At 34.8% G+C, this 57,671-nt stretch carries 51 protein-coding genes; 23 read left to right on the top strand and 28 right to left on the bottom strand.

What is annotated here, in order from left to right:
* Positions 1–239: 239 nt before the first annotated feature.
* The 3 genes from AACZ41_RS07505 to AACZ41_RS07495 form a co-directional block, all read right to left on the bottom strand.
* Positions 240–650, bottom strand: a complete 411-nt coding sequence (locus AACZ41_RS07505) for a hypothetical protein (RefSeq protein WP_339627765.1) — start codon at positions 648–650, stop codon at positions 240–242.
* 22 nt (positions 651–672) lie between these two features.
* Positions 673–1,512 (bottom strand): universal stress protein, encoded by an 840-nt coding sequence (locus tag AACZ41_RS07500; RefSeq protein WP_339627764.1) that lies wholly within the window; start codon positions 1,510–1,512, stop codon positions 673–675.
* 909 nt (positions 1,513–2,421) lie between these two features.
* Complete coding sequence (locus AACZ41_RS07495; RefSeq protein ID WP_339627763.1) at positions 2,422–3,258, bottom strand: universal stress protein; 837 nt, start codon at positions 3,256–3,258, stop codon at positions 2,422–2,424.
* A 112-nt stretch (positions 3,259–3,370) separates the two neighbouring features.
* Between AACZ41_RS07495 and trxA the strand changes: the two genes are divergently transcribed.
* Positions 3,371–3,670: a thioredoxin gene (gene trxA, locus AACZ41_RS07490; RefSeq protein WP_339627762.1), complete on the top strand. Its 300-nt coding sequence runs from the start codon at positions 3,371–3,373 to the stop codon at positions 3,668–3,670.
* A 43-nt stretch (positions 3,671–3,713) separates the two neighbouring features.
* On the opposite strand, the gene AACZ41_RS07485 is transcribed toward trxA, so the two are convergent.
* From AACZ41_RS07485 to AACZ41_RS07465, 5 genes are all read right to left on the bottom strand, one after another.
* The gene (locus AACZ41_RS07485; RefSeq protein WP_339627761.1) at positions 3,714–4,556 is read right to left on the bottom strand and encodes a universal stress protein; all 843 of its coding nucleotides are present in this window, start codon (positions 4,554–4,556) and stop codon (positions 3,714–3,716) included.
* Between the two features lie 38 nt (positions 4,557–4,594).
* A complete protein-coding gene (locus tag AACZ41_RS07480; protein ID WP_339627760.1) occupies positions 4,595–5,437 on the bottom strand; it encodes a universal stress protein in 843 nt (280 codons plus the stop codon).
* A 17-nt stretch (positions 5,438–5,454) separates the two neighbouring features.
* The gene (locus AACZ41_RS07475; protein ID WP_339627759.1) at positions 5,455–6,297 is read right to left on the bottom strand and encodes a universal stress protein; all 843 of its coding nucleotides are present in this window, start codon (positions 6,295–6,297) and stop codon (positions 5,455–5,457) included.
* Positions 6,298–6,382: 85 nt separating this feature from the next.
* Positions 6,383–7,432, bottom strand: a complete 1,050-nt coding sequence (locus AACZ41_RS07470; RefSeq protein WP_339627758.1) for a response regulator — start codon at positions 7,430–7,432, stop codon at positions 6,383–6,385.
* Positions 7,432–8,583, bottom strand: a complete 1,152-nt coding sequence (locus AACZ41_RS07465; protein ID WP_339627757.1) for a PAS domain-containing sensor histidine kinase — start codon at positions 8,581–8,583, stop codon at positions 7,432–7,434. Before AACZ41_RS07465 ends, AACZ41_RS07470 begins: the two co-directional genes overlap by 1 nt.
* Positions 8,584–8,673: 90 nt before the next feature.
* Here AACZ41_RS07465 and AACZ41_RS07460 point away from each other — a divergent pair, with 90 nt between their 5' ends.
* From AACZ41_RS07460 to upp, 4 genes are all read left to right on the top strand, one after another.
* On the top strand, positions 8,674–9,075 hold the full coding sequence (locus AACZ41_RS07460) for a hypothetical protein (RefSeq protein WP_339627756.1): 402 nt from the start codon (positions 8,674–8,676) through the stop codon (positions 9,073–9,075).
* 102 nt (positions 9,076–9,177) lie between these two features.
* Positions 9,178–9,804, top strand: a complete 627-nt coding sequence (locus AACZ41_RS07455; protein ID WP_339627755.1) for a WG repeat-containing protein — start codon at positions 9,178–9,180, stop codon at positions 9,802–9,804.
* Between the two features lie 17 nt (positions 9,805–9,821).
* A complete protein-coding gene (locus tag AACZ41_RS07450; protein ID WP_339627754.1) occupies positions 9,822–10,583 on the top strand; it encodes an SDR family NAD(P)-dependent oxidoreductase in 762 nt (253 codons plus the stop codon).
* 113 nt (positions 10,584–10,696) lie between these two features.
* Positions 10,697–11,350, top strand: a complete 654-nt coding sequence (upp, locus tag AACZ41_RS07445) for a uracil phosphoribosyltransferase (protein WP_339627753.1) — start codon at positions 10,697–10,699, stop codon at positions 11,348–11,350.
* 6 nt (positions 11,351–11,356) lie between these two features.
* Here the strand turns inward: upp and AACZ41_RS07440 are convergent, their stop codons facing one another.
* The gene (locus tag AACZ41_RS07440) at positions 11,357–13,864 is read right to left on the bottom strand and encodes a cation-translocating P-type ATPase (RefSeq protein ID WP_339627752.1); all 2,508 of its coding nucleotides are present in this window, start codon (positions 13,862–13,864) and stop codon (positions 11,357–11,359) included.
* Between the two features lie 154 nt (positions 13,865–14,018).
* On the opposite strand from AACZ41_RS07440, the gene AACZ41_RS07435 reads away from it, so the two are divergent.
* Positions 14,019–14,777, top strand: a complete 759-nt coding sequence (locus AACZ41_RS07435) for a sigma-70 family RNA polymerase sigma factor (RefSeq protein WP_339627751.1) — start codon at positions 14,019–14,021, stop codon at positions 14,775–14,777.
* 76 nt (positions 14,778–14,853) lie between these two features.
* On the opposite strand, the gene AACZ41_RS07430 is transcribed toward AACZ41_RS07435, so the two are convergent.
* On the bottom strand, positions 14,854–15,315 hold the full coding sequence (locus AACZ41_RS07430) for a pyridoxamine 5'-phosphate oxidase family protein (RefSeq protein WP_339627750.1): 462 nt from the start codon (positions 15,313–15,315) through the stop codon (positions 14,854–14,856).
* A gap of 195 nt (positions 15,316–15,510) precedes the next feature.
* Between AACZ41_RS07430 and AACZ41_RS07425 the strand changes: the two genes are divergently transcribed.
* The 14 genes from AACZ41_RS07425 (at position 15,511) to AACZ41_RS07360 (ending at position 35,487) form a co-directional block, all read left to right on the top strand.
* Entirely contained in the window at positions 15,511–17,658 is a 2,148-nt protein-coding gene (locus AACZ41_RS07425; RefSeq protein WP_339627749.1) for a VIT domain-containing protein, read from the top strand.
* Positions 17,659–17,895: 237 nt separating this feature from the next.
* Positions 17,896–18,459 (top strand): hypothetical protein, encoded by a 564-nt coding sequence (locus AACZ41_RS07420; protein WP_339627748.1) that lies wholly within the window; start codon positions 17,896–17,898, stop codon positions 18,457–18,459.
* Between the two features lie 21 nt (positions 18,460–18,480).
* Positions 18,481–19,371, top strand: a complete 891-nt coding sequence (locus tag AACZ41_RS07415) for an SH3 domain-containing protein (protein ID WP_339627746.1) — start codon at positions 18,481–18,483, stop codon at positions 19,369–19,371.
* A 9-nt stretch (positions 19,372–19,380) separates the two neighbouring features.
* Entirely contained in the window at positions 19,381–20,412 is a 1,032-nt protein-coding gene (locus tag AACZ41_RS07410) for a hypothetical protein (RefSeq protein ID WP_339627745.1), read from the top strand.
* A 92-nt stretch (positions 20,413–20,504) separates the two neighbouring features.
* Positions 20,505–23,486, top strand: a complete 2,982-nt coding sequence (locus AACZ41_RS07405; RefSeq protein WP_339627743.1) for a two-component regulator propeller domain-containing protein — start codon at positions 20,505–20,507, stop codon at positions 23,484–23,486.
* Positions 23,487–23,492: 6 nt separating this feature from the next.
* Positions 23,493–24,242 carry a LytTR family DNA-binding domain-containing protein gene (locus tag AACZ41_RS07400; RefSeq protein ID WP_339627742.1) on the top strand — a complete coding sequence of 250 codons (750 nt, stop codon included), beginning with the start codon at positions 23,493–23,495 and terminating at the stop codon, positions 24,240–24,242.
* 370 nt (positions 24,243–24,612) lie between these two features.
* Positions 24,613–26,253, top strand: a complete 1,641-nt coding sequence (locus AACZ41_RS07395; protein WP_339627741.1) for a TldD/PmbA family protein — start codon at positions 24,613–24,615, stop codon at positions 26,251–26,253.
* Positions 26,254–26,280: 27 nt separating this feature from the next.
* Positions 26,281–27,597 carry a TldD/PmbA family protein gene (locus AACZ41_RS07390; RefSeq protein WP_339627740.1) on the top strand — a complete coding sequence of 439 codons (1,317 nt, stop codon included), beginning with the start codon at positions 26,281–26,283 and terminating at the stop codon, positions 27,595–27,597.
* A gap of 91 nt (positions 27,598–27,688) precedes the next feature.
* Positions 27,689–28,309, top strand: coding sequence for a DUF4159 domain-containing protein (locus AACZ41_RS07385; protein ID WP_339627739.1), 621 nt, complete (start codon positions 27,689–27,691; stop codon positions 28,307–28,309).
* A gap of 10 nt (positions 28,310–28,319) precedes the next feature.
* On the top strand, positions 28,320–29,324 hold the full coding sequence (locus tag AACZ41_RS07380) for a MoxR family ATPase (RefSeq protein ID WP_339627738.1): 1,005 nt from the start codon (positions 28,320–28,322) through the stop codon (positions 29,322–29,324).
* Positions 29,325–30,224, top strand: coding sequence for a DUF58 domain-containing protein (locus AACZ41_RS07375; protein ID WP_339627737.1), 900 nt, complete (start codon positions 29,325–29,327; stop codon positions 30,222–30,224).
* Between the two features lies 1 nt (position 30,225).
* A complete protein-coding gene (locus AACZ41_RS07370) occupies positions 30,226–31,521 on the top strand; it encodes a BatA domain-containing protein (protein ID WP_339627736.1) in 1,296 nt (431 codons plus the stop codon).
* On the top strand, positions 31,521–33,740 hold the full coding sequence (locus tag AACZ41_RS07365) for a tryptophan-rich sensory protein (RefSeq protein WP_339627735.1): 2,220 nt from the start codon (positions 31,521–31,523) through the stop codon (positions 33,738–33,740). Before AACZ41_RS07370 ends, AACZ41_RS07365 begins: the two co-directional genes overlap by 1 nt.
* Positions 33,733–35,487, top strand: a complete 1,755-nt coding sequence (locus tag AACZ41_RS07360; RefSeq protein WP_339627734.1) for a hypothetical protein — start codon at positions 33,733–33,735, stop codon at positions 35,485–35,487. The genes AACZ41_RS07365 and AACZ41_RS07360 overlap by 8 nt, the downstream gene beginning before the upstream one ends.
* A gap of 1 nt (position 35,488) precedes the next feature.
* Here AACZ41_RS07360 and AACZ41_RS07355 read toward each other — a convergent pair whose 3' ends face one another.
* The 16 genes from AACZ41_RS07355 to AACZ41_RS07280 all read right to left on the bottom strand — a co-directional run bounded on the left by AACZ41_RS07355 (position 35,489) and on the right by AACZ41_RS07280 (position 52,318).
* Positions 35,489–35,902, bottom strand: coding sequence for a DUF6691 family protein (locus AACZ41_RS07355; protein WP_339627733.1), 414 nt, complete (start codon positions 35,900–35,902; stop codon positions 35,489–35,491).
* Between the two features lie 2 nt (positions 35,903–35,904).
* A complete protein-coding gene (locus tag AACZ41_RS07350; RefSeq protein WP_339627732.1) occupies positions 35,905–36,465 on the bottom strand; it encodes a YeeE/YedE thiosulfate transporter family protein in 561 nt (186 codons plus the stop codon).
* A gap of 274 nt (positions 36,466–36,739) precedes the next feature.
* A complete protein-coding gene (locus AACZ41_RS07345; RefSeq protein ID WP_339627731.1) occupies positions 36,740–36,925 on the bottom strand; it encodes a DUF2892 domain-containing protein in 186 nt (61 codons plus the stop codon).
* 17 nt (positions 36,926–36,942) lie between these two features.
* A complete protein-coding gene (locus AACZ41_RS07340) occupies positions 36,943–37,248 on the bottom strand; it encodes a hypothetical protein (RefSeq protein ID WP_339627730.1) in 306 nt (101 codons plus the stop codon).
* Between the two features lie 10 nt (positions 37,249–37,258).
* Positions 37,259–40,486: an efflux RND transporter permease subunit gene (locus AACZ41_RS07335; protein ID WP_339627729.1), complete on the bottom strand. Its 3,228-nt coding sequence runs from the start codon at positions 40,484–40,486 to the stop codon at positions 37,259–37,261.
* A gap of 125 nt (positions 40,487–40,611) precedes the next feature.
* Positions 40,612–41,694 (bottom strand): efflux RND transporter periplasmic adaptor subunit, encoded by a 1,083-nt coding sequence (locus AACZ41_RS07330; RefSeq protein WP_339627728.1) that lies wholly within the window; start codon positions 41,692–41,694, stop codon positions 40,612–40,614.
* A gap of 58 nt (positions 41,695–41,752) precedes the next feature.
* A complete protein-coding gene (locus tag AACZ41_RS07325) occupies positions 41,753–43,057 on the bottom strand; it encodes a TolC family protein (protein ID WP_339627726.1) in 1,305 nt (434 codons plus the stop codon).
* 291 nt (positions 43,058–43,348) lie between these two features.
* On the bottom strand, positions 43,349–44,257 hold the full coding sequence (locus AACZ41_RS07320) for a hypothetical protein (protein ID WP_339627725.1): 909 nt from the start codon (positions 44,255–44,257) through the stop codon (positions 43,349–43,351).
* Between the two features lie 69 nt (positions 44,258–44,326).
* On the bottom strand, positions 44,327–44,989 hold the full coding sequence (locus tag AACZ41_RS07315; RefSeq protein WP_339627723.1) for a DUF6799 domain-containing protein: 663 nt from the start codon (positions 44,987–44,989) through the stop codon (positions 44,327–44,329).
* Positions 44,990–45,190: 201 nt separating this feature from the next.
* Positions 45,191–45,826: a DUF2202 domain-containing protein gene (locus AACZ41_RS07310; RefSeq protein ID WP_339627722.1), complete on the bottom strand. Its 636-nt coding sequence runs from the start codon at positions 45,824–45,826 to the stop codon at positions 45,191–45,193.
* Positions 45,827–46,073: 247 nt separating this feature from the next.
* Positions 46,074–46,214 (bottom strand): hypothetical protein, encoded by a 141-nt coding sequence (locus tag AACZ41_RS07305; RefSeq protein WP_339627721.1) that lies wholly within the window; start codon positions 46,212–46,214, stop codon positions 46,074–46,076.
* A gap of 55 nt (positions 46,215–46,269) precedes the next feature.
* Positions 46,270–47,724: an FAD/NAD(P)-binding oxidoreductase gene (locus tag AACZ41_RS07300; protein WP_339627720.1), complete on the bottom strand. Its 1,455-nt coding sequence runs from the start codon at positions 47,722–47,724 to the stop codon at positions 46,270–46,272.
* A 75-nt stretch (positions 47,725–47,799) separates the two neighbouring features.
* Positions 47,800–48,666, bottom strand: a complete 867-nt coding sequence (locus AACZ41_RS07295) for a hypothetical protein (protein ID WP_339627718.1) — start codon at positions 48,664–48,666, stop codon at positions 47,800–47,802.
* Between the two features lie 533 nt (positions 48,667–49,199).
* The gene (gene cydB / locus AACZ41_RS07290) at positions 49,200–50,237 is read right to left on the bottom strand and encodes a cytochrome d ubiquinol oxidase subunit II (RefSeq protein WP_339627717.1); all 1,038 of its coding nucleotides are present in this window, start codon (positions 50,235–50,237) and stop codon (positions 49,200–49,202) included.
* A gap of 9 nt (positions 50,238–50,246) precedes the next feature.
* A complete protein-coding gene (locus AACZ41_RS07285) occupies positions 50,247–51,602 on the bottom strand; it encodes a cytochrome ubiquinol oxidase subunit I (RefSeq protein WP_339627716.1) in 1,356 nt (451 codons plus the stop codon).
* Positions 51,603–51,838: 236 nt separating this feature from the next.
* Positions 51,839–52,318 carry a DNA starvation/stationary phase protection protein gene (locus tag AACZ41_RS07280; protein ID WP_339627715.1) on the bottom strand — a complete coding sequence of 160 codons (480 nt, stop codon included), beginning with the start codon at positions 52,316–52,318 and terminating at the stop codon, positions 51,839–51,841.
* A 322-nt stretch (positions 52,319–52,640) separates the two neighbouring features.
* Between AACZ41_RS07280 and AACZ41_RS07275 the strand changes: the two genes are divergently transcribed.
* Positions 52,641–53,018 carry a hypothetical protein gene (locus AACZ41_RS07275; RefSeq protein ID WP_339627714.1) on the top strand — a complete coding sequence of 126 codons (378 nt, stop codon included), beginning with the start codon at positions 52,641–52,643 and terminating at the stop codon, positions 53,016–53,018.
* Positions 53,019–53,103: 85 nt separating this feature from the next.
* Entirely contained in the window at positions 53,104–55,404 is a 2,301-nt protein-coding gene (locus AACZ41_RS07270; protein WP_339627713.1) for a TonB-dependent receptor, read from the top strand.
* Between the two features lie 35 nt (positions 55,405–55,439).
* Here the strand turns inward: AACZ41_RS07270 and AACZ41_RS07265 are convergent, their stop codons facing one another.
* Both AACZ41_RS07265 and AACZ41_RS07260 read right to left on the bottom strand, forming a co-directional pair.
* On the bottom strand, positions 55,440–56,033 hold the full coding sequence (locus AACZ41_RS07265; protein WP_339627712.1) for a class I SAM-dependent methyltransferase: 594 nt from the start codon (positions 56,031–56,033) through the stop codon (positions 55,440–55,442).
* Between the two features lie 11 nt (positions 56,034–56,044).
* Positions 56,045–56,572, bottom strand: coding sequence for a DsrE family protein (locus AACZ41_RS07260; protein ID WP_339627711.1), 528 nt, complete (start codon positions 56,570–56,572; stop codon positions 56,045–56,047).
* A gap of 207 nt (positions 56,573–56,779) precedes the next feature.
* Here AACZ41_RS07260 and AACZ41_RS07255 point away from each other — a divergent pair.
* The coding region (locus AACZ41_RS07255) for a c-type cytochrome (RefSeq protein ID WP_339627710.1) at positions 56,780–57,671 on the top strand (892 nt) is incomplete at its 3' end.

Genomic DNA, 57,671 nt, shown 5'->3' with positions numbered 1-57,671 from the left:
CTGCGAACTCTTCCCTTTTTAACCTTATATATCACAGATATACTATCAATTCTTTTTTAAGTATTTTTCTAACAAGGCCAAGGATTATGATGCTTGATAAAACTCACATAATCAATTTATTCACTTTAATTACCATCTGATTTTCAAAAACGGTATAAATGAATCTATAATAAAATTTTAAAAAACCGTCAATGAAATAACTTCTTTGACGGTTTCGATTTTAGACATTAACCAACCAACTATTTATGTCTAAAAAAATTTCTAACATAGGCCTTCATTTGGTTTTCGGTCATGCTATCTGCTTTTTCTGCTGCTTTTAGTTTACCAAATAACGATTTGTGATGTTGTGATAATTCTTTTTTTAATTTTTCATTAATATCTGCAGGCCCAAAAATCATTAATTCATCACAATCGGAAACGGCTTTAGCAATAGAATTAAAGTAGTTTTTAAATTGGGCTTTTTCTTTTTCTAAATATTTTCTTTCATGGGTTACATCTTGTGTAACACCAGATTTTATACCTGTACTACCTGTACCTGTTCTATTGAAGAATTCAATTTCAGAATTTATGGTTTCCAATGTTTCTTCTTCTTTCGCCAGACGAATAATATGTGCATGTTTACTATCGATCCAAATACCAGCTTTTTGCATGTTTTATGTTTTAAGATTAATATTAGTGAAGTGCCAATATGGGCACTTTACTATCATAGCCAATTTCTTTTACAAGTGGTCTTGAAAATACACTACCAAAAAATAGATGTTTACGGTTAATAAAAGCGACCATATCACTATTTCTACTTTCAACAAAAGTTTGTATTCCTTTTCCTAAATGACTTTCTGATAGCGTATAGAAATTATAATTGACCTCGTCTAAAATCGTTTTAAGTAATTGCTGATTTTCTAATTGCGTTTCAGAAAGCTCTTTTTTCTTATTTAAATGTAATATGGCTATTTCAGCATTGAACATCTTTCCTATTTCTATTAGATAATTAAGTTCTGTTCTTTTAAAGGTGTCCTTATAATCTGTTGGAAAAACTATTTCTTTAGGAGCTTTAAATGAAATATTTTCTGGTATTGCCAAAACAGGGCATTCCCTTATTTTTTCCATAGCCATTACCGTGTTACTTCCAAAAAGCACACCTTTTGAGCCTGTAGCTCCTTTAGTACCCATGGCAACCAATTCAATATCTTTTTCCGCTATCAATTTTTTGATGGCTTCAGATAAGAAATTGTATGTAGATTTAGTATAATAATTGTGCTTAGGGTTTTCGTTGTGTAATGCAATGCTATCTAATAATTTCACAAAATTCTTTTCAGAAGATGCTTTTGCCAGTTCAAATTCAGCGCTTCCTTCTTCAGGAATATTTAAACTGTTTGTAGTATATTTTTCAAAATCATATACATTCAAAAAATAGAAATCACAATTTAATTTGGCATACAGATCAATAGTATAACGAATGGCATTCAAAGCATTCTTGGAAAAATCTGTGGGTATAAGAATACGTTTATTCATAGTTAACATAATTATATTGTTCGTTAAATATATCTTTCAATCAGATAAATAACTATGATAAATATCAGTCATTAATGTGTACAATTTAAAAGGGTACGATAATCCATAACTACTTAACCATATCAATCGATTCGTAGAATTGCCTATCGAAGAAGTTTTTTTGTAATAGGCCATTGCAAACATTTTCTATTTCGCTGAATTAAAAAATCTTGAATTGCCTTGGCCTTATCTGAATAATTCCAAATATCATCAAAACTGGTTGCGTTTTTTCTGACATTTTTTTAATGAATTTTTATTACAAATCTTAATTGAGTACATTATTTCTTCTTCGTTGATATGTAGTAACCTTATTGCGGTATCGACAATAGAAGCAATTGATAGGCATTGTTAAGGTATTTTTAACAAAGCCTTTCTTATAGCCGGTGATAAAGGCAATTTCACAATTGGTTGGTTGGCAATCTTTCTTGGTAGGGCTAGCATAGAACATGGTGTAATGGTATTGGATAGTTTTATTTTATTACTACCCATGAACAATTTTTTTTGCACTAGTTTTATATTTGGCACCCATAACTATAAGGTCTATTTCAAGACTGTCAATAGTTTGAAAAGTTATGCTAGATATAGTTCTTTGCTTAATATGGTATTGAACTTGTGTTTTTTATGCCCGTGTCGAGAACAATTTTATGAACTGTTTCTTTAAGATTTTCTTGCGATATATTTAGAAATCTTGATAATTTTTTACCTATAAAAATCACATTTCTCGTGCCTTACTATGACCCTAGGTCATCATATATAGCATGCTGTGAAAGGAGCATTGTTACGACTTAAAAATTTGTGTAGCGTAAAAGCGTGTATTTTGGGCTTCATTAAAAAAGTCTGTGAATACTAATAAGTTTTTAATTTCCATAATTATAACTGTGGTATTACCATGAAAGGAATGGTAACATGAAAACCTATTTTCTTAATAATTGGCTCAATAAATAAACGCTCAAGAAAGGTGTGTTTGTTTTGAACCATGACTAGCATATTTATCTTTTGCTTTACTTGAAACTCATTTATTGCGGCAATAATTTCATTGCTTGGAACTTCATGAAACAAGGCGTTTTTTGTCAAAATCTTTGCTAGTTTTTCTTTATGCTTTAGTTGTACAGGGTTAAGTTCATCACCCGTAAAAACATGCAAGACATTTACTTGGGATACGTGTGTATTTACAATTTTCAATAGCTGTGATAAACTGTTTTTGTCTAACTCGATTTCAAAGTCGTTTGGAAAAAGTATCTGTTCTGGCACTTCATAATCAAAGCCAGAAGGTATAACTAAAACAGGACATTTAGCATTTTTGATTATGTGTACGGTATTGGTGCCAAATAAAATTTCTTTCGCTCCAGTTGCGCCCTGTGTGCCCATAATTACTATATCGATACCTTCAGCTTCGACAGTTCTGGCAACTTCACTAGAAAGTACGTTTAGTGCAGAGTGGGTAATAAAAGTGTGTAAAGGATTTTCAAAATCCTTTAGTAGTTTTTTCTTTAAATCTTTAAGATCATTCATAGAATTCTCTTTAACGATGTCTCCTAGGCCAATTTGGGCAGGGCTACCCATTAGGTATTCGGTATGGTAAACAGGTGGCATGTAGCTATTCAAAAGATAGAAAGTGCATTTTATATCCTTATACAGCGTTAGTCCATAACGAATTGCAGTTAAGGAGTTTTCAGAAAAATCTGTGGGTAATAAAATACGTGTCATAGTTTTATTATTTTATGAATTGAAATTAAGTACTGTTGATGAATTATAGTATGATATTCGTCAGGTTCATTGCTACAGAAATTACTTATTATTAATCATCAAAAAGTGCCCTATGAAAAAGAGTTTCAAAAAAAATATAGGTTCAGATATTCCTTCATTAGTCCATTTTTATGCAAATTGGTGTACCCCATGCAAATTAATGACACCAATTCTTGAACAAATTGATGAGGAAATGGGAGAAAATCTAAACGTGGTAGAAATAGATGTTGAAGCCAAAAAAAAGCTTGCTCGTAGATATAAAATCAAAAGTTTGCCTACACTATTGATATTTAAAAATGGAGAACCACTATGGCGACAATCTGGCATGATACAAAAAGACGATATCAAAAAAGCCATAATTGAATTTACCTAATTCAAGATATGTTTCTAATATACTTTTTTAGAATAAATTAAATTTACGACTCGTGAATAACGAGAAATGGTACTTTAGTATGATAACTTATTTTTTCTACTGTAGGTCTAAAAAGAATACGTTCTAAGAAATTAAGATTTTTAGCAACCATAACTAACATATCTAGGTTTCTACTCTCGGTAAAACACTGAATTGATTCATCGATTTTCTTACCTGTAACTATATGAAATGAGCATTCAATATCTTTAAAATATTCCATTAAAATTCTTTTATTGTTTTCTTGATTAGGGCTTATTTTTTCATTTTTAAGCGATACATAAAGTAAGCGTAAAGTAGATTTTTTAAGCAATAGAACATCTTTTAGAGTTTCTAAAATTTTATGGTCATACGTTATTTGAAAATCTGAAGGGAAGCCTATTTCCTTTATGCCAGAATAAACGGCATGTTCAGGTACAGCTAAAATAGTGCAAGGCACTTTTGTGATTACATCACCGGTATTGCTACCAATAGATACTGATTTTAATCCAGTAGAACCTTTGGTGCCCATAATTATCAAGTCAATTTTTTTCTCTTTGACTTGCTGTTTTATATGGTCGGTTAAAAAACCATATAGTGCAATTGTCTTAAATTCATGTTTAACATTTAAGGGTAAATGCTCAATTTTACTCATTAACCTGTTAAGCTTCTCTTTACTTTCTACCAATATACTTTCTTCCAAAATCTCTGGCGATAGAAACATAGCGGTTTCGCCACTTGTATTGGTATTGATAGAATTTATATGCACAATATGAAATGTACAGTGTGTTTTTTTGAAAAACGAAATTCCATAAAGTAAAGCATTCCATGCGTTTTCTGAAAAATCAGTTGGGATTAGTATGTTTTTCATTATAATGATTATTAGTAATAAAAAAAATATTTTAAAATTTATTGAGGTAAAAAGATTACGGGAATATTAGAATGAAAGGCTATTTTTTTAATTACGGCTTCTCCTATAATTTTTTCCCAGAAGGTATGTTGATGACAAATAATACTTAGAATACAAGAATCTATATTCCCAGCATATGCATCTATACTATGAGATATATTTATTTCAAATGGTACATTTTTAAATTGATAATCTAACCCTGCAAATCTTTCTTTCAATATGGTCTTGTTCGTATTTTGGGCATCGTTCAAATTAAATTCTATGGCCACATGAACAATTTCGATTTGAGCTTTCCAAAGTTTGGCAAGTTCTATGATCATGTTTAGTTCGTTTTTTTTGAAGGGTTTAGTGAAATCTGTAGCAAAAATTATAGTATGTAGTTTTTGAAAATTGAATCCACTAGGTATGGCATAAATTGGAATGTTTTTTACTGTTTTTAATACTTTAACCGTATTACTTCCTAAGAAAACCTCTTTAGCCCCTGTAGCACCTTGTGTACCCATCATTAATATATCAATATCATTCTTGCTAATTATATCCTTAACAGCTTCCTCTAAAGTCTCTGATTTAGATACCGTGGTAAATTTATGCTTAGGGTTTTTATGGTTAATCTCAAAATACTTGAGCATTTCTTCTAATTCTTGTTCAGAATGCTTTGAAAGTGAATCATAAATTACACCTAACCGTTGTTGGCTTTTAGTTCCTAATAAGTTTAATGTTGAAGGCTCATAAGCATGCAATAGGTAAAAATGACAATCTACATCTGCATATATTTTTAAAGCTGTAAAAATTGCATTCCAGGAATTTTCTGAAAAATCTGTTGTTAATACTATCTTCTTCATTTGATTTTTTTTTAAGATTACCTTGGTAAATTTTGAATTACTAAAAAAGGAACTTTAGAGGTTAGTCCGATTTCATCAATCGTAGAACGGTATAGCATTTCTTCTAAAAATAAATGTCTAGAATTAACCATAACCAAAAGATCTATAGAATTATCTTTAATATAGGTCATTATAGCTTTTGCCCTATTCTCTGCAGGCTTTATAACAAACGATAGTATAGCGTTAAGTAGTGATTCTTTTAAAAACTTCTTATTAACTAATTGTCTTAAGCTTAAATCTTCAAAATCAGATATATAAAAGCTGAATATTTTTGCTTTAAATTGTGCTGCCAACATATCTAAAATTTTAAGTTCTCTTCTATATGGTAACATATAGTCGCTGGGAAAAAGAATCTTTTTTGGTTGACTATATGCGTACCCGTCTGGAATCGCTAAAACCGGACACTTCACATATTTAAATACTTGAATTGTATTACTACCGAACGTTATTTTAGAGCTTGCGGTTTTACCTTTTGTGCCCATAATCGTGAGGTCAATATTTTTGATGTTCACAATATTTTTGACAGCATCTACCAACGATTTAAATGATGTGATGGTCTCGTAATGATGTTTAGGATTTTGGGTTCGCTCTTTAATTTCCTTTACAAGCTTACTTAATTTATTCTCAGAACTTTTTTCAATGGCTTGTTTTTCGTCTTCAAATGAATCATTATCTACGTTATGAAAAGGGCTATATACTTCATCTGCATAAGCACGAACAAAATAAAAATTCGTACGCTCACATTTAAAAAGTCGTAAAGCATACGAAATAGCATGATTTGCATTACTTGAAAAATCGGTAGGAATTAAAATATGTTCCATAGTTTCTTTTTGCACTCTAAAAGTATTTGAGAGCCAAAAGAAAACCTATGATATTTATCATGCAGGATATTTAAAATAAGAAATATTAGGTAACATATTTAAGCACCTTAAGTTCTTTTATACGTATGTTTCTACCTTCAATTTCAATAAGCCCTTCCTTTTTAAAACCAGAAAGCGTTCTAATTAAACTTTCAGTAGCGATACCTGCAACACTGGCTAGATCGGCACGAGATATTCTTATAGGCTCAGAGGCATCATTATTCATGATTTCGGCAAATTGCAATAAGGTTTGAGCTGTTTTTTTACGAACCGAACTATATGCCATTTGTAAAAGTTGATGTTTAATGTCTGAAATATTATCAGATAAAAGAGCCATTAATTCTAAGGGAATAGTGTGGTTTTCAGAAACAATTTGATGTAATTGCTCTTTAGTTATAGAAGCTAGTTCTAATGGTTCTAAAGCAGTAGCTGTTTCTTGATTCACAACATTATTCATGAATGAGGTGAAACCTAAAAAATCATCGGCATGATATAAAGAGGTTATAAGTTCTTTTCCATCCTGATCCATGGTATGGCACTTTACGACACCTTTTAAAATAAGATATACATTGGTAGAACGCATGCCTTCATGGTAGATGGTATCTCCTTCATTTATTTTAATTACCTCGCCATTATCGTCAAAGTAATTTTTAAGTTGATTAAGGTTTCCGATTTCATTAGGGTCGTCAACTTTTTTTTGTTTGTTGATGTTAATGTCGTGAAGTAATTTAGCTTTAGCCATTCGGCTTTCAATGGCACTTATTAATTCTTCTTCTTCAAAAGGTTTGGTTAAATAATCATCGGCACCAAGGTCCATTCCTTTTCGAATATCTTTATGTTCTGTAATGGCAGAAAGAAAAATAAATGGAATATGTAGTGTACTTTTTTCGCTTGATAGTGCCTCTAAAACACCATACCCATCAACTTCGGGCATCATAATATCACATACAATTAAATCGGGTAGTGTTTCTTTTGCGCTTGCAATTCCAATTTTACCATTTGCTGCAGTAAGAACTTGATAACCAGAAAGTTCTAAAAGTTCTTCTGTGTTTTCACGCAAAATTTTATCATCTTCAATTAATAAAATAGTCTTCATTAATAGTTGGTTTTTATATTTTTTGGAATATGGATTGTAAAAGTTGAGCCTATATTTTCTTTACTTTCAAAAGTGAGTGTTGCACCTAAATTTTCAAGATGTTGCTTGGCTATATTTAAACCTATACCTGTACCTTGGTTCAACAATGCATTTTCAGCCCTAAAATAACGATCAAAAATATACTTATGCTGTTCTTCGGGTATACCTATACCTTCATCGATAACTTCCAAAATCAGGAATTCTTTTTCCACTTTGTAAAGAATTTTAATAGTAGAGTCTTCAGACGAATATTTAACGGCATTATGCAGTAAATTGGAAAGTGCTAAGGCTAAAGTTTTTTCATCAAAGGTAATAAGCACTGCATCTATATTGTCTGGATAACGAATATTTTGTCCGGCTTTTAAAAGCATATTGGCATCATATACAACCTCGTTTACTAATTTGCTTAACGGAAATTCTTCAATGGAATAATTGACTTTTCCCGATTCTAGACGTTCAACAGAAAGAAAATCGTTGAGAATGGTATCTAACTGTTTCACTTTAGATTTAATGATATTAACATGCTTGTCACGTTTATCTTGTTGCTCGGTATCCTTGTACTTTGAAAATAAGGTTACTGAGGTGAGTATACTACTCAAAGGTGTTTTAAACTCATGTGATACCAATGACAAAAATCGGGTCTTAAGCTCGTTTAGTTCTTTTTCTTTTTCGAGAGCATCGGTCAATTGCTTTGTACGTTCTTGAACAATTTGTTCAAGATTTTGAGTGTAATTTTTACGATCTGTAATGTCGGTAACCAATGCCATAACATACGTATTTCCATAAAGTACGAAAGGGTTTAAACCAGCCTCAACAGGAAATTCTTCCCCATTCTTTCTAAGGCCACTTAAATCGCGACCATTACCCATTTTTCTTTTTTCACTTTTCTCCATAAAACTAGAAAAGTGATTTGAATGATTTTGGTGGTATCTTTTAGGTATTATGCAATCTAAAGTTTTACCGATGAGTTCATCTTTATCATAACCGAACATTTCTTCGGTAGAAGAATTGTTGGTTACAATTTCTTGTTTCCTATTTACGACAATTATACCCTCAGAAATCCCTTCTGATAATAGATTGAAAATATTACTGTTTTTTTCAAAAACATTCATTTTTAAATATAATCCTTAACTGATAATTATCATAGTAAATTAGGTATTATAAAAGTAATTTTTCTAAATATTAATTTCAAATTTTAAGATATGGTAAACTCACAAAAATTTGGTATCGAGCTTTATGAAAATTTAGGAAAATTGTTCTATGCAATGGCTAGTACAGATGGTACTGTGCACACAAAAGAAGTTGATCATCTACGGTCTTACATTCGTAGTTATTGGTTAGATATTGACGCTGTTGAAGATGAATATGGTTCAGATGCCGCATTTAGAATTGAAACTACCTTTGACTGGTGTTTGGAGTATGAGAAAGAAGCTAAAGATTGTTTTAAACAGTTTAAGGAGTTTTATACGGAACATGCAAAGATATTTACACCTGATATAAAAAGGTTGACTTTAGATACAGCCACTGCAATGGCAAACGCCTATGCAGGTAAAAATAAGTCTGAATTAATACTTCTTTCAAAAATTGAACTCTTATTTAGATAAACCAATACGATCAATCTTCATTCAATCTCGATGACTGATATTCGTCATAGTAATTTGATAATGAACAGCCTACTTTGGTGAAACAAATAAAATATAGAAATCATGAAAAAAAGAATATTTCTATGGGTATTCACCATATTGGTGGCACTACCCATAACGGCACAAGTTTTACAAAGTATTGATGAAATAGCTCCTTTTAGTGAAGGTTTGGCAGCAGTTCGTAAAGGCCAACAATGGGGTTTTATTAATGAAGAGGGAGATATGGTAATTGATTTTCGAGATGACATTTATACAAACCCAAAAGTTGACGTAACCAAAACAGATGTATTAGGTGTAAAATACCCAATGTTTAATGAAGGCTTGTGCCTTATTAAGCGTACGGTAGAAGATGGTGTGCCTGTATTTGGTTTCATTAATAAAACCGGAGAAGTGGTTATAGAACCTCAGTTTTTAAATGTTTTTCCGTTTAAGAATGGGTATACCACCGCTGTACTTTTCGATAAGAATTTTAAGGGTGAAAATGAATTTAAATTAAAGATTTATGAGTTTAAGTTTTTTGATGTCCGTTTAAATACTGCTGGTGAGATAACAGATTATTTTGAAAAAAGAGACCATATACAAATGACGATTAAGCGATATGAAATGCCTGAAATTGGAGCTAAAATTATAAATGAAAATTTGGTGGCCACTAAAAAAGTAGGTAAGGGTTGGTCGATAGTAAAATTGTAAACAAAAAATTAATACACATGGAAAGATTAAAAGGTAAGGTTGCTATTATCACCGGAGGTACTGGAGGCATTGGTTTAGCAACGGCAAACCTATTTCTAGAGCATGGCGCCAAGGTAGTTTTAGTTGATACAAATTCTGAAGCAATTGAAAAATCACGTGCTAAGTTAAATAATAAGAACATTTCTTATTTTAAGGCAGATGTTTCTAAAAAGGAGGATACAATTAAGTTTTTGAACCATTCATTAAAAACCTTTGGTAAAATTGATATATTCTTTGCCAATGCAGGTATTGAAGGTACTTCAAGTCCTATTTCAGAATACCCAGAAGATGTATTCGATAAAGTAATTGCTGTAAACTTAAAAGGAGTATGGTTGGGTTGTCAATATATTATTCCAAAGATGGAAGAAGGGGGTAGTGTCATTATTACATCTTCAGTAGCAGGCTTAAAAGGATTTGCAGGTTTAGGTGCATATGTTGCTACTAAACATGCAGTTGTGGGTATAATGAGAGTTGCTGCGGCCGAAAATGCAACAAAAAAAATACGGGTAAATACGATACACCCGGGTCCGGTAGATAATGATATGATGCGCAGAATAGAAAGTGATATGTCTCCCGAAAGTCCAGATGCTGTTAAGGATAGTTTTACGGCAGCCGTGCCTTTTGGGCGTTATGCTACTTCAAAAGAGATTGGTGAATATGCATTGTTTTTGGCATCTGATGAAAGTAAGTTCATTACGGGCTGTACACACCCGATTGATGGTGGAATGTTGAATGCCTAAACGGTAATTCTACAAAAGCGTAAATAATTTAAGACTTGAATATATAGATGGTAACATTGATATATTCAAGTTTTGTATTTTAAAATAGTACTTTAGAAATAAAATCAGCATTCATGATAGTTCATAATTTAGGAAAGGAAAATTCAATTCTTAATCAGTTCGTTTCAGAAATACGTGATTCGAAAGTTCAAAAAGATGCAATGCGTTTTCGGCGAAATATTGAACGGATAGGGGAGGTTCTAGGGTATGAATTCAGTAAAGAATTAGGCTATAGTCCGGCAATGGTAAAAACACCCTTAGGTAGAAAGAAAATGAACCTGAATCAAGATCAATTGGTTATATGTTCTATTCTAAGGGCTGGTTTACCGCTGCATCAAGGACTTCTTAATTATTTTGATACCGCCGAGAATGGTTTTATTTCTGCTTTTCGAAAGCATGAAGGCAATAGCGATAATTTTGAGGTAATCGTAAAATATTTTGCCGCTCCATCTTTAGAAGGTAAAATATTAGTACTCACAGATCCTATGTTAGCTACCGGTAGAACTTTGGAAAACGTACTATTGGCATTGAAAGAACATGGTACTCCTTCAGCTATTCATATCATCTCAGTGATAGGGTCTCAGCAGGGTATTGCGTATATAGACAAAATCTTTCCGGAGCATACCCATTTATGGATTGCCGCCATTGATCCAGAATTAAATTCACGGGGTTATATTTTACCAGGTATTGGCGATGCCGGTGATTTGGCTTTTGGTGAAAAATTATAATTAACCTTAATTCTTACTTTTTGAACGTTTCACCCATTTTACCAATTCATACCAAAGTACTGAGACGCCACCTGCTAATAAGGATATTCCCAATTGATTAATGGATAGACTTTCAAATTCAAGAAAGTGTGTAATGGGTGGGGTGTAAAGTAATAATAATGAAAGTGTTAGTGTAATTCCAATGATTAATGAAACCAAGGGGTTTTTGTAATTTAAGGTGGTGAAAATGGAATAGTAAAAAGAACGATTTACTAAGGTTAAAAAGATATTTGCAAATATCAAAACCATAAATACCATTGTTCTAGTGATACTTTCTGATAAACCCGATGCAACCGAATATTGATATACTAAAAGTGCCCCTAATGTTATAATGAGACCTTGTATAATACTAGTAGCTAATTCTTTGTAATTAAAAAATGTGGTGGAAAATGGTCTGGGTTTTTTGAACATTAAATTCTTTTCCAAAGGTTCATTTTCAAATATGATAGAACATGTTGGTCCCATAATCAATTCGAGTATGATGACATGAGAGGGCGAGAATATATTCGGATAGATCCATTGTAAGGCTAACGGTATAAATACGGTAAGAATTATTGGAATGTGAATAGAAATAATATACTGAATAGCCTTTTTCAAATTGGTGTAAATTTTTCTACCCATAGCAATGGCATCCACCATTTTAGAGAGGTCATCATCTACTAAAATTAGAGATGCTGCCTGTTTTGCTATCTCAGTACCTTTTTTTCCCATGGCAATGCCAATATGAGAAGCTTTTAATGCGGGACCGTCATTGACACCATCGCCAGTCATGGCAACTACCTCGTTATTTTTCTTAAACGCATTTACAATTCGCAATTTTGCATCGGGGAACATCCTGGAGAAAACATTAATATCCTTGACTTTCTCTTGTAATTCTACATCTGTTAGTCGCATTAATTCATCACCCGATATACATTTTTCATAACCTTTGAAATTGATTTGTTTAGCAATGGCAATAGCTGTATTGGCATTGTCTCCTGTAACCAGTTTTACCTGAATACCTGCACTTTCAAATTCTTTAAGTACTTGAGAAATATTTTCTTTTGGCGGGTCGTAAAAGGCAACGATACCTTTAAAATCAAATTTAAGATCTTGTTGTTGTTTGGGGTATTCTTTTCCGGTAAAATTGCCTTTGCCTACCGCTAATAACCTATAACCATCTTTTCCTAAATTTAAAATAGTTTCTTGCAGTATTTCTATTTCTGAACATGTTAGGTCAGATACCGCAATTATTGCTTCGGGAGCTCCCTTGGTGGCTACGATTAGGTTGCCCTTTGAGTTTTCAAATATATGGGTCATCATGGGCGGTTTACCACTTAATGGATATTCATGAACCATCTTATAGTTTGGACGTTCATCTATAGTGGATAATTTTCCATAGGCATTATGGAGGGCAATTTCCATTGGGTCAAATGGTATAGGTTCGCTGGCCCACATTGCCATAGTAATTAAATCCTTCTCTTTGGTTTCTAAATTTTCATCGGCATTTATTACTTGCCCCGTTTCTAAGGTGAAAAGTTTGGCCAAGGCCATTTTATTTTGGGTAATGGTACCGGTTTTATCAACGCAAATAACAGTTGCGCTACCTAGTGTTTCTACGGTTTTCATTTGCTTTACAACAATGCCCATTTTCATAAGTCGCCAGGCACCTAAAGCCATAAAAGTGGTAAATGCAACAGGAATTTCTTCAGGTAGAATACTCATGGCCAAGGTAAGGGCCTGTAATAGACTGTTGAGTATTACTCCTGAACGCAGATAGTTGATTATCCAAACCAATAGAAATACAGCTCCTCCCCAAATAGACATCAATTTTACGAAGTTGTAAATTTTTAGTTCTAAGGGAGTTTTTCCCTCGGTTATTCCCTCAAGGCTTTTTCCTATTTTTCCAAGTTTCGTTAAATTTCCAATAGCGGTGATTTTGGCGATGGCTAATCCGCTGGCGACCGTACTTCCTGTAAAGATTGAATTATCCGAACTAGAAAAGTCTTTATAAATGGAAAGCGATTCTCCTGTTAAAACAGATTCATTGACCGAGAAATCATTTGAATGTACAATGGTTCCATCGGCAGAGATGGTGGTACCTTCCTCTACCATCAGATAATCACCAACAACTATGTCTTGACTATTAATTTCAACAATCGCTCCATTACGTATCACCTTACTTTTGGGATATGTTAGATTTTTAAGATTTTCTAAGGCTTTTCTACTTCTAGAATCTTGATAAAGTGATATAGATCCAACAAGAATAATGGCAGAAGCTAAAAAAATACCATCTCCCCAGTTACCAGTTATGAAATATACAGAGGAAGCAACCAGTAATAACAGTACCATGGGTTCTTTAGCGATGCTTTTAAGGGCGTCTAAAAAGCTATTTTCTTTTTTGAAGTTGAAGGTATTTGAGCCACATTTTTCTCGTGAAGTGCTAACTTCTTTATCGGTAAGACCAGATATTCCGAAATCTGTGGGGCTATTCATAAACAGTTATTAATGCATATATCTAGGGCTGATATTACCGATAGTTAAGACTAAATTAGATTAAAGCCTACTTGAATATACTGATATTAATCATATTAATTGCACGAATAAGGTTGCACTTTTATATTGGTATTAATCCTTTAAGTTTAGAATTATGAAAATAGAAATAAATGATATGCGAGTTATAATGAAAGAAACGTATTCTAGATTAGTCTCATATAAAAGTGAGAATAATCAAGAGTCGTTTAATAAAGAGCTTTTAAAAATTCTGCCAAAAATATATAGTTATGTAGCTAAACGATTGAATAGCGCAGTAACCAAGGGAAAATTGAATAAAGGCATGTTTAAGCCGAATGATTTTACGGATCAATTATTTATTGAGGTCTATGACAATTTAGGGGAAATAAAAAATGGAAACGAACTACATACTTTTCTCTTTAAAAAAGTAGATCAGTTATTGGAAGACAGTTTGGTAGAAGAAGAATTTGATCATGTATTCTTTGATAATATAGACACCTATTCAAAACCAGAGTGGGAAGCTATGGAAGAAAAATATAGCAGAGACGGTGATGGTGATTTTGTGATGTTAGAAGAAATGGATGACAGATCCTTACATAAGGATGATTATACCCTTGACCATGTTTTTATTACGGATGAGGAAAAAGAACTTGCAGAAAAATTAGATGCTTCTTTGAATAAAGATCGCATTGCACGCCATGTGCAATTAGTGCTTGATAAGATGGATTCACGCATGAGAACAATTTTTCAGCTTTTTGCAAATGAGGGCTTTACTGTAAATGAGATTGCAAATATTAGAGATGCCAAGCTTAGTGAAGTGGAGAAAGATTTGAAGGAGGCACGTAAAATACTTAGAAACAGTATTGAAAAGCGATTCTTAATTGATAGTTACTAGATTATAAAAAAATGCTCTCATTAAACAATGAGAGCATTTTTTTAGTTTAAGTTGCTTTTATTTTTCGGACTAAATTCTAAAAATTATTTTTTCGAAGCTTTCCAGTTAATTCCGTAATTTTTATTCGAAATACAATGGGAGTATCTTCAGCATCTATTTTTGCTGAAAACTCGCTTATGTATTTTGGATGCTCACCGTAATTGTTTTTAATAACTTTTTTTACTCCCTCAGAAAACTCGTGAAGCATATGTTTCGCATCAATACGAGAGAGTTCTTCAAAAGTACCTTGTAAAAGTACTGACTTCCAATTAGAGATAGAAGCTATTTCATCTACAGCTAAACAAACGGCTGTATTTTTTCTCATCTCCTGAATTTTATGGCCTTCAGATGAATAACTGGTTATTGAATGGGTTTCAGGGTCATAAAAATAGGTTATGGGTACTATGTGTGGGCATCCACCAGAAATATAAGCTAGTCTACCAATGTAGTTTTGTTCAAGCAGTGTTACACATTCTTTTTTGTCCAAATTTCTTCTCATGACCAACAGTTTTCTAATGATTCCATAAATATATTGATCATTGGTATGGCCATCTATGATATTGGTCAGTAGCAAGAAAAATTTAGCGATCAACGAATTCTAGTTCATTCTCAACGAATACTAAAAGCTTCCATTATTTCCGATTGTTCCTAGATAGATTTGACTTTAAATAATATGAATCTAAAAATAGCGATCATGAAATTACTCTACACCATTTTACTATGCTTTACCTTTTTTATAGGTTTCTCCCAAGATGATAACAGTCCGTATTTATTGGTAGCTAACGAGAATGCGGTCATTCCTTTAAAATCTTCAAAAACAGTGGTTGAGATATCGGGAACCATTGCCCTTGTTCGCGTTTCTCAAGTATATCAAAATAAAGGAGCAGAGCCAATAGAAGCTAAATATGTATTTCCACTTTCTACTCAAGCGGCGGTTCATAAAATGCAAATGGCCATCGGCAATAGAATTGTTAATGCTAAAATATTTGAACGACAAGAAGCACAAAAAGTGTATGAAACTGCCCTGAACGAAGGCAAACGTGCTGCAAAATTAGACCAAGATAGGCCCAATGTTTTTCAAATGAACGTAGGTAATATTATGGCTGGGGATAAGATTGCAATTGATATATATTACACAGAAATATTGGTTCCTGTAAATGGCGAATATCAATTTGTGGCACCGGCAGTGGTGGGTCCAAGATTTACAGGTGAAAGTTCTAAAAATGAGGACAGTTTCAATATGCCATACACCGCTAAGGGAATTTCGGACAGTTTTGATTTTGATATAACGGTTAATCTAAATGCAGGTATGATTATTCAGAATATTTATAGTTCTAGTCATGATGTAACCGTTAATCATCCTAATGCAAAAATCGCTGAGGTATTTTTATCCGAGGAAAATGAAAATCCGTCGAATAGAGATTTTATTTTGAATTATAATCTTCGTGGAAATCAAATACGGACAGGATTATTACTGTATGAAGCCGAGGATGAAAATTTCTTCACCTATCAAATGGAACCCAATAAAGATGTGGATTTAGATGATATCCCTGTACGTGAGTATTTGTTTATTGTAGATGTATCGGGCTCTATGAACGGGTATCCATTAGAAGTTTCCAGAGAGTTGATGCGAAATCTGTTGTGCGGATTACGAATGACGGATACCTTCAACGTACAACTATTTGCGTCTAGCTCTACAGTATTTAGTCCGGTATCAGTAGAGATCAATGAACAGAATATTGAAGCAGCCATACGCTTCCTGTCCGATGGTCAAGGAGGTGGAGGTACCCAATTATTAAGCGCATTGAATTTTGCTTACAAACTACCAAGGAAAGATATGGGTGTTGCGCGTTCTATGGTCATCATTACCGATGGATATGTGAGCGTTGAAAAGGAAGCTTTTAAGCTTATTGGTAATAACCTTGACCAAGCCAATGTCTTCACTTTTGGAATAGGTTCTAGTGTAAACAGATATTTAATAGAAGGTATGGCTAAGGTATCTAATAGCGATTCTTTTATTGCCACTACTTCTGAGGAAGCCCAAGAAGTAGCCAAGTATTTTGCAAAATATATTGCCACACCATTATTAACGCGAGTAAAGATTGAATCCAAAGGATTTGATATGTATGACCTTGCCCAGAAAAGTATACCAGATGTATTTGCGGCAAGACCGGTAATAATTTACGGTAAATATCGTGGAAAAGCCGAGGGTAAAATTATAGTAACCGGCTATCAGGGTAAAAAACGGTTTAGAGATGTGTATAATGTATCCGACGGGTATTTAAGCAAAGCGAATAAAGCATTGGGCTATTTGTGGGCAAGAAAAAAAATAGGCGAGTTAGATGATTATTTCAACTTATTTAATGAAGATGTAAAAGCAGATGTAATAGGGTTGGGGCTTAAGTACAATTTGCTTACCAATTACACTTCTTTCGTAGCTGTAGATGAGGAAATAGCGAATAAAGATGGCATATTGACCCAAGTGAAGCAACCATTGCCAATGCCTAATAAAGTAAATAATTCGGCCGTAGGAGCAGAAGCTGAGGTAAAAGAAAGTAGCAAATTCAAACACACTTTCATTATGAATTTTGAAACCAATATAGAGAAAAATATAAAAAGAAGATTGACAATGGAATTCAAGGTGATGTATATCAAATTAGTAACCGATTACTTGAAAAAGTATGATAGCCTACGCATAAAATTCAATTCGAAAGGCAAAGTAATTAGCGTTGAAAAATTAGAAAATACAATCTGGACAGTAGATAAGAAAATGCAATGGGAATTTGAGAAAATCGAATTGAAATCCGTCAAAAAAGAAATGACCTTGACCTTAAAAAAATAGTTTGTTAGTTTTTAATTAGTTGGTTCTCCTGAGAGAGAAGAAGACCTGTAAGAAATATAAAATCTTGCAGGTTTTTCTTTTGCAATAATATCTAGAGAGAATATGTGAAAGGTGAATAAATTCGAGTATTTCAACGAATTCTAGATAAGATGCTACGAATACTAGAACACCCCCTTAAAAGCGCTGTCTCTGCTATAATTTAGAGGTGTAGAAACAAAACAACTAAAAATAAACAGTATGAAAAATTTAACTCTTTTAGCCATCTTATTTAGCATTTATATCACTAATGCACAGGAGTTTCAATTAACGGATACCTATGATATTTTAAACCAAAGAAGCAGTGGTCAAGAAGAGGAAGATATTTGGCTTGTTGATGTCATAGTAAAAGATAATCCGGAAAATCCTATTGCGTCACTGGCTATTTCCAATTTCGGCTTGTTAGACGAAATACGAATTTCAGTTTTAGAGAATCCAGGTCTAGAAAATGTAACCGAAATATTAAAGATTACCATTGAATACAATGTTTGCTGTGCAAGCACAGAGGAGTTCTATTATTTGGTGAGAAATGATAATGATTTTATCGCCTTGCCAAGTATCAAAAATGAGTATGCATATGAACCTATATCAGACATACATTACATTTTTCCTATTCAGTCCTATGGCAAGGAAGAAACAATTCTAAAAGCTGCATTACAATACACAGAAACATATACCATTAAAGACATTAATGTACTTAGAAGCATTGCTTGGAACGATAATGACTTTAATACTGAAGACGCTTTTACAGCAATTAATTATTAATAATCCTTAAAATTTAGAATCATGAAAAATTTAAAGAAAAGTGCCTTATTCCTATGCTTATTTGCATTTGTAAATGTATTCGCACAAACAGACCAAGTTGAATTTGAAATTATGGACAAAGAAATACCGGTTGAAGAGCTTACCTATGAGTATCTACTTGCCCATAAAGTTTTTCTAAGGGAAAAGCCATCTGTCAAAAGTAAAAAGATAACTCTTCTTGATATTGGTACTAAAATGGTGCTTTGGGAAAAGAGCATGTATGCCAAGGAAATAGATGGTATCAAAAGCCACTGGTATCGTGTAACAACAGGAAATGAAACCGGTTGGGTTTGGGGAGGAATGATCGCCCAAAAGTCCTTCGGTAGTATTGCAGACAACCAGGTGAAGTTTGTTTATGGCTATGAGAGTAGTGCGAAAAACGCATCGGGAGTAACAGAAGTAAAGTACCAGTTACGAGCTTTCAAAAACGGACAACAATTAGACAAAATGGTATTGGATAGTCTTTCTGCGATTCCGGTACATGTTGAAAACCATGGTAGTTTAGGTATGTTCAATGTAGAAGATGTAATCACGGTAGATTTAACCGATGCTGATTCTGGTTATCAAGTCGGTAAGAGCTATATATTCTGGAATAATGGACGGTTTAAAAAAGTTGCTAATTTAATAGACTCTGCAGATACCAATTATTTAAAGACCGAGACTTTTGTTTTTCCATCGGATATGCAAGGTGTTAAGAGTACCATTTTATTGAAAACAACCATTACCAAGAATATCAAAACACTTGATGATGCTTTGGCCCAGAACAACGTAGAATTCATTACTACGCCATATGTATGGAACGGATCTAAGTTGACTAAAAAAGATGAAGTTCCTGAAATCAAAGATGATGCTGTGGTTACTATTGACTTTTAAAATATATACATGAATAAGAGTTTAATTATAGTATTGGTTTATATGCTGATGCTTGGTAGTAAGAAGCCGTTTTCGCAACAGTCGGAAACGGCACTTGCTTCGCCTTCGAAAATAGAATTGATTCAAAAATCTATTGTTTTTATTGCTGGTTTTGACGATAGTGATAATACCTATTATACCAATGCGAAACGCTATTTTGACAAGAAAGAAATACAAATTGTAGAGGGTTTGTATTCCATTGATGAGATTGTAAAGTACTTGAATAGGGCTGGAGAGCAACAAATTCATTTTAAGGAAATACACATTGTAAGCCATAGTAATGCCTGGTTAGGTATGTCTTTAAAAACTACAGAAACCGGTGAGCGTATCACCTTAAAGACTTTACAAAATGCTATTCAGGAAAATAGTATTCGGACAATTGCGAATAGCGCGACTTCAGTTTCTAAAATCATTTTTCATTCTTGTGGGTTAGGGGAAAATCAAGAACTTTTACAAGAACTTAAAAACACCTTTGGAGCAAAACAAGTATATGCATCAACCTATTTTAATGTTTTCGGTGGTAAATATGCAGACCATTATTTAGCAAAACCATATTACGGCTATTACCCTACGGCAGAATCTCAGGGACCTGCACATATTGCCAAAGAATTCAAACAAGACTATCCACATTTAAATATAGATTGGTTTACCGCTTTAAAAACAAGACAAGAGTCCGCCTTTGGTAAAGCATACAGCTTCAAGTTTAATATTCCCGTAGATTGGGAGTTTACTTTTGATTCCGTTGATGATATTCCTACTTTAGAAGACAAAGATGCTATTATGGATTGGATATCGGAATCTCCAGAAATGGCTGAGGTACTGTATAAGTTAAACATCCCTATAGAGAAATTCCGATGGAGAAGTACTATACAAGGAAATAGATTGATGATCAAAGGAAAAACGACCGTGCTCTGTGTATTGGCACCTATTTTGCAGTCTAATGATGAAAATGAATACCAAAATGTAACGGTAGAAGACCGTTCACTTTATCAAATATTATAGCTATAACAGCGTTAATTAATTACTTAAAATAATAACCATATTTGAATCTGCTTTTTAAATCCTTTTTATGCTTTTTTTGTTTCTTCGGGACAATGCAGCTGATTGCGCAAAACAGTCAGTTAAGAGCGTATACCATTTCAGATGGTTTGCCACAGTCACAAGTATATGATATTGTACAAGATGAAATGGGCTACTTGTGGTTGGGAACCCAAGGTGGCGGATTGGCAAATTTCGACGGAGAAATATTTGAGGTATGGAATGAAAGTGATGGTTTGCTTTCTAATTATATCGATGCCTTATATACATCTAACGATTCTCTTTTTGTTGGGAGTAGAAAAGGACTTTCAATAAAAGTAAAGAATAACTTTATAAATTTTGAATCTCCACAAATTCTTAAGTTCTATCCGTCCGAAAACCGATTATTTATTGGTACTAAAAGGGGAGTTTATAATTATTCTAAAAACAAGGAATTAATTAAGATTACTATTAATTCTGAAATAGATTCCAGCGAAATCAACTCCATACTTTTTGATGGAAATTACTATTGGTTAGCTACGGATAATGGCTTATGGAAGCTTAATAAATTGAGTGATTCAGCAACAGAAAAAACAAAATTAGAAGTCAATAATTTCAAGTCCGTTATTGCTCATCAAAATAAAATACTTGCGGCAACTTTTGATGATGGTGTTTTTATAATTGATCAAGAAAATAACGATATTCAATTTCTAATGCCAGAACCATCTCGTATAAATTCCATGTCAATTCAGAATAAAGATGAATTATGGATAGCTACTGACAATGAAGGGATCGCAATTGTAGAAACGAACAAATTTGCTGAGGTAAAGCAGTTGAATACTTCTAGTGGTTTTGCAACTCCGCATATTAGAAAAGTGGTTAACGATGATAACGGAAATTTATGGATCGCAACATCTGGTGGAGGTTTTTACAAGTACTTTCAGAATAACTTTAAGCACTATAATCAAAGATCAGGTCTTAAGGGAAATCGAGTATATGCTGTACATAACGCAGCAGACGGATTATGGTTTTCCACTTCAGAAGCTGGCTTGTCAAAAATAGATTCCTCGGGAATTCATCCCTTACAAAATGAAGGTTCGTTTTTCGATGTAAAGATCAAGACGATTACAAGTGATACAAAAGGCAATATTTGGGCAGGTTCAGACAATAGAGGTTTGTTGTTCAGGGAAACTGAAATGGTCGATAGCTTGGTATTCTCTTCTAGCGAAACCTATTTAATACAAATTGATACCGTTTCAGTAGAGAAAACAACCAATCATATTATAGATGAGAGCAAAGGCTTTCCGTCAGATTGGGTTCGTGTGATAATTGCAGAAGACGATGATATCTGGGCAGCTACCTATGCCAATGGTATTGTGAAATTCAATTATTATTCTGATAACGATAGTCTCGTCGTTCGAAAAACGTTTACAAAGGGAGATGGTATTTCAGATATGCCGATAAAAGATTTTGTAAAAGGTCCAAATGGTAGCTTTTGGTACGCAACACAAAACGGATATCTAGGTTATATTGAGAATAATAAAGTTACAGCTGTTGAAACAGGTCTGGAACAGCAAACTTCTATTGGAACTATTCTTTTTGACAAAGAGAACATCTATCTAGGTACTTCAGGTAAAGGTATTTGGTTTGCAAATAGTAGTAATCCGACAAATTTCCAACAACTTAAGGGAGCTAAAAAATTATCATCAAATAACATTTATCAACTCATTTTTGATGATCAAGGATATTTGTGGGCAGGTTCTGAGCGAGGAGTCGATAAAATAGAATTGAATCCTACTAACGAGATCGAAGACGTTTATCACTTTGGCAGAAATGACGGTTTTTTAGGAATAGAAACGTGCTTAAATGCCGTAGATAAGGATGACCAAGGTAACCTTTGGTTCGGGGCTATTTATGGTTTGACCAAGCATATACCAAGTGAAAGCAAGAAGGCATCATTACCTCCAACAGTATATCTGACAGGAGTAGAGGAGCGCTATAAAAAAATTGATTCCTTAATTTTAAAAGATTGGACCAACAGTAATAAGGTGCTACAATTAAATCCAGATCAAACGCAATTAGGATTTTCATTTAGAACGGTCGATGTACACCACCCTAATGAAATAGAATACAGAACAAGATTGGATGATACCGATTGGAGCCCATGGGTAAAAGAGACCAAGCAAAATTTTGCAGGTCTGGCATACGGTTCACATAATTTTTCGGTACAATCTAGAAACTATAGGTGGCAAGAAAGTGCGCCCATTAAATTCAGCTTTTTCATTGATAGTCCGCTGTATAAAAAAGATTGGTTTCAATGGTCGGTTTTAGCATTGGCAATTTTGATATTGTTAGGTTTTGGTCTGGTGTATATCAGAAAAATTAAAGCAAAAAATAAAGCCGAACAAGAACGATTAAAAACACAGAATTACCTACTTACCTTAGAGCAGAAAGCACTTCAGTTGCAAATGAATCCGCATTTTATATTCAACGTCTTGAATGGCGTAAAAGCTATGGCAGTTAATAAGCCGGAAAAGATGGATGCTACCATAAATAGTTTTGCAATTTTACTAAGGGAAACGCTTCAGAATTCACGAAAGGAACATATCAGTTTAGATCAAGAAATTAAAGCATTACGGCATTATGTAGAAGTAGAGCAATTAATGGCACAGAAACCTTTTGAATTCGCTTTTGATGTTCAAACCAATCCCGATGCAGAAGAAATTTTGATTCCGCCAATGTTAATTCAGCCATTTGTAGAAAATGCCATTAGACATGGAATTTTAAAAGGCGATAAACCGGGCAAACTTGAAATAGGTTTCAGCACTGACGAAACGCATTTGCATTGTAATATAATTGATAACGGATTAGGTATTTTTAAATCTCAAGATGAAAAGCCAAAAACAGACCATCAATCTATGGCATTGACAGTGACCAAAGAACGCTTAGAATCGATTGCAGGTAAAAATACCTTGTATATCGGTGAAATAAAAAATGAAAACGGTAGTATTGCGGGTACCAAGATTACTTTTAAAATACCTTTATTAACAGATTATTAAAGACCTATGCCCACAGCGATAATAGTAGAAGATATGATCGATGCCTTAACCCTTTTAAAAAAGGATATAGAGGCAAGGCATCCAGATATTGAAATTACCGCAACTGCACAGAGTGTAGTGGAAGCTGCAAAAGTGCTTCGTCATAACCAACCAGATATCCTGTTTTTGGATATCATACTTGGTGATGGTACAGGGTTCGATATTTTAGAGATTTTCCCAGATTTAAAATCGAAAATTATATTTGTAACCGCAAGTGATGAGTTTGCCATACGGGCTTTTAAGTTTGCCGCAATCGATTATGTATTAAAACCCTATTCGAACGAAGATTTAAGCTTAGCCATTTCACGCGCAAAAGAACAACTACAGCCTAATAAAGAACGACTTCAGATTTTAAAGGAAACCATTTCTGCACCGGAGAAAAAACCTAATAAAATATCCTTACATACGTTAGACCAAATTATGATCGTCAGTTTGGATGATATTATACGATGTGAATCTGATAGTAATAACACTATATTCCATCTTCAAGATAAACGCAAGATATTCGTTACCAAAACATTAAAGTATTTTTCAGAGCTTTTAAGTAGTCATGATTTTATACGGGTGCATCAAAGTCATTTAGTCAATCTTCAATGCATAAGTGCATACATAAAAACAGATGGCGGTTATTTAATGCTCAAGAACGGCGAGAATGTACCCGTTTCGGTTCGAAAGAAAACCGAGATTATTGAGATTCTGGATAAAATGCATCGGTAGCTAAAAATTGAGTAATACATTTTCATATACTCAATTCTAGTAATTCTATCCTAAGTTATTGAATAAACAGAAAATACTGGTGGCATTTTTAGGTTATTCTTAAAAAGAGCATAATAAGTTATATTTTATGTTAAGGTTAACATAATTGTTAAGAAACCCTTTCTATTTTTAGAGGGCTGTAATTAATATCACAAATTTTATGCTTTTAAGATTATTAAAATAATCTGATTAATTATAGTAGTTTTTCTTAGAAGCTTGAATAGTGACAAACCAAGTTTTTACGAACCGAATATTCTTAGAATACTTATATGTTATGGTTAGATGTGCCAAAGGTAGATGTAACCTTAAAAAACCAATTTAAAACTAACAGATGAAAAGAAGAGATTTTGTACAGTACGCCGGGTTGGGTGCCGGAGCACTAATGATGCCGTCATTATTGCTAGGAAATGACATCCCGACGGAAGCTTTACTAGAACCGGGTATGGATGCCCTGGTGAAAAAGAGAATGGCAGATGTAGCCTTAAATACGGCGAAATCTTTAGGGGCAACCTATGCAGATGCTAGAATAGGTCGGTATTTAAATCAATATGTTTTTACTAGGGAAGATAAAGTACAAAATGTAGTCAATACAGAATCTTTCGGTGTAGGTATCCGTGTCATCGCAAATGGTACTTGGGGTTTTGCCTCAACCAATAGTGTTACAGAAGACGGAATTAAAAAAGCGACGGAACAAGCGGTGGCAATTGCAAAGGCAAATTCAAAAATTCAAACAGACCCAGTTCAGCTTGCCCCGGTAAACGCTTATGGTGAAGTTTCTTGGAAAACGCCAATAACTAAAGACTTTAAAGAAGTTCCTGTTTCAGAAAAGGTAGATTTATTATTAACTGCCAATGCAGCAGCTTTGGATAATGGTGCCGATTATGTAAACTCAGCCTTATTTATGGTAAACGAGCAAAAATATTTTGCTTCTACCGACGGTTCTTACATAGATCAAGATATACATAGGTTATGGCCAACATTTAGGGTAACTGCAATAGATAAGGCTAAAGGTAACTTTAAGACCAGAGAAAATATGAGTGCCCCTGTAGGTATGGGTTATGAGTATATGGATGGATTAGAATCTGAAAAATTAGAAGGTCCTGCTGGCTTACGTTTGTATAGAAACAGCTATGATATGGTAGAAGATGCTACCATTGCAGCAAAGCAGGCTAAAGAAAAATTAACAGCCAAATCGGTTGATGCTGGTAAATATGATCTAGTATTAGAGCCTAATCATTTAGGATTAACAATTCATGAATCTGTTGGTCATCCATTAGAATTGGACCGTGTATTGGGTTACGAAGCCAATTACGCGGGTACAAGTTTCGCCTCTTTGGATAAACTGAAATCTGGTAATTTTAAATATGGTAGTGATATCGTAAACCTTGTTGCCGATAAAACTCAAGTAGGTTCATTAGGTGCTGTTGGGTTTGACGATGAAGGTGTTAAGACCAAGAAGTGGGATTTGGTACGAAATGGTATACTTACCAATTTCCAAGCCATACGTGACCAGGTTCATATGATCGACCAAAACGAATCTCATGGATGTTGTTATGCACAAAGTTGGGATGATGTTCAGTTTCAGCGTATGCCAAATGTATCTTTAGAACCAGGTAAGGAAAAGTATTCCATTTCTGAGATGATCAAAGATGTAGAGAAAGGAATTTATATTGCCGGTCGTGGTTCTTATTCAATTGACCAGCAACGTTATAATTTCCAATTCGGTGGTACTGTGTTCTATGAAATTAAAGATGGTGAAATTGTAGGTATGTTAGAAGATGTGGCTTACCAATCGAATACCCAAGAATTTTGGAATTCATGTGTTAAGATTTGCGATGAAAGTGATTACCGATTATTTGGTACTTTCTTTGACGGTAAAGGACAGCCTTCTCAGGCGAGTGCCGTATCTCACGGTAGTTCTACCGCTAGGTTCAATGATGTAAATGTAATTAACACAGGTAGAACTATTTAATTAGGTTTACCCAAAAACAGAACAACAATGGCAATTTATACAAAAGAAGAAGCAAGAAAAATTTTGGAGAAGGCATTGAGCTTTTCCAAAGCCGATACCTGTGAAATAAATTTAAACGGCTACAATAGCGGTAATATCAGGTATGCGCGTAATACAGTATCTACATCTGGGTACAGTTCTAATCAAAGCTTGGCGGTACAATCAAGTTTTGGTAAAAAATCAGGTACTGCAACTATAGATGAATTCGATGATGCATCATTGGAAAAGGTGGTAAGAAGAGCTGAGGAATTAGCAAATCTGTCACCTGAGAATTCTGAATTTATGGAACCTTTAGGCCCACAGATGTATGATGAATCAATAAGTTTTAGTGAATCAACGGCGAACATATCTCCAGAATACAGAGCTGAAGTAGCAAGCAGTAGTATTGTGCCAGCAGCAGCTAAAGATGTTACCGCTGCAGGATTTTTAAATGATTCTGCCGGCTTTAGTGCCATGATCAATTCTAAAGGACTTTTTGCTTATAACAAATCGACCAACGTAGATTTTACTGTGACTATGCGTACCAATGATGGTACAGGTTCAGGATGGGTATCAAGGGATTTTAATGATGTTGCTAAGTTTGATGCCGATGAGGCTGCGAAAACTGCAATCGATAAAGCTGTGATGTCAAGAGAGGCAAAAGCAATTGAGCCGGGTAAATACACTGTTATTTTAGAACCTGCTGCTTCATCTGATCTATTACGAAATATGTTCAGGTCTTTAGACGCACGTTCGGCCGATGAGGGTAGAAGCTTTATGTCCGCCGCAGATGGTGCAAATAAATTAGGAGAGAAGATTGTAGATGAACGTGTAAGTATTTGGTCAGATCCATTGAATCCTGAAGTACCGACAGCTACTTGGAATGGAGAAGGGCAACCCTTAAAGAAAACAACTTGGTTAGAAAACGGAGTGGTTAAAAATTTGGCATATGATAGGTTTTGGGCAAAAGAAAAAGGAGTTGATCCTGTTCCTTTTCCATCGAACGTAGTAATGGCAGGTGGTGATGCTAGCTTAGAGGAGTTGATTAAGAGTACCAAAAAAGGTATTTTGGTTACACGCTTATGGTACATACGTAGTGTAGATCCACAAACCCTATTATATACAGGATTAACAAGAGACGGAACATTCTATATTGAAAACGGAGAAATTAAATACCCTGTTAAGAATTTCAGGTTTAATGAAAGTCCGATAATCATGTTGAATAATCTAGAAACCCTTGGTAAGCAAGTTCGTATTGATGGTAATTTAATACCATATATGAAGGTTCGTGACTTTACGTTCACCAGTCTTTCCGATGCGGTATAAATGATATTTTGAATATTTAAACTGGTTGTTTGTGAACTTTCACGACAACCAGTTTTCTTTTTGCAGCTGAATTTTAAATAAGTTTTCACTATTGAGCAATGAATTTTTCTTTACAAGATTACAGTATGAATCCGGAGATTGGGATGTAGATCAGCGCATGCCTTCTAATTTGTTGAATTCGTTAGTGGAATACACCACATTGAAAGTAGATACCCAAGAAAAGATAATCACCCTAGCTAGCGATGATATTTTTAAAAGTCCGTTTTGTTATATATCCGGACACAAACTGGTGGAGTTTACCAAAAAGGAAAAAGAGAATTTCGAGAAGTATGTTCGAAATGGAGGCTTCGTTTTTGCCGATGATTGCAACCATGATATTGACGGATTGTTTGCAAAATCTTTCGAACGACAAATGGAGGAAATATTTGGTTCTTCCGAATTAAAAAAAATACCTAACGACCACGAAATGTATTCTATTTTCTTTGATTTCGAAGATGGCCCGCCAACAACCTCCCAGGAATTAAATGGTTGGGGAGACGACTTGGTACACGATTATTTGAAAGCAATAGAAATCAATGGCAGAATAGGCGTACTCTACAGTAATAAGGATTACGGTTGCGAATGGGATTACGATTTTAGAAACAAACGTTGGTACAAAATAGACAATACACGGTTTGGGGTCAACATAGTATTATATGCCCTTACTTCATAAAAATATTTGAATGGATACAGAATTACAACGAATTGCAGATGAAGTAGAAATGCTTTCTGGAAAATTAAAGGCCTTAAAACAAGAAATAGGAAAGGTGATAATTGGGCAAGAAGAGACAGTCTCTCAATTACTGATTACATTTTTAGCTGGTGGTCATGCATTGTTAGAAGGAGTGCCAGGTTTGGCAAAAACATTAATGATCAGAACATTGGCGAATGCCATCGATTTAAAATTTAAGCGTATTCAGTTTACACCAGATTTAATGCCATCGGATATTATTGGGACTGAGATTTTAGAGGAAGACCATACTACAGGTAAGAAGTTTTTCAAGTTCAACAAGGGCCCTATTTTTTCGAATATTATTCTGGCAGATGAAATAAACCGTACTCCACCAAAAACACAAGCTGCATTGTTAGAAGCTATGCAGGAGTTTGAGGTTACTTATGGGGATAAAACCTATCCATTAGATAAACCGTTCTTTATTTTGGCTACCCAAAATCCCATAGAACAATCTGGAACCTTTGTTTTGCCGGAAGCTCAGCAAGACCGTTTCTTACTGTACATCAAAATAGGATACCCAACAAAACAAGATGAAGAAGCAATTTTAAAAGCGACTACAGGCGCCGTAAAAAGGAATTTAAACAAAGTCATATCTGGTGACGATATCGTTAGATTACAGCAATTGGTTCGTGAAGTTTCCATTAGTGATGCACTTATTACTTTTGTTAGTGATATCATTCGTGCTACACGACCAGAAACAACAACGGATTCTTATGTAAAAGAATGGGTAGATTGGGGTGCAGGTCCGCGTGCAGGTCAAGCAATGATCTTAACGGCAAAGGCTAATGCCTTGTTAGAAGGTAGATTGGCCGTTACTCTAAATGATATTGAAAGTGTGGCATTACCAGTGCTTCGTCATAGGGTTTTGGTCAATTTCAGGGCAGAGTCAGAAGGTATTACTTCAGATAAAGTTGCTGCACATTTATTGAACGCCATTGAACTAAAAGGCAAGTAAATGGCACAACAGGACTATCACGATTTATTAAAACCAGAAGTCATCAATACCGTTTCGGGGCTATCATTGATATCTCGAATAGTGGTTGAAGGATTTACCTCAGGTTTGAATAGAAGTGTCAGTGTAGGTCCTGGAATGGAGTTCAGCCAATATCGGGGCTATGAACCGGGTGATGATTTACGCCTGTTAGATTGGAAAATGCTCGCACGATCTGGCAGGTATTATATCAAGCAATCTGAAATTGAAAGTCAAGTAACTATTAAGTTTATAATTGATTCAAGTGCTTCAATGTTACATAAAGAAGCAGATTTGTCCAAAATGGACTTTGTTCGTGTTCTCGTGGCAACATTGGGGTACATGGCTCATAAACAGGGAGACGCTGTTGGATTATTTGCTTTAAATGAGACCGATGTCCTTAGTGTTTATCCAAAGGCGGACAAAAAGCATTACAATCGGTTATTGTTAGAACTGATTAATCTTTCAAACACCGGAAAATGGCCTGAAACCCATATATCCAATAAGCGAATACCCAATAGAGGCGGAAAAGAATTGATTTTTTTCCTGACGGATATGTATGAATCTAGCAGGGAAATTTCAAGCTTTATCAAAGGGCTGAAATCAGCAAGAAACGAAGTTGTTGTACTACAGATTATGGGTGCTGCAGAAATGGATTTTAATTACGGGCCAAATATCACTTTTGAAGATTGGGAAACGGGAGCACGTGTAAAGGTAGATACGGTTAAAGCTAAGACCGAGTATTTGACTTCCCTTGAAAATCGATTGAAAAAAATTAAAGAAGAATTACTTTCGAACGGAATTGATCATTATGTCTTTCGTATGGATGCCCATTTGGGCGAAGCACTTCAATTATTTTTAAAACAACGTAAAAGACTCAACTAATATGTCATTCACATATCCAACGTACTTATGGGCTTTATTGGGGTTATTGGTTCCAATAGCAGTCCATTTATGGAGTAAGAAAGAGGCGAAGACTATTAAAATTGGAAGTATTCAGCTGTTATCAGAATCAAAATCAAAACAATCTAGTAGTATTCAATTGAATGAGCTTTGGCTATTGCTTTTAAGAATGCTCATCATAAGTGTATTGACATTAGTTTTAGCAAAACCTATCTGGAATTCTAGAATAGATAATGCTTCATTGACCTATTTAGTGGAACCGGACCTTAGTCAAAACAAGAATTTCATGACTCGGTTAGATAGTCTTGCCGACGAACAAGAAATTCGTCTTTTCAAAAAAGGATTTCCTCTTTGGGAGTATGATTCATACTATTCAAGGGTAGTAGCGATACCAGATTATTGGTCGTTAGCATCGGAAACGGATTTGCTAAATACGGACAGTATAGTTGTTTTTACAAAAGGATATGCGAGAGGTATAAAAGGGTCAAGACCACAAACCGATCATCAAATTAAATGGGTGGTGATTGATTCCGCGCAAACGGTAGAAAAGCCATTGATAGCGTATCAAAATGAAAAGGACTTACAATTATATTCAGCACTTGGTAACTCTAATAAAGTTGAAGTTTCTAGCGGTCAAATTACCCTTGGTTCTGAGTACGCAGTGAATTCTAGCGGGGACAGCCTTAGAATAACTAACAAGGGAAATGCAATTAAGGTGCCACTTGTTATTCAAAAACCTTTAGATATAGCCATTTTTTATAAAGACAGTTTAGCGAATGATAAAAGATTTTTTGAGGCTGCATTTGCGACACTTGAAGAATATCTTGATCGAGAAATAAAAGTAGAAAGCAATATGGATACTGTCGTACCAAAAAAGAAAAAGTATGACATTACGGTTTGGCTAAGTGAGAAGCCTGTACCAAATTCTTATCAGAAGCTTTTGTTTTATAAAAAGGATTCCGTGGCAAATTCCCTAATTGAAGAAGGTTCAGAAGCGAATACCTTTGTTTTGACTAAAAGAATCAGTGCCGAAAATGCCATTGAACAAAGGTTGGTAGAAAATATATTAGACATTTTATATGTGAATAAAGAATTGGATGAATTAGTTTCTGAAGCAGACATTCGCCAAGTAACAGAAACCGAATTGCAAACGAATTTTAAGCCAAGTACGACAAAGAGACCTAAGTTGGGTAGGTTTAATTTACTACCCTATTTATGGGTGTTGTTATTTACATTGTTACTAGTTGAACGCCTAGTGGCTTATCTAAAAAAGCAGTAATGGAATCGGGCAAACAACATTTGATAAAATTCAACCAACGGTGGCAACTGTTAGGGTATCTAGAAGTGTTTTTATACGCTTTAGGTATTGGTTTGTTCGCTTATTTCTTAGCCAGTAATATTTTGATTGGATTGACGGTTTTTACACTTGTTTTAATATTACTACTCTTAATAAAACACCCTTGGTCTCACAATTTAAATACTACCAGTTCATATATCGACGCACATGTAGCCGAAGCATCCTTTAGCACCGGACTTTTATTACAGCCAGAAGAATCATTGTCCAACCTTGCCAGGTTACAACGATATAAAGTATCTCACGAACTTAAGACAAGATTAGGAGCCATTACTCCACCTAATAAAGTGAAGCAAGCCAGTATGGTTTTAGTTACGCTTTTAGCCGTCGGTTTTTTCTTAAACAAGCTAGGCCTGTTCAGTGGTGTAGATGATGTTTTCAACTCTAATGTAAATCCAGAGCATATTCATTTTATAGCTAAAGATACACTTTCAAAAGAATCGGTACTACCGAAAATAACGAATCAGGTAATTTCGGTTTCCTATCCAGCATATACGCGTCTAGGTCATAAAACCATGGCTGAGCCTAATGTAAAAGCTGTAGTAAATTCAAAAATTGATTGGAGGTTAAAATTCGATAATCCGATTTCTGGTGTTTTTATGGAGCGCATGGGCAAATCATTCCCGTTACAAAAAGTAGATGATGGTTATACCATTCGTCAATCGCTTAAAGAATCTGGGTTTTACAGTTTTAAATTTAAGAATGAAGAAGGGGTAGAGTTTACTTCCGATCTATTTTCGATTGAAGCCCTGCCTGACAATCCACCCGAAATCGAAATTATCGGTTTGGAGCAATACACATATTTTGATTTTTCAGATACTAAGAAAATTCAGTTACAAAGTACGATAACCGATGATTACGGCATAGATGAAGCATACATCATTGCTACGGTCAGTAAAGGGTCGGGAGAATCCGTAAAGTTTAGGGAGGAAAAACTAAATTTTAATCAAACGATTCAAAGAGGGCAAACCAGTTTAAGTCTAGGTAAAAATATAGATTTAGATGCCTTAAAAATGGATGTAGGGGACGAGCTGTATTTCTATATTGAAGCTTACGATGAAAAAGAGCCCAAACGGAGTGTAGCACGTAGCGAAACCTATTTCGCCGTCATAAAGGATACGATTACGGACCAATTCGCAGTTCAAGGAACTTTAGGAGTAGACCAAATGCCCGATTATTTTAGAAGTCAGCGTCAATTGATTATCGATACTGAAAAACTAATAAAGGATAAACCAACGATATCAACCCAAGAATTTAAATTTAGAAGTAACGAATTAGGATTTGACCAAAAAGCCTTGCGTTTAAAATACGGTCAATTTATGGGTGATGAATCTGAAATGACAGAAGCACCAAGTGAGATCGAAACTGCTGAAGCAGGTGAAGACCATGATCATGCTGAAGATCAAGAAAATATATTGAAAGAATACTCGCATGACCATGATGGTGATAACGAACATAACCTGGTTCCTTCACAAGAATCAGTAGAAGCGGAAGACCCTTTGCACGATTACCTTCATAATCATGATGACCCAGAAGAGTCTACATTATTTGAGGAATCCCTTAAAACGAAATTAAGAAAGGCGTTAAGCATTATGTGGGATGCCGAATTGTATTTGCGATTGTATGAGCCTGAAAAATCTTTGCCATTTCAATACGATGCCTTAAAATTGATTCAAGAAATAAAAAACAGTGCTCGAATTTATGTTCATAGAATTGGTTTTGATCCACCGCCTATTAAGGAAGAAAGCAGATTAACTGGTTCTATAAAGGATATCGATAATTTTAGAAAGACTGAAAACCTAGAATTGGATCAACCTTTCGCAGCAATGACCAAAGCTATATCACGGTTAGAAGAATTAATTCAGAAGCAGGTTATTTTCAATGAACTTGATAAGGAAATTTTTGCAGAAGCAGGTAACGAGTTGGCGCTCTTGGCAATAGAGAATCCAGGTAAGTATTTAGGTGTTCTTCAAGGATTAAAACAAATAGAAAATAATACGGGGAGAACAATCAGTAATTATAAAACTGTCCAGAAAGGTTTGTTGTCAGCTCTACCAAAAACAAAACAAATACCAGGTGCTCGCAATACGTATACCGATGAAATCAATTCATTATTCCTAAAACAACTAGAAACCTATGATTGACGGATTTTCATTTGTACATAATGTTGTTTTGATACCGGTTTTTATAGGAGCGTTGGTTTTATTTGCTATTTATCTTTATAAGGAATGGGTGAATAAAAGTAGAGGGAGCTTTGCTTTAAATGCAATTGTAGCATTTGTAACGATTGCCGCAGTGGTACTATTAGTGTTAGAACCAACAAAGGAAGTGGAGGTAGATGACCAAAAAGGACTTTTACTAACCGACGGATATAGTGAACAACAGAAAGATAGTCTAGTGTCATTGAACAAAGGCATAAAAGTGTTGAATTATGATTCTGGAATAGCTATCAGAAACGAACTAGATTCCTTAACCAGTATTTACGTAATAGGGCAGGGCGTACCATCATATGATTTTTCGCTATTCAATGATTTGGCGGTTGAATATATTCCAATCGAAAACCCATTAGGAATCAACCGTTTATCATATGCAAATCAAATTACGTTAGGTGAAAAGGTTCAAGTAAATGGTAGTTATAATCATCCGATAAAAGGGGCATTTTTAGTTTTTGAGGATTCAAGGGGAAATGGGTTGGACTCCCTTCAATTTGTTGAGAATGGTAATACTGATTTTTCACTATCAGGAACTCCTAAAACTAGTGGTACTTATGTGTATCAACTAATTATAAAGGACAGTGTGGGGGTTTTGTTAGATACAAATCCATTACCCATAGAAATTAAAGAAAAGAAACCTTTGCGCGTTTTGATTTTGAATAACTTCCCCACGTTCGAAACAAAATATTTAAAGAACTTTTTGGCTGAAGAGGGGCACGAAGTAATTGTTAGAAGTCAATTTACAAAAGGTAAATTTAAGTTTGAATATTTCAATACCAGTAGTTTACCCGTAAATCAATTTACCGATGCCGTTTTGAATCAGTTTGATCTGATTATTTCAGATGCAGATACCTATTTTAGTTTTGGCGTTTCCATAAAAAATCGTTTTGAAAAGAATATTCAGGAAAGCGGATTAGGAGTGTTCATTCAACCAAGTGAATTCCTTTTTGATCTTCATGAAAGTTCATCTTATTTTAAATTTAAACGAGATGCTAAAGATGAGATACAACTACCCAATAGTGCAATTACTTTAGAAAAATACCCATATGATTTTGATGAACAATTTTTGGTGCAGCCCATATTAAAATGGGATGGTCCTTGCATAGCTGCCTATAAACAAATGGGTTTGGGAAGAGTGGCAACTACCACAATTTTAAATAGTTACCAGTTATTGTTAAATGGTTCAGATGAAACTTATGAAAATTATTGGACCCAAATTTTAGATGCCATTATAAAAAAGAATAATGTGGCATTAGAATGGAAGGCAGTCACTCACATACCTTTAGTAGACGAACCCTTTGATATTGATCTTTACACAAATTTAAAAGAGTTCTCTATCGTCAATGAAGATGGAGGGCTTGTACCTACAGTTCAAAAACCAATGATATCCAATAAGTATTCTGGTACAGTTTATCCAAAGAAAAAGGGCTGGAATACGTTAAAAATTAATACAGATAGTGCTTCCCGGTTTTCATACTATGTTTACGATGATATGGATTGGAAATCGCTAAGAACTACTGAAACAATAGCCGTAAATCAAAAGCGATTCAAAAATACCGTAAACAAAAACAGAACAGTTATGATTGACCGTCCAATTTCTCCTATACTATGTTACATCCTATTTTTAGTTGGAATAGGGTGGTTGTGGTTGTCGCCTAAGTTGATAACGGACAAGTAAATTAATGTGGTAGTTTGTCTTTTACGACTCCGTATACGAAAGTTCCTAAAAGAGCTCCGCCAATCACCACTAAAATAGAATAATACCCAGCTCCGGCCAGTACATACATAGGTCCAGGGCAAGCACCTGCTAAAGCCCATCCAAGGCCAAAAATAATACCACCTATTAGATAATTGGTGACACCTTTTTTCTTAGGGTGTAAATTCATTTCGGTACCTCCAATAGCTTTTATGTTATACTTTTTAATGATTTGCACACCAACTACTCCAATTACAAGTGCAGAGCCAATGATGCCATACATGTGAAAAGAACCGAATTGAAACATCTCATAAATTCTGAACCAAGATGCAGCTTCAGATTTATACATAATGATACCGAAAAATATACCGATAACTAAATAGCTTATATATCTCATCTCTAACTAAAAATTAAGGGGAATAAAAGGTGAATCATTACTAGCCCACCTATAAAGAAGCCAATGACGGCAATAAGAGAAGGCAACTGTAAATTACTAAGTCCAGAAATGGCATGACCGCTTGTACAACCACCGGCATATCGGGCACCAAAGCCTACCAAGAATCCGCCTAGAATTAAAATTACAAGTACAAAAGGGTCAGTAAGATGTTGTGGTGCAAAAAGTTCTGTTGGTAAATACGCTTCCCCTGCACTTTCAATTCCGTAATCATTAGAAAGCTGTTGCACAACTTCCGGATTAATCTTTACTGTATTATCAGACATATACTGGGATGCAATAAATCCTCCGATAACAGCTCCTACAACAACCATTAGGTTCCAACGTTGTGATTTCCAATCCAATTTAAAGTAATCGGCATATTTTCCTGCACCACCAATAGAGCACATCGTTGTTAAGTTAGATGACATACCAAATTTTTTCCCTACAAAAAGAAGAATAAACATGGTTAAGGCTATTAACGGTCCGGCCACATACCATGGCCATGGGTCATATAATATATTCATTATCTAATTAATTCTTGTTCAAAGTGAATTATAAAAGTGCAAAGAAACTGATTCTTTTGCAATCACTATCACATTGGCAAGATATTAACTTACAGGCCATACCAACTTTTCAGTAGGATAATAACTTCAAATATATACTCTTATGTTTGTAAGGTACTGAATGTCAGAAGTATAAAGTCCTTAGCTTTAAATCAAGTCAAGGACAATATAATTAGATAGAATATCTAGATCATTTACAACAACCTATTTAGGAAAACCTACATGGTAAAGAGTATTATTTTTTGACTCCTAATTTTATAAGTATAGTTTCCAACAAACACCACTTTGTAAATGCCGATTGAATAAGATTAACTCCTATGAAAACTGTAAACCATAACCAGTTGATATTTACATATACCGCTAAAACTACGCTCAGTAAAACCATTAAACCTACGATAACTCTAAAATATGTGTTTAGCATTTTGATAATTTTTAAGATTAAATTGATTTTTCAATAGGTACAACAACTGCTTTTATTGGGTTGTTTGTTTCCAACTTTTCATTAAACGTTTTAATAAGTTCAAAAAGCGAATCTATATTTTCGTCTGAGGTGAATGAGAAAAATAAACTTGATTCTACACCTCCTTTTTCACTAGGGAACCAACTTGCTGTGCGAACCATTGATGTTATGTTTTTATGTCCGTCAATACGACTTTCACTAAAACTTTCAATATTGGCTTTTTTAAATAGCCTAAGAATATCCTTCTCGAATTCTTCTACGACCGTTACAATTAATAATTTCATTTTATTGATTTTAGTCTTTAATTCTATCTGTTTTTTCTTCAATTTCAGGATAATTCTTCCGCTCAATCATATAATAAACCAATGGTACCACCAACAATGTCAATACAGTAGAAACAATAGTCCCGCCCATCAATGAAATAGCTAACCCTTGAAATATTGGATCAAATAAAATAACGAACGCACCAATTACTACTGTACCTGCGGTTAATAGAATAGGTGTAGTACGAACCGCACCAGCTTCAATGGCTGCTTGTTTAATGGGTATACCTTCTGCCAAACGCAAATTAATAAAGTCGATTAGTAGTACGGAGTTTCGTACCATGATACCTGCTAATGCAATCATTCCAATAAACGAAGTAGCGGTAAAAAACGCGCCCATAATCCAGTGGCCTAAAATAATTCCGATTAAGGAAAGCGGTATAGCAACCATCATTACAATAGGTGCTTTAAAGTTTTGAAACCATCCTACAATCAGAATATAAATTAATATGATAGCTCCCATAAAGGCAATTCCTAAATCACGAAATACCTCAAGCGTAATTTGCCACTCACCATCCCACTTAACGGTATAGTTATCTTCAAATTCAGGCTGGCCTAAGTACATTTCATTGATTTCATAACCTTTTGGTAAGGCAATTTCTTTGAGCTTTTCCTCCATACCTAAAATCGCATAAGCAGGACTCTCCAATTCCCCGGCCATATCGGCCATCACATAAACTACACGTTTTTGATTTTTATGGTAAATACTTTTTGCACTTATGGTTTCTTTAATGTCAACTAAATCGGCAATTGGCACCATAGTACCTTGCTTAGAAGTAATCTTCAATTGTGAAATATCCGAAATGGTCGATTTTTCCTTTTCATCTAAAGCCAAAATCAAACCAACTTGATTGCTTGCATTCTCATCGTATAAATTTGTAATTGCTCTATTGGATAATGCCATATTCATGGTATAGGCTATTTGTTGTGGTGCCACACCGTAGAGCATTGCTTTCTCTTTATTGATTACGAATTGATATTCGGTTTGATCTGCTTCAACAAGCCAATCGATATCAACTACATCATCAGTGTTTTTTAAAATATCTTGAACACTATTGGCAATTTTTATTTGCTCTTCATAATCAGGACCATATACCTCTGCAACAATCGTAGAAAGAACAGGAGGCCCAGGCGGAACTTCGACCAATTTTACATTGGCATTATATTTCGCCGCTATTTTTTGAATATCGGGGCGAAGTAATCTTGCGATGTCATGGCTCTCGGCTGAACGTTCGCCTTTGTCAATAAGATTAACTTGTATATCTGCCATATTACTGCCACCACGTAAATCGTAATGACGTACCAACCCATTAAATGTAATTGGTGCAGAAGTGCCGATATAATTTTGGTAGTTCACCACTTCTGGACGAGTAGACAAGTATTGTGAAATTTCTTGAGCTACCGCTCCCGTGCGTTCAAGGGTAGTGCCTTCTGGCATATCTATAACCACTTGAAATTCGTTTTTGTTATCAAAAGGTAACATCTTAACGGCTACCGATTTGGTAAAAAACAACATCATTGATCCCATGAGTAATAAAAAAGTCAATCCTAAAAACAACCAACGTTTGCTTTTATTTTCAATTAGAGGACGTTCAAATTTGTTGTAAACCCTATAAATGAAGGTATCCTCTAAAGGTTTTTGTTGCTTTTCTTCTTCTCCCTTTTTATCTTTTTCTCTTAAGAAAATATATCCTAAATAAGGAGTTATGGTCAAAGCAACGAATAAGGACAGAATCATGGCGATTGATGCCCCTATTGGCATTGGAGCCATATAAGGTCCCATTAAGCCAGAAACAAATGCCATTGGCAATACAGAGGCTATTACCGTAAATGTTGCCAAAATAGTAGGGTTACCTACTTCGTTTATAGCATAAAGTGCAGCTTGCTTAAATGGCAAGCGTTTCATTTTAAAATGCCGGTGCATATTCTCGGCGATAATAATGGAGTCATCCACTACGATACCCGTAACAAAAACTAAAGCAAACAACGTAATTCTGTTTAGCGTATAGTCTAACATGTAGTAGCTCAACAGCGTTAAAGCAAATGTAATCGGAACCGATAAAAATACCACTAAACCACCACGCCAGCCCATTGCTAACATAACAACCAGTGTTACGGCAAAGATGGACCCAATCAAGTGCAGCAATAACTCTGACACTTTATGAGATGCAGTTTCACCATAGTTTCTTGTAATTTCTACATGTACATCATCAGGTATAAGTGTAGTGCGCAAATGGTTAACCTTATCAATAACGATATCTGCTATTTTCATCGCATCGGCACCTTTTCTTTTAGCTACAGAAATCGTAACTGCAGGGTATTCAGATTTGTAATCACCCACTTTATCGCTTGCCTGTCCAAAACCTAAAGAAACATAACTCTGTGGAATTTCAGGGCCATCGATAATACTGGCTATTTGTTTCAAATAAATCGGTTGGTTCTGCTGTACACCGACCACAAGATTTTCAACATCCGTGACCGATGCCAAAAAATTACCTGTGTTTACTAAAAACTCGGTATCGTTCTTATCAAAACTACCTGAACTCAATTGTGCATTGTTCGCTTTTATCATTTCAGAAACCGACAGGAAATCTAATCCGCTAGCGGCCAGTTTATCTTTATCTAGAACCACACGCAACTGGCGGTCTTGATTACCGATTTTATGTGTAATCGCTACATCATTCACCTTCTTAATCTCACTTTCTAACTCCTGTGCCATTTGGCTCAACTGATACCCATCATAGTTTTCACTCCATAACGTAAGTCCAAGCATGGGCACATCATCAATAGCTCTGGTTTTTACCAAAGGGAACGTTACACCTTGTGGCATAATATCCATATGTTTATTGATCTCATTGTACAATTTCACGAACGACCGTTCAATATCTTCACCAACATAAAATTGTACGATGACCATACCTTGTTCTTTCATCGACGTTGAATACACGTATTCTACACCTTTGATATTTGATATCAATTTTTCTAAAGGTTTGATAACACGTGATTCTACTTCAGCAGGGCTCGCACCAGGATAGCCAACAAAAATATCGGCCATAGGCACGTCGATTTGAGGTTCTTCTTCCCTTGGTATTAAAAACGAACTGTACACCCCAATGACCATGAATACGATCATTAGAAGTACCGTTAACTTGCTGCCTATAAATAATTTGGCGATTTTGCCAGCTAAACCTTCCTTCATTATTTCTATTTATTTTGTTTGTGCTTTTCCACCAGTCTTTAGACAGGCGGTCGGGCTTTTCACTATTACTCCTCGGCTCAAAAGTACCTGTGGGGTAATCGCTTCGATCCCTAACGCAGATTCGTTTATTGGTTCGAGATTTTAGCTCCGTTGAATAATTTTCCTTCCGCGGACACTATATATTGTTCATCAGCAGCAAGACCGGAAAGTACTTCTACTTGGTCACCGAAAGTCCTTCCTAGACGCAACCAACGTAAAAGTGCTGTGTTGCTTTGGCTAACCGTATAAATGCCTGTTAATTGACCATTTTTTACGATAGCTCCGATAGGAATAATAATAGCAGAACTAGTTGTCTTACGAGCAACAGGAAATTGTACAGTTGCGTACATACCTGATAGTATCTGTGCATCTGTTTTATCAATAATAACCTTTACCAAATATTGACCTCCGGTGTTTTTAGAAGATGTACTAACTTCGGTGACTGTACCTTTTACATTCTTATTCAATGCTTTTATTTGCACGGTGACTTCGCTATCATTTTTAACCGCAAGAATTTCAGATTCTGGCACCATAGTCAAAACTTGGTATTTGTCTGGAGATTCTACCTCCATTAATGGCATACCTGGGTTTGCCATATCACCAGTATTAATAAACTTATTTGTGACCACACCGTCAAAGGGTGCACGAATATTCGCATATTCCATTTGTGCGTTCACCCCGTTCCTCATTTGTTTTGCTGACTCTAATCGTGCTTTCGCCATGTTATAGTTGGCAGTGATATCGTCTAACTCTTTTTGTGAGGCGCTATTTTCTTGAAATAAAGTGGTATACCGGTTAAAGTCTTTTTCTGCAATAGTGTAAGCTGCTTCAGCTTCTGTAATTCCTGCATTTACTTGGGCAAGTTGAGCTGAAACATCTGCATTATTAACGCTCATTAATAATTGTCCGTCACGAACTTTATCGCCAACGCCAACATATATTTTATCTACATAACCCATCATTCGAGTACTGATATTTGCACTCTTAACAGCTTCTATTTTTCCACTTACCGTTAAAAACGGGCTACTATTATCTTCAGAAACCGTCTTTACTTTAACGGGTACAGCAGGCGAATTATCGATTACCACTTTTTTATCTTCGCTACCACAACTAGAGATTAGGATTGTTGCCCCTAAAATTGCTGTGATTATATATTTTTTATTTTTCATCTTTTAATTGGTATTAAGTACTTATCAAAGTATTGGTAATAGTTTTTTCTAATCGTTTCTATTCTTCCATTAAAAATTTCAAATAGGCCAAGGCATAATTATGTTGAAAAATTGTACCGTAATACTCTAATTGTTTTTGAGAGAATTGGGTTTCTGATAGTAATAAATCTGAAGTTTTTTCTAAGCCTTGCTTAAATCGGTTGGTGCGTATACGCAGTGATTCTCCAGATTGTTCAAGGGCTAGTTTCGTTAGCTTTAATTTGTTCTTGGCATCTTCTAGTCCTCTTTTTGCTTTATTAAGTTCTAATTGACTTTCAGACATGTATTGTTCTAACTGTAATTTAGATTTATCATATTCGGCTTTACTTTTTTGAGATTTCCCAAAACGCTTACTACCTTCAAAAAGATTCCACTTCAATTCTGCTCCGAATAAATAACCTTGAGCTTGACCTTGAAAAATTTCATCATCATGAAGTTCGTAAGTGCCGAAAGCATTTAAACGTGGCAAGAATGCCATTTGGTCTGCTTTATGCATTTGGCGATACGCTTCGGTAGCCGAATTCATGGCCAAAATATCTTTTCTATTTTCGGATAAGCTTTCAGTCGTATTCGATGTAAAGTTCACTATTGACAAAGAATCGGAAGGTTTTAAAATTTCATTTTCATCCGAATTCATCAAAACCGATAAATAGTTACTAGCGTTTAAAATATTACTCTTAGCGTATTGTAACTGGTTATCAATTTCGGTAACTCTTACCTCTACAGCCAATACATCCGATTTTTGTAAATAACCCTGCTTATAACTGTTATCAGCAATGCGTTTGTTTTCTAATGCCGTTTCTTGGGCCTTCTGTAATACCGTTACCGTTTTGTAGGCTAGTTGCAATTGCATGTAGGCTTTTTCGACTTCTAGCGCTAGGTAATCTTCTGTGCGACCAGACTGTAGTTCGGTAGCGTTCCATTTTGCCTTTGCCGCTTTACGTTGAAAAATTCCGTCGAAATTAAACAGCGGTTGTTGTACTTCAATACGGGTCGCATAATCTTCAATTTGTCGAGGGTCGTTCAATAGATCAGGATTAAAGTCGGCGGCCGTTAGAATTTCCTGATTCAATTTAGAGCCGAAAGCCATTAAAGGATTGGTAGTTGCAATAGCTGTATGTGAAACGCTGATATTGGGTAACAAAATAGCATTGGTCTGATTATAATCACCCTTTGCGGACAACGCATCTTGTTGCGCCATTTTTATTGTGTTATTACTCTCTTTAACTTTGGCTAACACTTCATCTTTTGTAATAGACTTAGTTTCTTGTGCTAGTCCCGAATAAAAGACGAGTAATAATAAAAAACGTAATTTATAATTCATCGTATTCATTTATTTAAGGCAAAATTAAGGTGGTGAAACAGGCTGCACAGTAACAAATGTTACCGATGAATTTAAAAAGGACTTGAGAGTCAATTTAATGTTCATCTATACCAATAACTACTACTTAAACAAATATAAATTGGTATTGTTAAGCCGTAAATGACAACGGTCAGGAAACCTTGGCTTTTATTGATACTTTTACTATGTTTCGTCGATATTTATGATATAATAAGGCATTCCTATTCTAGAAACGCCTTTTACCACCTACCAAAAAGTTGAAATAAAAACAGGCTATTTTTTTGTTGTAGTATTGAACCAGTAACTAATGCCGGCAGAAAAATAGAAAGTACTTTCTAAGTCTTCAGTGATGACCATATCTTCGGTCGTAATGGTCGCACTTGTCTGGGGTATGGCCAAAACCGGGCTAAGTGAAAAAATAAACTGTTTATAGTAGTATTGTAGGGGTAGGCTGAGTTCAAGGTTCAAAATATTGAACTGAGAGACATCTTGAATTTCTACCAAGGTCGAAACCTCTGTTGGGGAATCATTTATACTTTGACCTTTACCCTTACTTTTTCGATTTCCCAGGCGACTGGTACTATAATATTCTTGATAAAAATGTTGTGAACCTGCATACACCGCGATTGTAGGATTGATTAAAAACTGTTGGTCATTGCTAAAAAAAACGCGATTTAAAGTTACCCCGGTAAAAATATCGGCAGAACTACCATCATTAAAATAGGTGCTCGCCAGTAGAGAAAATTCCAACACCTTAAAATCATAGCTAAGAAAACCGGAAATATCGGCCACGACTGAAGATTTTACATTGTAGCTATCCTCATTGAAAAAATACGCTGTTCCAGAAATTCCACCGTTTAGGTTTTCAGCATGTGACATATATCCTAAACTTCCTAAAAATAAATCTACCCGATTCTCTTCAGAACCTACAAGGTAAGATGCTGAGGCATCCACAAAAAAACCTGACTTATCAAAATAGCCTATAGAAGGAAATATGTAAGGTGCGGCGATTGAATCACGCCTTCCCATAAAAACTGCATCGTTGATATAACTGACGTCTATCAAAACATAAGATTCGTCTTTATCAGATTTTTCTTTTACGGTCTGTTGATTGTTTTGTGCCACAAGACCTGTAGTTATAAAGAAGGCGAAAAGTGAATTAAGTAAAAATCTTGTTTTCATAGCTCTTACTGATTATATTTTTAAAAAGGGTCTTTAACATTATTAAGATGCCAAAGACCCTTTTCATTATTATTTAGAGGATTTTTTACCTGATTTTTTTTTAATACTAGGTTTTTTTGTCCCCTTTTTCATCATTTTATTCGCCTTCATGTTTTTTTGAACCATCATTTTACGATGTAGGTACATGTTTTTGAACTTAGCACCATCCATATTAATGCATTCGCCATCTTGTAGTCGCAATTGTTTTTGCTGGGCATTTTGGTAACTTCCATCAGGGTTTACCACAATTCCATCTCCAAGAGCAACTTGATTTTGTATCTGATTTTGCTCACGATTTCGAATTTGGAAGGCTTCTCCATCAATCATCATTATTTGGAACCTATTTTGGTTGCGTTCTTGAATTTGGGCATCTGTCAAGCCTTTATTTTCTTGTCTTACCTTATACCTATATTGATATTCATTGCGGTATTTTACACCATCATTGTCCAAACATTCGCCATCTTGAAGACGTAAGCGATCTCGATCTCTAGTTATATATGACCCGTCAGGGTTTACAAGTGTACCGTCATTTAGGGTTAAAGGATCTTGCAATCGTATTTGATCTCGATCTCGAATTTGGAGTACATCGCCATCGACCATCATCAAGCGGTCCTGATCTCTATCTTGATCTTGAGCGGTTAACACAGTAGTTCCTAGAACCATAAATGCAGCTAAAAGAAGTGCTTTTTTCATTATACTATATTTTAAGTTTATCATGGAATAAAAGTATTGTACAGAAATAACACCCAAAATGACCTAGGTCATATAAAGACAATATATACAAGGCATTGTGGAATATTTGTTACGTGAAAATGCTCCTTCATTCATGAAAGAGCATTGATAAGAATATAACAAATGGATCAGAGGGGAAAATCATTTTTTATTATAAAATATTTATCGCCCACATTGTTCATTGGAGTTGCTTATGATAAGCTCATATTCTTCAACTGTCAAAAATTGAGGTGCATATGTATTTCCGGTATTTTCCAATGCAAAAACAAAACTTCTCAAGTGATTACGTGAGCCACATTGAAGACTTTCAAAAACCGAAATTATAGCTGTATTTGAAGTGGCATTTATATAATTCTGAAGATCAACAATATCTAAATCTTCAATAGTGGCACCTACCTCTAGTGCTTGCGTCATACTCAGTGTTCCGTCGGTGATAAACTCATCATAAAGATTCTGAATTTCTTGGTTTGCAAATTCCCCTTCAGGCTGAATAGCATAATCGATATCAAACGAATCTAATAGATCGGCAACTGCGTTTAAATGTGACTGCTCACTGATTTGAATATTGGCAAATTGGTTGATACCCCATAATTCGTCCAAATAGATATACGTATCTCTAGCCAATTTTTCCTCCTCCAACATAAAAAGCAGTGCTTCTTGATCTTCAAGGGAAAAGGCTGTATTTTTTTGATTATCTAATGATATGTCCGTTACATCATTCTCACATGACATTAACCAACTTGCCGTAAAAAGGGTAATCACAGCTAATGAAATTCTTGTTTTAACTAAACTTTTCATAACCTATATATTTAAATTCAGAACTAAGTTCTTGAAAAACAAAATGGGATACAGTTACTTTAGTTACATACACAGAGACTTACTTATGCTGTAAATTATTTTAAACCACCATATAATGTATTTTTTAGAGGTTAAGAAGTAATTGTACAAGTACCACTAATACAACCAATTTCAGCGTAATATAAAAACCCTGAAAGAGCACCGATTACCACACCAATTGTAGTTAAAATAATTGCTTTTTTTGTAATTAATTATTAGCCTTTCTAGTTCCTCCGTGACCGCCAGCCACAATGAGCATTATTTTAATGCTTAACCAAATGAACTTAAAAAATTGAATTATTGGGTTCATCATATAAAAGCGTTTCGATTTCGATATTCTCTGTGTCATTTCTTTTGGTTTTTAAGTTTTATTAATTCAAGTTTTAAAAGATTGTCCTTTAAAACTATTCGGGAATCAACCACCAGAAAGGTCTCATTTTTGCCTTATATATAAACGCGTAGTGTAGTGCTAATTTCAACCAATGCCCAGCCAATCCAATTTCACCAAAGGTCTTGCTAAGTTTTCGCCCTTGGGTATCGGGGTATTTATGATAATCGGGCACAATAGGATAAGTTGTGATACTGATACCACTTCCTTTAGTCATTCCGTATCCTGCCGAGGCGATACATGCTGCTCCCATGTTACCCATAGAACCTTTGTGATGTAAATTATTTTTTCCGTTGATTGCATCAATAATATTATCAGCAACCAATTTAGCTGTAATGCCAGATGGCATTCCTGTTCTTGGTGGAGATGGTGAAATAGGAGTTCCGTTTTTGCTTACCCTGGGTTTAGAAATTGCGTGCGGTGGAGCAAACGCAATACCTGGAGCGAAAATATTTTTATATGACGGATTTTGATAGGTCTCAGGCCAATCTTGCACACTCCATTCTTCATAAGGTTTTGGGGTATAATCGGCATCGACTATCATAAAGCCCTTGAATAGTTTTTCTGTAATATCCTCATTGTTTTTATCAAATGCTTTAAAACCATGCCCTGAAAATGCCGGAATAAGCATGGCAAAATCGTATGTTTCAGAATTGTATTCGCCATCAAGTGTTTCATAATGAGCTACACCATCTTCTATTTTATTAACGCCAGCACCAATAATCCATTTTATTCCACGGTCTTCGAAGACCATTTCAACCATTTCGCTAGATTTCATAATATTGTTCCCGTAACTGAGTAGCATTCCATCCATACCAAAATCACCCAACTCTGGCTCGTTGGCAATCCACACTATTTCCGCCTTATCACGTACATTATGTCGTCTCAGTTCCTGTTCTACATTTAGTATATATTCAAATGCCGCCCCTTGGCATGTGGATTTCGCATGGCCTGTACCAATTAAAATTTTAGCCTTTTTACCTTGTTTCATTTGTAGGATCAAATCATTCAGAGCATCCCAAGCGTGCTCTGCATGTGTATAGGTACAAACTGAATACGCTTTGTTCGTTCCAGGGTTTAGACCTTCTGTCATGTCAAATGCCAGTTTTGGGCCAGTAGCATTTATTAAATAATCGTAGGTAACTTTTTCGGTTTGTCCCTTTTTTTTACCAACAACGTATTCCACCTTTACGAAAGGCTTTTCGGTTTCACTATCCCCTTCGGGATGGAAAGTTGAAACCTTTGCCTGCTTATAGCCAATACCTTTTTTCTTGTACAGGGGTTGTAATGGAAATAGTATTTCTTCAGATTTCATTCTACCTATTCCCACCCAAATATTGGAAGGTATCCATTGATAGTTACTGTTCGGTGAAACAACTAATACCTCATGTTGTTTAGACAACTTTCTACGAAGGTGTGCTGCGGCCACATGACCTGAGATCCCAGCACCTAATATGACTATTTTTGACATTGCATTCTATTTTGATTCTAATTTACCTTATGAATATTTTTTATGGAATGATATATATCACTAGAAAAGTGATCGTTATATTATTTTTGAAACCAATACTGCCCATTGCTTTTCAGAAATTGTTTTCTTCACAAGATTGCGGCAATTGATTTTTTTCTCTAAAATTTGGGTTAGTATACTATTAATTTCCTCAAATTTGGCAAGTATATTTTCTTTGGTAACCTCCATTAATAATGCTTCGTATATTTCCTTTTCCATAGTGATAATGGCGTTGGCCATTGCCATCATTTTTGGATGATTTTCTTCGCTCCAATTATCAAGTATGTTTTTTTGTGATGGGGTGATACTCAATTCGGCAATATTGGCATTAATAACGCTCATATAATTAGGTACAGGGTTAACATGGGTTATAACATCCATCATTTTAGTTCGCTCGTTAAAAGGATATTTCTTTTTATACGCCATTACTAAAGCTTGCCATTGCTCAGGCTCCAGATTATCCATTAAAAGCTGGTGACAGGCTAATTTTGTATTTGCCAACTCAATTCTCATAATGTTGGTCTTTTGTGCCTGGTCCAATAGTTTTGCCATTTCCGCCCCTTCCACAGAAAGTGTTTTTAACTTAATTTCCAAGTCGGCTATTTTTCTATTTATATCGGCAACTTTTGATTGGTGTTCTGTTCGCCACTCAGTAAAAAGTTGTAGTTGTGCATCCGTAAGGTTAAGTCCATTATTTTCAGCGAATACAATTTTCATGAAATTTGGGCCTGGAAAATAATCTTCAATATTTACTTCTTTGGTCTTATATATAATAGGTTCAAAGGACTCATTGTTTACTGTTGAGTTTTCTTCGGTACTATTCGATTGCTTTTGCTTACAAGAAATGATTAGACCAATGGTAAGAGTCAAAAAAAGTAGTTTTGTTTTTTTTATAACACTCATGGTTTCTAGGTTTTAATCAAAGTTCTTACTTACCTAGAACACCTACAGTTACTATTGTTACATATAGGTTTTAGTTCATTTTTTTATAAATAAAAACTCTTATTTTTGATTATTTGCGCGAAGTGCCATACTTGGATAGGGCTTTCCAAAAACCAAAACACTTTCAATAACATGCCAACTAGTGTTATTGATTATTATCATATTTCAATTTGAATTGAATATTTAATTTTGAGGAAATTATTTAAGAGAGTTGCGTAATGAGAGGAAATTCCAATACCCTAATCTATATTATTGCCGGCATTGTTCTGCTTCATTTTGTTGTTGGTTTCATTTGGCTTATGTATAAGCTAAATAAGAAAAAAGAAAAAGAAGATTAATTTATTAAAGACCTAATCTAAACCTTATTGATTATGTCATGTGGATGACATAAAAGAGCAGTATACTATGTATACTTTTCTTATTTATTCCCAACATTAACACGTAACTAATGGCAAATCAAGAGGTTTTTGAATTCCTTAGCTAGGGTTTAGTGGCTAGTAACTGGTATCGTCTAATTGTACTTTTCCATTAAAAGTTTTATAAAGAAAAATAAGATAACCCGCTAATAATGGCGCACCTACAACAACCATGGTTAACATAATACCCAAAGACTTTTGAGAGGATGCTGCGTTATATATGGTAACACTGTAAGTTGGGTCTATAGTTGAGGGCAATAAAACAGGGTATAACTGAAAGGCCACTAACATTAATAAAAACGCCATTGTCATAGATGAAAACAGTAATGCCTGAAAATACCTTTTCTTGGAGACTAATCTTGGAACATTGGCTACTGCTAAAAATGCCAAAATGGGTAAAACAAAAAACAACGGTTGTTCTTTAAATTTATCGGTAACTCCGTGTATGAATATTAGGGTGTACAAGGAAGTTATTGCGAAACTTGTAATAAAAAAAATCATTCCTTTTTTTAGTAAGAAGGTTAATCTAGCATGTAACCGCCCTTCCGTTTTTAAGAGTAGGAAAATAGCCCCTTGTGTCATAAACAAAGAAAGTGTTGTAAAGCCGGTCATAATTGCATAAGGACTTAAAAATGCAAAGAATATGCCTCCTTTATAACTGAAGTTTTCACCTAATTCAAATCCTTGTAATATATTTCCTAGTACAACACCTAGTAGAAAAGCTATTAAAACATTAGACACGAAATAAACAATATCCCATGTTTTTCGCCACCATAACATCTTTTCAGCACTTCTAAACTTAATTGCAGAAGAACGCAAGACCAACAAAAGTAAAAACAACATGAACGGAATATACATGGCAGATAGCATGGTGGCATACATTACCGGGAAACCTGCAAACAATGCCCCGCCACCTATAATAAGCCACACTTGGTTAGCATCCCATAACGGACCAATGGCATTGATGGCAATACGCCTGCTTAAATCTTTTTTGAAAAAAAGATGCCACGAACCTGCACCATAGTCGAATCCTTCTAAAACTGCATAACCAGAAAATAATAATCCAACGACTAAATACCAAAGGGTAGGGTAATCTATACCTAAAAAAGTTTCCATAATTTGCGATTAAACGTGTTTTAAAAATTCATCAGGATTTTTAGCTTCATCGTACGGACCGTTCTTTATTTTTTTATTTACCGAATAAATAAACAATAGGAATAGTACGGCGTAAACGATTAAAAAGAGTATCAACGAAAATAGAATTTGGTTAGCCGATACTTCTTGCGAAAACCCTTCATCTGTTCTTAAATGTCCGTAAACAATCCACGGTTGTCTTCCCATTTCTGCAGCAAACCAGCCTACTTGATTTGCTATCTGCGGTAACAATACGGCGAACGCAAAAATATGTAAAAGCCATTTTTTATCGAATAAAGTGCCTCGCCACCATAAAAAACTGGCATACAGCGTTAAGGCAATTAAAAACATTCCGATTGAAATCATTATATGATAAAACTGAAAGACAGCATTTACTTGACCTGGACGTTCATTTTCAGGAAAGGCATTTAAACCCGTAATAGGAGCCTCAAAATCTTGATGAACGAGAAACGATAAGCCACCAGGTAGCTTTATTCCTGTAACTTCTTGCGTTTCATTATCTACCCAGCCAAATAAGTACAGATCGGCAGGGGCAGATTTTTCGTAATGCCCTTCCATAGCAGCCAATTTTGCAGGTTGATTTACCGCAACACCATCAGCAGAACTGTGCCCTGAAAGTAGTTGAGTTAATGAAAAGATGGTTGCTACCGAAAGAGCAATTTTAAAAGCTTTTTTTGAGATTTCAACATATCTACCTTTCAATAAATAATATGCATGTACACTCAATACTAAGAAAGCACCTGCTAAAAGGGCTCCTTGCCACACATGAATAACCCTATCAACACTAGATGGATTAAATACCATTGCCCAAAAATCTGTTACTTCCGCTCTGGCATTAAAACCTTCGCCTACAATATGATAACCTGCAGGTGTTTGCTGCCAGCTATTCGCTACAACAATCCAAACTGCAGAAAACATTGAGCCCAAAAAAACCATTATAGTTGATAAGAAGTGAACCTTAGGCGATACGCGGTTCCACCCGAAAAGTAATATACCTAAAAAGGTACTTTCCAAACCAAAAGCAAACAAACCCTCGGCTGCTAAAGCGCTACCAAAAATATCGCCAACGTACCTTGAATAAACGGCCCAATTGGTGCCAAATTCAAATTCCATAATAATACCGGTAGCAACACCAATGCCAAAGGTTATAGCAAATATTTTTAACCAAAAACGGGTTAAGATTTCATATTGTTTATTTCCTGTTTTTAGGTATAAACCTTCCATTATTACCATAATAAGACCAATTCCTATACTTAACGGCGGATATATGTAGTGAAAGGCAATAGTAAAAGCGAATTGGATACGGGCAAGAATTTCTACATCCATAAGGCGAATTTTTTACAAAACTATTCAAATGCTTCTTTTAGCTAGGTAACATCGGTTACAAATAGATTAAAAGAAATCAAAAAATAAGTTTTAATTACTTAATACAAACAGTGATTTATCAATAATCATTTTAAATTTTAGTGGAAAAAATAATTTGGATAAGTATGTTTTAATCAAAAGAAATCCCTGAAAACGGTATCAGCAAATTTCAGGGATTTAAGAATTTATATATGAAATTAATCTTTGTATGCAGAAAGCATCCATACCAATTTTTCTTGTTGCACAATATAATCGCTCATTAAAGAAACGGTACCTTCATCTTCGGCCTCGGCAGCAATTTTGAGTGTTGCTCTTTCTTTTTTCAATAAGATGCTTAAGCTCTCTAAAATATTGTCAACAGCCTTATCGCCATCAACCACATTCTCAATAGCCTTAATTTCTGAGTTTTCTATATATTTTGAGAAGGTATGAATAGGGGTCTTGCTCAATGTTAAAACACGTTCGGCAATTTCATCGACCTTAACTAATGCATCATTGTACAATTCCTCGAATTTAAGATGAAGTTCAAAAAAATTCTTTCCTTTAATGTTCCAATGAAAACCTCTTAGATTCATATAGAACATTTGATAGTTAGATAGCACATCATTTAAATGATGTGCGATTTCGACTGAGCTTTTTTTGTCTAGTCCGATGTTCGATAAACTTGTATTTGTCATAATTTCTATTTTTAAATGTATTATTTATGATAGATTATATTTATATGAAATTTAATTTTTTATAAATTTAATTTATAGTACTTATAAATCTAGTAACCTAAGTTACATATGCTTTTTTTTAACTTTTTTTAACAAAATTGATAGATAAGGAATTATTTTTTACAATTTAAACACCGATATATAAATAGGATACTGGCTTTTGTTTTTTACAATGTAGTGTTACATTCCTTTTTTTCTTTAAGTAATAATTATTCATTAATATTATTTTCATAATGTGACTTTAGTCACATTATGAATCCATTTTGATTATTAATTTTGCCAAATGAGGTTATCTGGTTTTACCATATCTACTTTGTTTATAATCATTTCTCTGGCGAGTAGTCTTAAGACGGCTAGTGTATTGGGTTATTACGCATTGTTTACCGATGATTTTGTAGAACGATTCTGTGAAAACACTGATCGTCCTGAAATGAAATGTGATGGTAAATGTGCTTTGTCAAAAATGTTACTACAAGAAGCTGAGGATGAGAAAACACCGGTTAATATAGATTGGTTGAAAAATGAAACAGTTTTATTTGTAGCTCCACTGATTTCTTTTGTTTTTTTGCAGTTACCCCAAAAAGAATTAAATAAATTAGATTATAGTGTTCTTTATGATTTTCACTTTTCGGAACGTATAATTCACCCTCCCCAATTTTAGGAATTTTTATCACGATTTAAATTAGCCAATACCATTATTTATGGTGCTTTGGCAGTATTCCTATATATCATAAAAAGATTCATAAATGAAACCAAAATACTTTTGGGTGCTCTCAGTATTACTATTGGGGCACCTTGTAAACTCACAAAACTTTAAAGGTCAAATTATATCAGAAATAAATAAGGAACCATTGGCGGGTGCTCACATTCTAACCGAAAATGGACTGGCGACCTACTCCGATACCAATGGTAATTTCGAAATATATATAGCGGAAGAAAATACCACGTTGACCATTTCCTTTATGGGGTATAAAACATTTAAACAACAGGTATCAACAAGTAATGAACGCATTATTTTTTTAATGGAAGAGGCTCCTATAATTATAAATGGAGTTATGGTTACAGGTAATTCGAAAACAGACCCTATACTTTTCTTAGAGACTAATGATTATGTCAAGAAAATAGTACAGCCGAGAAATGTAGCCGATTTGTTTCAAGATATTAACGGATTTTCATTGATAAAAAGGGGAAATTATGCTATTGATCCCAGTTTTAGGGCTACACAATATGAGCAGTTGAATGTTCAATTCGATGGTGGTACCAAAGCTATGAATGCTTGCCCCAATCGTATGGATCCCATTACTACACATGTTATTCCTGAAGAAATCGAAAAAATTGAAATTATAAAAGGGCCTTACACAGTACGTTATGGTGCTACTTTTGGCGGTATTGTTAATATGGTAACCCAAAAACCTACAATCGAAGATTACGGGCTTCATGGTAGTTTAGATGGAGGGTATGAAAGTAATGGCAGCTCTATTGTATCAATGGCGCGATTACAGCAGGCCACAGAGAAGTATGATATTGTCGGTAATGTTGGATTTCGTGATTTTGGAAATTATAAGGATGGTGATGGCGTAGAGATTCCTTCCTCTTTTAGAAGCTTGGATTATGGAATTAAAACTGGTGTCAATTTTAATGAAAACCAACGTCTACAAGCGCATTGGAGACAATCGTATGGTCGCGATGTTTTACATGCAGGTTTACCCATGGATACCGAGGAGGATAATAGTAGCATTCTTTCTTTGGATTATAAATTAAAAGGATTAACCGGTTTGGTTGAAAATATTGATGCAAAAATCTATTACAGTTATGTCGACCATATCATGAGTAATAAAGAGCGCCCAAGTTTTATGATGACCGATGCATTGTCAGAAATAGATGCTACCACAGCGGGAGGTAAGTTAGAATTGAAATTAAAGCCTAATGAAAAAATGGCACTTTACACAGGTGTTGATTTTTTAGCTATTGCCAGGGATGGAAATCGCTCCAGGTTGGTTAAAAGAAATGCGATGGGTGTTGTATTGGCTGCACCAGTTCAGTTTATAGATAAGGTTTGGCAAGATTCTTATATCAACGATTTAGGAGTGTTTGTAGAAAGCAAATATCCGTTAACTTCAAAAACAATGGCTACAGTAGGGGTACGATATGACAACGTTACATCTGAAATAAAAGACCCAGCAGAAGATTTTGAAGCGTTATATCCAAATTTAGATAAGCGAACAGAACATAATATTAGTGGAACCGCATCTATAAAATATGCGCTATCCAATCAATTTATTATGGAGGTTGCCTATGGTAGGGGAGTTCGTTCTGCCAATATGATAGAACGCATAATAAATCATTTCACTGTTGGGCAAGATGCTTATGAATACATTGGTAATCCAAATTTAGATGCCGAGGTTAACAATCAATTTGAAATTGGATTTAAGGGAAGTTTACCATTGTCTAATGCAAATACAGATAGGTTCAATTATAGTACCTCCTTTTACTATTCTTTATATGAGAATTATATTGTTGCAGTAATTGATGAGACACAAACAAGAAAATATATGCCTATGCTTGCACCAGTTAACCCCAAAGTGTTTCGCAATTTAGATGGTGCTTATAAAACAGGTTTTGAACTCAGTGGAGGAATTGATTTTTGGAATCATTTTAATTTCACAACTGCATTAGCCTATGTATATGCAAAAAATAAGGATTTACATGAGTCTTTGCCTTTAGTACCGCCCCTTACTACTCGGTTTAAACTTCAATTTGAAAAGGAGAAATTTTGGGTAAATGCAAATTATACGATTACCTCCAAACAAGATGATATTGCGATTTCATTTGGTGAACAGACTACCCCGGGTTATGAAGTTTTGGATCTTCGTTTGGGCATAGTACCTATAAAAAATGTGACCTTAGGTGTTGCCATGTTAAATGTATTTGATAAAATGTATAACAATCATTTAAACTTTTCTTTCAATAATCAGGCAGAATTCGGTACTATTCCTATTAATGATCCTGGCAGAAATATTACAGCTTTTGCTCAGTTTAAGTTTTAAAACATTAAGAAAATGGGGGCTAATAAAGGCCCCCATTATATTTTATTTCCTAAAAAACGTATAACCGAGGCTTCCCCGGTATGGTATATACCCTCGTTAAGTTGTATCGTTTTTTTCTCAAGAATTTGAAATTCAAGTCCTTTGAATTCATTTTTTATTTCTTCGATAGAGAATAGCATTTCTTCTTTTTTAGGACCACCAGAGGGTTTTCCTAGCTGTTCTTTTGAGAATGCTTCAAAAATCACCTTACCGTTCGGTTTTACAAAATGAAGTAGATTTTTATTCGCCATAGCTCTTATTGTACTTGGAAAATGAGCGTAACTTAAACCAAGTACATCAAACCTTTTGTCTGTTTCAAAGGTTAAAACGTCTGCCACTTGGTAATCGAGATGCAATCCGTGACTTTCAGCTAATGTTTTTGCCTTTCGCATTGCAGATTCACTAAAATCAAATGCAATCACCTCCCAACCCTCCTTCATGGCATATAAGGCATTTCTACCCTCACCTTCGGCAGGTAGTAATATAGAACCTATTTTCAATAGGTCTAATTGTTCTTTAAAATAGATATTGGGAGATACCCCATATGCGTAGGTTTCTTCATCGTATCGATTATTCCAAAAGTCTTTCACCTCAATAGTTTTTAAGGTAATAGTGCGTAACCTTTTAATTGATAATTGGCAAGCACCATCATCGCAGAAAGAGCTAATTCTGTATTTGGATCTAAGTCTTCTTTAGTGATTCCTCTTGCAGCAGTTGCTTGTGCACAAACATATAACTCAACGCCATACTCTTTTAGGAGTTTCAATAACTCGGTATTAGGGTTGGCTTTCTCGTATTTTTCTTGATATTTAGCATCATTTAAAGAAGCAAATGTAGCACCACCGTGTATAGCAGCAACAATGTGTACTTTGTCTTGCGGAATTCCACCAGCGCCCAACATATTAATAACTCGAGCTATTTTCCAAAGGCCAATATTTACACCATCCATTTCACGATCATCTTTTACATCGAAAACGAGATTATATTCTAAATTGGCATCCGGTTGTGTGGTAACATCCTTAAATTCTTTGATTTTTCCATACCCATCAATAATCGGGGTTGTCCATTCTTGGGCAATGGTAAGATGTGTTGTCATTAGTACAATTACGATTAATAGTGTTTTTTTCATTTGTTTGTAGAATTTAAAATAACTTTTGTTTGGTTATGAAATCAGTGATGATTGCTACTAATGTCCGTTATTTTTTAAAGTAATAAAAGTAAGTAAGGTTATTTAACGCAACTGTAACCTATGTTACTGAAATAATTAAATTGAATTTCTAGATTGGTTGCCTAATTTAGTGGTACAAAGTTTTTAAACGTTAGTATTACGGTAAGCATGGAAGAATTACGAACATTGGCGAAACAACTTTTTAAACTATTTGCAGTGGTATTTGTCTTGGTCGGTATTGTCTTTATTTTGCTGTTAACATATGAGCCAAAATCTGAAGATTATGTCCCGGTTAAAACTGAAGAAATAGAGGCTAAAGATATTTGGAGACCCAAGGATGCAATATCAGAATTGTCTAGTATGCCAGATAAAGTTAAAAAAGGATACTACCTGATTGCAGAGACTTCTAAGTTTATGGGCCCTCATGCAGAGAATTCTGAAGACCGATATAGTGGGAATAATTTGGCATGTGCCAATTGTCATTTACAGAACGGGGCTCAAGCAGGTTCTGGTTCTTGGGTGGGTGTTATTGAACGCTTTCCTCAGTTTGGTGGTCGTGGTAATAAAATAGGTACTATTGAAGACCGAATTAATGGCTGTATGGAACGGAGTATGAACGGAAAGATGCTTCCTATAGATTCAGATAAAATGGAAGCTATTGTCGCCTATATGGATTGGTTGGGTGAAGATTTGCCAGCGAATAGAAAGGCAGAATTTAAAGGTTACCCTAAAATTAAGATTCCGAATGTTGCGGTCAATTTAGAAAATGGTAAACAGGTGTATAAAAAAGAATGTGTAATCTGCCACGGTGAAAATGGTGGAGGAGTGCTCAATGCCGCAGATGGTAAAAGTTATACCTACCCACCTTTATGGGGAGCCGATAGTTTTAATGATGGAGCAGGTATGCATCGGGTAATAACCGCAGCAGAGTTTATAAAAAGCAACATGCCTTATTTACAGGCAACTTGGGACAATCCTAAATTAACGGATGAGGAAGCTTATCACGTAGCGGGTTATATCAACAGTTTTTCAAGACCTCACAAGTTGAATTCAGAGAACG

It is taken from the genome of uncultured Maribacter sp., assembly GCF_963974015.1.
Lineage (GTDB): Bacteria > Bacteroidota > Bacteroidia > Flavobacteriales > Flavobacteriaceae > Maribacter.
Note: the sequence above shows the minus strand (reverse complement) of the source record. Positions and strands in the feature narration are given on the sequence as shown.

Coding starts and splice junctions, on each gene's coding strand:
- AACZ41_RS07505 (WP_339627765.1), bottom strand. CDS start 650: ATGCAAAAAGCTGGTATTTGGATCGATAGTAAACATGCACATATTATT.
- AACZ41_RS07500 (WP_339627764.1), bottom strand. CDS start 1,512: ATGAATAAACGTATTCTTATACCCACAGATTTTTCCAAGAATGCTTTG.
- AACZ41_RS07495 (WP_339627763.1), bottom strand. CDS start 3,258: ATGACACGTATTTTATTACCCACAGATTTTTCTGAAAACTCCTTAACT.
- trxA (WP_339627762.1), top strand. CDS start 3,371: ATGAAAAAGAGTTTCAAAAAAAATATAGGTTCAGATATTCCTTCATTA.
- AACZ41_RS07485 (WP_339627761.1), bottom strand. CDS start 4,556: ATGAAAAACATACTAATCCCAACTGATTTTTCAGAAAACGCATGGAAT.
- AACZ41_RS07480 (WP_339627760.1), bottom strand. CDS start 5,437: ATGAAGAAGATAGTATTAACAACAGATTTTTCAGAAAATTCCTGGAAT.
- AACZ41_RS07475 (WP_339627759.1), bottom strand. CDS start 6,297: ATGGAACATATTTTAATTCCTACCGATTTTTCAAGTAATGCAAATCAT.
- AACZ41_RS07470 (WP_339627758.1), bottom strand. CDS start 7,432: ATGAAGACTATTTTATTAATTGAAGATGATAAAATTTTGCGTGAAAAC.
- AACZ41_RS07465 (WP_339627757.1), bottom strand. CDS start 8,583: ATGAATGTTTTTGAAAAAAACAGTAATATTTTCAATCTATTATCAGAA.
- AACZ41_RS07460 (WP_339627756.1), top strand. CDS start 8,674: ATGGTAAACTCACAAAAATTTGGTATCGAGCTTTATGAAAATTTAGGA.
- AACZ41_RS07455 (WP_339627755.1), top strand. CDS start 9,178: ATGAAAAAAAGAATATTTCTATGGGTATTCACCATATTGGTGGCACTA.
- AACZ41_RS07450 (WP_339627754.1), top strand. CDS start 9,822: ATGGAAAGATTAAAAGGTAAGGTTGCTATTATCACCGGAGGTACTGGA.
- upp (WP_339627753.1), top strand. CDS start 10,697: ATGATAGTTCATAATTTAGGAAAGGAAAATTCAATTCTTAATCAGTTC.
- AACZ41_RS07440 (WP_339627752.1), bottom strand. CDS start 13,864: ATGAATAGCCCCACAGATTTCGGAATATCTGGTCTTACCGATAAAGAA.
- AACZ41_RS07435 (WP_339627751.1), top strand. CDS start 14,019: ATGAAAATAGAAATAAATGATATGCGAGTTATAATGAAAGAAACGTAT.
- AACZ41_RS07430 (WP_339627750.1), bottom strand. CDS start 15,315: ATGAGAAGAAATTTGGACAAAAAAGAATGTGTAACACTGCTTGAACAA.
- AACZ41_RS07425 (WP_339627749.1), top strand. CDS start 15,511: ATGAAATTACTCTACACCATTTTACTATGCTTTACCTTTTTTATAGGT.
- AACZ41_RS07420 (WP_339627748.1), top strand. CDS start 17,896: ATGAAAAATTTAACTCTTTTAGCCATCTTATTTAGCATTTATATCACT.
- AACZ41_RS07415 (WP_339627746.1), top strand. CDS start 18,481: ATGAAAAATTTAAAGAAAAGTGCCTTATTCCTATGCTTATTTGCATTT.
- AACZ41_RS07410 (WP_339627745.1), top strand. CDS start 19,381: ATGAATAAGAGTTTAATTATAGTATTGGTTTATATGCTGATGCTTGGT.
- AACZ41_RS07405 (WP_339627743.1), top strand. CDS start 20,505: ATGCAGCTGATTGCGCAAAACAGTCAGTTAAGAGCGTATACCATTTCA.
- AACZ41_RS07400 (WP_339627742.1), top strand. CDS start 23,493: ATGCCCACAGCGATAATAGTAGAAGATATGATCGATGCCTTAACCCTT.
- AACZ41_RS07395 (WP_339627741.1), top strand. CDS start 24,613: ATGAAAAGAAGAGATTTTGTACAGTACGCCGGGTTGGGTGCCGGAGCA.
- AACZ41_RS07390 (WP_339627740.1), top strand. CDS start 26,281: ATGGCAATTTATACAAAAGAAGAAGCAAGAAAAATTTTGGAGAAGGCA.
- AACZ41_RS07380 (WP_339627738.1), top strand. CDS start 28,320: ATGGATACAGAATTACAACGAATTGCAGATGAAGTAGAAATGCTTTCT.
- AACZ41_RS07375 (WP_339627737.1), top strand. CDS start 29,325: ATGGCACAACAGGACTATCACGATTTATTAAAACCAGAAGTCATCAAT.
- AACZ41_RS07370 (WP_339627736.1), top strand. CDS start 30,226: ATGTCATTCACATATCCAACGTACTTATGGGCTTTATTGGGGTTATTG.
- AACZ41_RS07365 (WP_339627735.1), top strand. CDS start 31,521: ATGGAATCGGGCAAACAACATTTGATAAAATTCAACCAACGGTGGCAA.
- AACZ41_RS07360 (WP_339627734.1), top strand. CDS start 33,733: ATGATTGACGGATTTTCATTTGTACATAATGTTGTTTTGATACCGGTT.
- AACZ41_RS07355 (WP_339627733.1), bottom strand. CDS start 35,902: ATGAGATATATAAGCTATTTAGTTATCGGTATATTTTTCGGTATCATT.
- AACZ41_RS07350 (WP_339627732.1), bottom strand. CDS start 36,465: ATGAATATATTATATGACCCATGGCCATGGTATGTGGCCGGACCGTTA.
- AACZ41_RS07345 (WP_339627731.1), bottom strand. CDS start 36,925: ATGCTAAACACATATTTTAGAGTTATCGTAGGTTTAATGGTTTTACTG.
- AACZ41_RS07340 (WP_339627730.1), bottom strand. CDS start 37,248: ATGAAATTATTAATTGTAACGGTCGTAGAAGAATTCGAGAAGGATATT.
- AACZ41_RS07335 (WP_339627729.1), bottom strand. CDS start 40,486: ATGAAGGAAGGTTTAGCTGGCAAAATCGCCAAATTATTTATAGGCAGC.
- AACZ41_RS07330 (WP_339627728.1), bottom strand. CDS start 41,694: ATGAAAAATAAAAAATATATAATCACAGCAATTTTAGGGGCAACAATC.
- AACZ41_RS07325 (WP_339627726.1), bottom strand. CDS start 43,057: ATGAATTATAAATTACGTTTTTTATTATTACTCGTCTTTTATTCGGGA.
- AACZ41_RS07320 (WP_339627725.1), bottom strand. CDS start 44,257: ATGAAAACAAGATTTTTACTTAATTCACTTTTCGCCTTCTTTATAACT.
- AACZ41_RS07315 (WP_339627723.1), bottom strand. CDS start 44,989: ATGAAAAAAGCACTTCTTTTAGCTGCATTTATGGTTCTAGGAACTACT.
- AACZ41_RS07310 (WP_339627722.1), bottom strand. CDS start 45,826: ATGAAAAGTTTAGTTAAAACAAGAATTTCATTAGCTGTGATTACCCTT.
- AACZ41_RS07305 (WP_339627721.1), bottom strand. CDS start 46,214: ATGACACAGAGAATATCGAAATCGAAACGCTTTTATATGATGAACCCA.
- AACZ41_RS07300 (WP_339627720.1), bottom strand. CDS start 47,724: ATGTCAAAAATAGTCATATTAGGTGCTGGGATCTCAGGTCATGTGGCC.
- AACZ41_RS07295 (WP_339627718.1), bottom strand. CDS start 48,666: ATGAGTGTTATAAAAAAAACAAAACTACTTTTTTTGACTCTTACCATT.
- cydB (WP_339627717.1), bottom strand. CDS start 50,237: ATGGAAACTTTTTTAGGTATAGATTACCCTACCCTTTGGTATTTAGTC.
- AACZ41_RS07285 (WP_339627716.1), bottom strand. CDS start 51,602: ATGGATGTAGAAATTCTTGCCCGTATCCAATTCGCTTTTACTATTGCC.
- AACZ41_RS07280 (WP_339627715.1), bottom strand. CDS start 52,318: ATGACAAATACAAGTTTATCGAACATCGGACTAGACAAAAAAAGCTCA.
- AACZ41_RS07275 (WP_339627714.1), top strand. CDS start 52,641: ATGAGGTTATCTGGTTTTACCATATCTACTTTGTTTATAATCATTTCT.
- AACZ41_RS07270 (WP_339627713.1), top strand. CDS start 53,104: ATGAAACCAAAATACTTTTGGGTGCTCTCAGTATTACTATTGGGGCAC.
- AACZ41_RS07260 (WP_339627711.1), bottom strand. CDS start 56,572: ATGAAAAAAACACTATTAATCGTAATTGTACTAATGACAACACATCTT.